The sequence below is a fragment of the Microterricola gilva genome (genome assembly GCF_004217495.1).
In the GTDB taxonomy this organism is placed as follows: domain Bacteria; phylum Actinomycetota; class Actinomycetes; order Actinomycetales; family Microbacteriaceae; genus Microterricola; species Microterricola gilva.
The window spans coordinates 114381-172051 of the sequence record NZ_SHLC01000001.1 but is presented as its reverse complement, the minus strand read 5'-3'; the positions used below and the strand labels follow the sequence as shown (position 1 = coordinate 172051).

At 69.8% G+C, this 57671-nt stretch carries 43 protein-coding genes (2 of these 43 cut by a window edge); 10 read left to right on the top strand and 33 right to left on the bottom strand.

All coding sequences use genetic code 11. The annotated features are described in order from the left end of the window. Nucleotides 1-12 carry the beginning of a Fur family transcriptional regulator gene (locus EV379_RS00725; RefSeq protein WP_130504469.1) on the bottom strand. 471 nt of this gene lie to the left of the window's left edge, so 12 of the gene's 483 nt are visible here — the first part of the coding sequence; it begins with the start codon at nt 10-12; the stop codon falls past the left edge of the window. A gap of 152 nt (nt 13-164) precedes the next feature. On the opposite strand from EV379_RS00725, the gene EV379_RS00720 reads away from it, so the two are divergent. Then, the gene (locus EV379_RS00720) at nt 165-626 is read left to right on the top strand and encodes a DUF3817 domain-containing protein (RefSeq protein ID WP_242616173.1); all 462 of its coding nucleotides are present in this window, start codon (nt 165-167) and stop codon (nt 624-626) included. Nucleotides 627-664: 38 nt separating this feature from the next. Here the strand turns inward: EV379_RS00720 and EV379_RS00715 are convergent, their stop codons facing one another. From EV379_RS00715 to EV379_RS00700, 4 genes are all read right to left on the bottom strand, one after another. Next, nucleotides 665-3376 (bottom strand): AAA family ATPase, encoded by a 2712-nt coding sequence (locus EV379_RS00715; protein WP_130504467.1) that lies wholly within the window; start codon nt 3374-3376, stop codon nt 665-667. A 69-nt stretch (nt 3377-3445) separates the two neighbouring features. Further along, nucleotides 3446-3715 (bottom strand): hypothetical protein, encoded by a 270-nt coding sequence (locus EV379_RS00710; protein WP_130504466.1) that lies wholly within the window; start codon nt 3713-3715, stop codon nt 3446-3448. Next, on the bottom strand, nt 3712-3993 hold the full coding sequence (locus tag EV379_RS00705; RefSeq protein WP_130504465.1) for a DUF4242 domain-containing protein: 282 nt from the start codon (nt 3991-3993) through the stop codon (nt 3712-3714). The genes EV379_RS00710 and EV379_RS00705 overlap by 4 nt, the downstream gene beginning before the upstream one ends. Nucleotides 3994-4177: 184 nt before the next feature. Next, entirely contained in the window at nt 4178-4594 is a 417-nt protein-coding gene (locus EV379_RS00700; RefSeq protein ID WP_130504464.1) for a plastocyanin/azurin family copper-binding protein, read from the bottom strand. 168 nt (nt 4595-4762) lie between these two features. Between EV379_RS00700 and purL the strand changes: the two genes are divergently transcribed. The 3 genes from purL to manD all read left to right on the top strand — a co-directional run bounded on the left by purL (nt 4763) and on the right by manD (nt 9243). After that, on the top strand, nt 4763-7102 hold the full coding sequence (gene purL / locus EV379_RS00695) for a phosphoribosylformylglycinamidine synthase subunit PurL (RefSeq protein WP_130504463.1): 2340 nt from the start codon (nt 4763-4765) through the stop codon (nt 7100-7102). A gap of 148 nt (nt 7103-7250) precedes the next feature. Continuing rightward, nucleotides 7251-7763 (top strand): NUDIX domain-containing protein, encoded by a 513-nt coding sequence (locus EV379_RS00690; protein ID WP_130504462.1) that lies wholly within the window; start codon nt 7251-7253, stop codon nt 7761-7763. A gap of 247 nt (nt 7764-8010) precedes the next feature. Then, complete coding sequence (gene manD / locus EV379_RS00685) at nt 8011-9243, top strand: D-mannonate dehydratase ManD (RefSeq protein WP_278044012.1); 1233 nt, start codon at nt 8011-8013, stop codon at nt 9241-9243. A gap of 138 nt (nt 9244-9381) precedes the next feature. On the opposite strand, the gene EV379_RS00680 is transcribed toward manD, so the two are convergent. The 12 genes from EV379_RS00680 to EV379_RS00625 all read right to left on the bottom strand — a co-directional run bounded on the left by EV379_RS00680 (nt 9382) and on the right by EV379_RS00625 (nt 22584). After that, nucleotides 9382-10053: a GntR family transcriptional regulator gene (locus tag EV379_RS00680; protein ID WP_130504460.1), complete on the bottom strand. Its 672-nt coding sequence runs from the start codon at nt 10051-10053 to the stop codon at nt 9382-9384. After that, the gene (locus tag EV379_RS00675) at nt 10050-10958 is read right to left on the bottom strand and encodes an amidohydrolase family protein (protein WP_165397247.1); all 909 of its coding nucleotides are present in this window, start codon (nt 10956-10958) and stop codon (nt 10050-10052) included. The genes EV379_RS00680 and EV379_RS00675 overlap by 4 nt, the downstream gene beginning before the upstream one ends. Before the next feature lie 5 nt (nt 10959-10963). After that, nucleotides 10964-11308, bottom strand: a complete 345-nt coding sequence (locus EV379_RS00670; RefSeq protein ID WP_130504458.1) for an L-rhamnose mutarotase — start codon at nt 11306-11308, stop codon at nt 10964-10966. Beyond that, the gene (locus tag EV379_RS00665) at nt 11305-12249 is read right to left on the bottom strand and encodes an aldo/keto reductase (RefSeq protein WP_130504457.1); all 945 of its coding nucleotides are present in this window, start codon (nt 12247-12249) and stop codon (nt 11305-11307) included. The genes EV379_RS00670 and EV379_RS00665 overlap by 4 nt, the downstream gene beginning before the upstream one ends. Nucleotides 12250-12286: 37 nt before the next feature. Next, nucleotides 12287-13123 carry an RraA family protein gene (locus tag EV379_RS00660; RefSeq protein WP_130504456.1) on the bottom strand — a complete coding sequence of 279 codons (837 nt, stop codon included), beginning with the start codon at nt 13121-13123 and terminating at the stop codon, nt 12287-12289. A 55-nt stretch (nt 13124-13178) separates the two neighbouring features. Next, on the bottom strand, nt 13179-15107 hold the full coding sequence (locus EV379_RS00655; protein ID WP_242616172.1) for a DUF8034 domain-containing protein: 1929 nt from the start codon (nt 15105-15107) through the stop codon (nt 13179-13181). A gap of 229 nt (nt 15108-15336) precedes the next feature. Next, entirely contained in the window at nt 15337-16503 is a 1167-nt protein-coding gene (locus tag EV379_RS00650; protein ID WP_130504455.1) for a baeRF11 domain-containing protein, read from the bottom strand. Nucleotides 16504-16679: 176 nt separating this feature from the next. Beyond that, nucleotides 16680-17774 carry a lactonase family protein gene (locus EV379_RS00645; protein WP_165397246.1) on the bottom strand — a complete coding sequence of 365 codons (1095 nt, stop codon included), beginning with the start codon at nt 17772-17774 and terminating at the stop codon, nt 16680-16682. Between the two features lie 35 nt (nt 17775-17809). Beyond that, nucleotides 17810-19138, bottom strand: coding sequence for an alanine racemase (locus EV379_RS00640; protein ID WP_130504453.1), 1329 nt, complete (start codon nt 19136-19138; stop codon nt 17810-17812). Beyond that, on the bottom strand, nt 19135-19749 hold the full coding sequence (locus EV379_RS00635) for a bifunctional 4-hydroxy-2-oxoglutarate aldolase/2-dehydro-3-deoxy-phosphogluconate aldolase (RefSeq protein WP_130504452.1): 615 nt from the start codon (nt 19747-19749) through the stop codon (nt 19135-19137). Before EV379_RS00635 ends, EV379_RS00640 begins: the two co-directional genes overlap by 4 nt. Further along, nucleotides 19739-20800: a sugar kinase gene (locus EV379_RS00630; protein WP_130504451.1), complete on the bottom strand. Its 1062-nt coding sequence runs from the start codon at nt 20798-20800 to the stop codon at nt 19739-19741. The genes EV379_RS00635 and EV379_RS00630 overlap by 11 nt, the downstream gene beginning before the upstream one ends. Before the next feature lie 98 nt (nt 20801-20898). After that, the gene (locus tag EV379_RS00625) at nt 20899-22584 is read right to left on the bottom strand and encodes an N-acyl-D-amino-acid deacylase family protein (protein ID WP_242616171.1); all 1686 of its coding nucleotides are present in this window, start codon (nt 22582-22584) and stop codon (nt 20899-20901) included. Between the two features lie 131 nt (nt 22585-22715). Between EV379_RS00625 and EV379_RS00620 the strand changes: the two genes are divergently transcribed. Both EV379_RS00620 and EV379_RS00615 read left to right on the top strand, forming a co-directional pair. Next, nucleotides 22716-23450 carry an IclR family transcriptional regulator gene (locus EV379_RS00620; RefSeq protein WP_130504450.1) on the top strand — a complete coding sequence of 245 codons (735 nt, stop codon included), beginning with the start codon at nt 22716-22718 and terminating at the stop codon, nt 23448-23450. A 67-nt stretch (nt 23451-23517) separates the two neighbouring features. After that, nucleotides 23518-23904, top strand: coding sequence for a RidA family protein (locus EV379_RS00615; RefSeq protein ID WP_055835708.1), 387 nt, complete (start codon nt 23518-23520; stop codon nt 23902-23904). Between the two features lie 93 nt (nt 23905-23997). On the opposite strand, the gene EV379_RS00610 is transcribed toward EV379_RS00615, so the two are convergent. From EV379_RS00610 to EV379_RS00595, 4 genes are all read right to left on the bottom strand, one after another. Continuing rightward, complete coding sequence (locus EV379_RS00610; protein ID WP_130507204.1) at nt 23998-24984, bottom strand: SDR family NAD(P)-dependent oxidoreductase; 987 nt, start codon at nt 24982-24984, stop codon at nt 23998-24000. A 17-nt stretch (nt 24985-25001) separates the two neighbouring features. After that, nucleotides 25002-25346, bottom strand: a complete 345-nt coding sequence (locus EV379_RS00605; protein ID WP_130504449.1) for a chorismate mutase — start codon at nt 25344-25346, stop codon at nt 25002-25004. A gap of 446 nt (nt 25347-25792) precedes the next feature. Then, the gene (locus EV379_RS00600; RefSeq protein ID WP_479724752.1) at nt 25793-26749 is read right to left on the bottom strand and encodes a DMT family transporter; all 957 of its coding nucleotides are present in this window, start codon (nt 26747-26749) and stop codon (nt 25793-25795) included. Between the two features lie 194 nt (nt 26750-26943). Further along, nucleotides 26944-27669 carry a GNAT family N-acetyltransferase gene (locus EV379_RS00595; RefSeq protein WP_130504448.1) on the bottom strand — a complete coding sequence of 242 codons (726 nt, stop codon included), beginning with the start codon at nt 27667-27669 and terminating at the stop codon, nt 26944-26946. Between the two features lie 81 nt (nt 27670-27750). Here EV379_RS00595 and EV379_RS00590 point away from each other — a divergent pair, with 81 nt between their 5' ends. Then, the gene (locus tag EV379_RS00590; protein ID WP_130504447.1) at nt 27751-28491 is read left to right on the top strand and encodes a sulfite exporter TauE/SafE family protein; all 741 of its coding nucleotides are present in this window, start codon (nt 27751-27753) and stop codon (nt 28489-28491) included. Between the two features lie 155 nt (nt 28492-28646). Here EV379_RS00590 and EV379_RS00585 read toward each other — a convergent pair whose 3' ends face one another. From EV379_RS00585 to EV379_RS00550, 8 genes are all read right to left on the bottom strand, one after another. Then, the gene (locus EV379_RS00585) at nt 28647-35408 is read right to left on the bottom strand and encodes a DUF5979 domain-containing protein (RefSeq protein ID WP_130504446.1); all 6762 of its coding nucleotides are present in this window, start codon (nt 35406-35408) and stop codon (nt 28647-28649) included. A 194-nt stretch (nt 35409-35602) separates the two neighbouring features. Continuing rightward, on the bottom strand, nt 35603-36889 hold the full coding sequence (locus EV379_RS00580) for an adenylosuccinate synthase (RefSeq protein ID WP_130504445.1): 1287 nt from the start codon (nt 36887-36889) through the stop codon (nt 35603-35605). 4 nt (nt 36890-36893) lie between these two features. Then, nucleotides 36894-37424, bottom strand: coding sequence for a DUF3151 family protein (locus EV379_RS00575; RefSeq protein WP_165397245.1), 531 nt, complete (start codon nt 37422-37424; stop codon nt 36894-36896). Between the two features lie 93 nt (nt 37425-37517). Then, nucleotides 37518-38123 (bottom strand): TetR/AcrR family transcriptional regulator, encoded by a 606-nt coding sequence (locus EV379_RS00570; RefSeq protein ID WP_130504443.1) that lies wholly within the window; start codon nt 38121-38123, stop codon nt 37518-37520. A gap of 37 nt (nt 38124-38160) precedes the next feature. Continuing rightward, nucleotides 38161-40251 (bottom strand): YhgE/Pip domain-containing protein, encoded by a 2091-nt coding sequence (locus EV379_RS00565; protein WP_130504442.1) that lies wholly within the window; start codon nt 40249-40251, stop codon nt 38161-38163. Beyond that, nucleotides 40251-41024, bottom strand: coding sequence for an AAA family ATPase (locus EV379_RS00560; RefSeq protein WP_130504441.1), 774 nt, complete (start codon nt 41022-41024; stop codon nt 40251-40253). Before EV379_RS00560 ends, EV379_RS00565 begins: the two co-directional genes overlap by 1 nt. A gap of 153 nt (nt 41025-41177) precedes the next feature. After that, nucleotides 41178-50360 (bottom strand): DUF5979 domain-containing protein, encoded by a 9183-nt coding sequence (locus EV379_RS00555; RefSeq protein ID WP_130504440.1) that lies wholly within the window; start codon nt 50358-50360, stop codon nt 41178-41180. Nucleotides 50361-50580: 220 nt separating this feature from the next. Continuing rightward, nucleotides 50581-51267: a TrmH family RNA methyltransferase gene (locus tag EV379_RS00550; protein WP_130504439.1), complete on the bottom strand. Its 687-nt coding sequence runs from the start codon at nt 51265-51267 to the stop codon at nt 50581-50583. Between the two features lie 73 nt (nt 51268-51340). Here EV379_RS00550 and EV379_RS00545 point away from each other — a divergent pair, with 73 nt between their 5' ends. The 3 genes from EV379_RS00545 to EV379_RS00535 all read left to right on the top strand — a co-directional run bounded on the left by EV379_RS00545 (nt 51341) and on the right by EV379_RS00535 (nt 54250). Then, on the top strand, nt 51341-52666 hold the full coding sequence (locus EV379_RS00545; protein WP_130504438.1) for an Nramp family divalent metal transporter: 1326 nt from the start codon (nt 51341-51343) through the stop codon (nt 52664-52666). 52 nt (nt 52667-52718) lie between these two features. Next, complete coding sequence (locus EV379_RS00540; protein ID WP_130504437.1) at nt 52719-53360, top strand: metal-dependent transcriptional regulator; 642 nt, start codon at nt 52719-52721, stop codon at nt 53358-53360. 92 nt (nt 53361-53452) lie between these two features. After that, nucleotides 53453-54250 (top strand): HAD-IIA family hydrolase, encoded by a 798-nt coding sequence (locus EV379_RS00535; RefSeq protein WP_130504436.1) that lies wholly within the window; start codon nt 53453-53455, stop codon nt 54248-54250. A gap of 170 nt (nt 54251-54420) precedes the next feature. On the opposite strand, the gene EV379_RS00530 is transcribed toward EV379_RS00535, so the two are convergent. The 4 genes in view from EV379_RS00530 to EV379_RS00515 are tightly spaced (at most 5 nt apart) and all read right to left on the bottom strand, a layout consistent with a single transcriptional unit that may run on beyond the window. After that, nucleotides 54421-55263 carry an ABC transporter ATP-binding protein gene (locus tag EV379_RS00530; protein ID WP_130504435.1) on the bottom strand — a complete coding sequence of 281 codons (843 nt, stop codon included), beginning with the start codon at nt 55261-55263 and terminating at the stop codon, nt 54421-54423. Continuing rightward, nucleotides 55260-56129: an ABC transporter ATP-binding protein gene (locus EV379_RS00525; RefSeq protein WP_242616434.1), complete on the bottom strand. Its 870-nt coding sequence runs from the start codon at nt 56127-56129 to the stop codon at nt 55260-55262. The genes EV379_RS00530 and EV379_RS00525 overlap by 4 nt, the downstream gene beginning before the upstream one ends. A 5-nt stretch (nt 56130-56134) precedes the next feature. Next, complete coding sequence (locus EV379_RS00520) at nt 56135-57034, bottom strand: ABC transporter permease (protein ID WP_165397244.1); 900 nt, start codon at nt 57032-57034, stop codon at nt 56135-56137. Then, nucleotides 57031-57671, bottom strand: the 3' portion of a protein-coding gene (locus tag EV379_RS00515) for an ABC transporter permease (protein WP_341273541.1). Its footprint extends 373 nt past the window's final position; 641 of the gene's 1014 nt are visible here — the last part of the coding sequence; its start codon lies off the right edge, out of view — the gene reads right to left on this strand; it ends in the stop codon at nt 57031-57033. The genes EV379_RS00520 and EV379_RS00515 overlap by 4 nt, the downstream gene beginning before the upstream one ends.

The window sequence follows — 57671 nt, the reverse complement described above, 5'->3', positions numbered from 1 at the left end:
ATCCGATGTCATGACTCCACCGTAGCAGTTGTTTTGATCGAGTCAAAACAACTATCGCGGCCCGCACAGCATTCACACAGCACGATTCGAACTTTCGACGCATGCGATCGACCAGCCGCGACTGCGATGATGGGATCATCCCCCGATCTTTGGAGCCATTCGCCGTGTCACCACGCCTGTTCTACCGCACACTCGCCATTGCCGAAGCGATCACCTGGACCGGTCTGATCACCGCGATGATCCTCAAGTACGGCTTCGACGCCGGCGGACTGCCCGTGCTGATCGCCGGCTCGCTGCACGGCCTCGTGTTCCTGACCTACGCGTTCACGGCGGTGCTCGTCGGTGTGAACCAGCGCTGGTCGATCCCGCTGATCATCCTCGGCGTGGTCACGGCGATCGTGCCATACGCCACCGTGCCGTTCGACATCTGGGCCGACCGCACTGGCCGCCTGGACGGACCGTGGCGCAAGGAGACCAGCGACGACCCGCGCGACAAGCACTGGATCGACAGCACCATGCGCTGGTTCCTCAACCACACCGCCGCGCTCGTCGGCATCTTCGTCATCGGCATCGCCGGCATCATGACCGTGCTGCTGATCGCGGGCCCTCCCGGGGGCTGGAGCTAGCACGCCGCCTCGGCCCCGACAGCGGGCGGGGGCGGCGCTCAGTCGATGCCGAACTCCGCCGCACGGCGCGCGATCTCGCGCCGACTCGACAGGCCGAGCTTCGCGAGGATCGCCGAGACATGATGGTCGGCGGTCTTCGGCGAGATGTAGAGGTTCGTCGCGAGCTCGGCGTTCGTCAGCCCCTTCGCGACGAGGCGGGCCACGTCGAGCTGGCGGTTGGTGAGCCCAGAGGGGTTCGACTTCGTGCTCGTGCGCCGCGGCGCCGGCAGCCCGCGCACTCCCGCTGCGGCGAGCAGGGCGCGGGCGCGGGCCGCCGTGGCGTCCAGCCCCATCTCCTCGAGCCGGACGAGGGCGCCAACCGCCGCGTCGCGGTTGGTTCCGTGAAGCTCGGCAAGCGATGCCTCGAATGGCGAGCCGAGCGCGCCCCATGCCGCGGCTGCCTCCGCGTGCGCTCCCGCCAGCTCGAGCCGGTGTGGCTCGGCCACGCGAGCGAGTAGCTCCGGCGCCCGCCCGAGGCGGGCGAGCCAGACGGCGAGCTCGCCGATCGCCCACTCCGTGCCGGGCAGCGACGCCGCGACGGCCATGTGCGCCGTCGACTCCTGAAGGCGCGTGTCATCGGCGCCGCCCACCCAACTCCGCTCGGCGATCGCGGCGAGCGTGCCAAGGATCATGAGCGACTCCCCGAGTTCGAGCGCGAGGCCCCACGCAGTGTCGAGGTGCTCGGCGACGGTCGGATCATCGCCGCTGGTGCGCAACGCGACGAGCGCGAGCACGAGGTGCGGCCAGACCGAGGCGAGCGGCGCGCTGCCCTCGTCGAGGATGGCCGCGGCGTCCTCGGCCGACGCGGCCCAATGCCCGCGCAGCAGGTGCAGGCGCGCTCGCATGCCGGTCTGCCACTGGTAACAGATGGGGATCTCCCGCGCGATGGTCACCGGGATCGATTGGGCCAGCACGTCCTCCGCCTCACGGAACCGGCGCTCCTCGATGTCGATCGCCACGAGGTTCGAGAACGCGGTCGTGCCGACCTCGTCGAGCGAGCGGTCGAGCGCCTGGGCGGCACGCAGCAACAGTCGAGGTCGGCCAGACGGCTCGCCGTCCACGAGGTCGACGGCCGCCTCGGTGATGGCGATCCGGATCGCAGTGGGGTCGTCGTCGAAGCCGAGCCAGTCGTCGACGACTCTCTGGCCTGCGGCACGGGGGTCGGCGGGGGCGCGCGCCGGTCGTGCCTCGAGCAGGATCGCGCGCGCGGCAGCCAGGTCGAGCCGCCGATAGGCGAGATACGCGAGCGTCGCCCGTGCAGACGCGGCATTCGGGGTGCCGTCGGCCGCGGCCACCGCGAGCTCGGCATGGTGCTCGGCCGCCTGTCGGCGGGCCGAGTAGTACTCGACCACGGCCCGACGGTCGTGCGCTGCGGCTGCGCCGCCCTGATCGCCGAGCCGTTCGCGCAGGCGCAGTGCCGCGTCGATCGACGTGATCGACTCCGGCAGCCGCGACACCATGTACTGCTCTGTGCTCAGGCGCTCGAGCATGTCGGCACGCTCGCGGGTTTCGGTGAGGTCGAGCGCCGCGCCGGCACCCCCGGTCGCCCCTGCCTCGACATCACCGTCGTTCAGCTGCGCGAGCGCGAGTTCGAGGAACGCAACCGCCTCGCAGTGCGAACCGGTGCGCGTCGCGACGTCGGCGGCGAGTGCGGCGTAGCGCTGGGTGCGGTGATCATCGCCGGCCGCCTCGGCGTGATGCGTCAGCACGGCGTAGTCGTGCGATCCGAACGCTTCGAGCGCCGCGAGGAGCCTCCGGTGCAGCAGGCTCGCGCCGCCAGGCCCGACCGAGTCGAGCACCGCGAGCCGCGCGAGTTCGTGCCGGAAGGCGATGCCGCGGCGGGCCCGGACGATCAGGCCGGTCGCCTCCAGCCTGCGAAGCAGCGGGAGGTCGATTCCGAGGGTCGGAAGCAGTCGGTCGTCGAGGGCGTCGGGGGCGGTCGCGATGAGCTGCAGGGTCTCAAGCTCGGAGGCGTCCAGGCCGGTCGTGCTCGCGAGCACCGCGTCGCGGATCGTCGCCGGCAACTCCTGCTCGGGATGCCGCGCGATCTCGCCGACGTAGAACGGGTTGCCACCCGTGAGTTCGTGCGCATGCCCGGGGTCGACGCCGGTGCCGTCGAGCACGGCCGCGACCGAGGCGAGCGAGAGCGGCCGCAGCGCGATCGACGAGGCGGTGTCGAGGCGGGCGATGTCGCCGAGCAGTGGCAGCAGCGGGTGCCCGACGCCCACGACGGTATCGCGGTAGCTGATCACGAGCAGCACGGGAAGTGCGTCGATGCGCCGCACGAGATAGCGCAACATCTCGACCGAGGCGGCGTCGATCCACTGCGCGTCCTCAATGACGAGCACCGTCGGGCGGGCGGCGACCGCCTCGACGAAGCGGGCTTCGCCGTCGATCGCGGCCACCCCGATTTGCCGCCGGGCGGTCTGCGATGCGCCGACCCCGGCCGGAGGTTCGAGCTCGCCGAGGGCATCGGCGATCGGTCCGAGCGGTCGCGGCGTTGTCAAGGGGTCGCACAGGCCGCTGAGGAGGCGCGGCCGAGTGCCGGTCTGCGCGAGACCACCGCGGTCCGGATCCGTCGCGGCGCGGATCAGGCTCGTCTTGCCTGCGCCGGCATCGCCGGTCACCGTGACGACGCGGCCGACTTCATCGATGCGTTGCACTTCGGCGAGGAGTATCGCGAGCTCGGGCTCGCGCTCGAAGAGCCCCATGACAGCAGCGTACGTGTCATGGGGCCGGTTCGGGGGGTCGATTTCGACCATGCGGTGCTGTGCACGCGGTCAGGCGAGCCGAGCAACGAAAGCGCGCTGGGAATCCGCGCGCAGCTCGGCGGCGATACGCCGGTTCTCGAGGTCCAGCGCGACCGACTCGTGCGTGAGCGGCTCACGGCGTTGCCCGAGGCCCAGGCGGCGGCCGGCGAAGGTGCCGAAGCGCTCGACGAGGTCGGCGAGGCACGCGACCAGGCGGCCCCGCCACGCGTCGATGTTCTCAGCCGCGGCGCCTCCGCTCGCGAAGACGGGGGCAGGAAGGGTGGCGTCCACAGTGATCACCGCGCTTCCCTGGCCGTGTGCGGGCCGAACTCCGCGACGACCTCCGAGACGAGGTTCGCGGGGAACCCGCCCCGGCGAGCGTGCTCGCGCACCGTTTCGCCGTCGTCGGTGCGGTGGATGCAGTAGAGCTTGTCGCCCGCGACGTAGGTGGTGACCCACTGGTACTCGACGCCGAGCGAGTCGACTGCGGCGTTCGATACCGTCGAGATCTCCGCGAGTTCGGTCAGGCTGAGCTGGGCAGCACCGGGAACTTCGCGTTCGATGATGAATGTCTTCATGGTTACCGTTCCTTCTTGTGACTCCGGCTGGTACCGGATGTCTCAATCGTCACGGCGGCGGGTGCGTCCAGGCATCGGGAGGACTTCCCCATGTTGGGCTGGCGGCTGAGTGCGCGGCGATGGGGAGCTGGCGGCCGACTGCTCACCGTCGGCTACGAGCGGCAGTGCGCGCTGGTCTGGAGCCCTATTCGACGACCACGACCCCGACCATGCGGGGGTGCGGGCTGCAGCTGTAGTTGACGGTGCCGGCCTCGGTGAACACGTGCGTGTAGCTGCCCTGCGTCATCAGCTCGCTCACGAAGCTGCCGTCGGCGGCCACGACATCATGCTCGACGACGCCGTCGTCGAAGATCCAGGTCACGGCCTGGCCCGGCTTGACGGTGACCGTTGCCGGCGTGAACGTCATGTCCTTGACGGTGACGGTCGCTGCGACGTCGACGGATGCCGCATCGGCGGATGGCACGACGTCCGGCTTGCTCGAGCAGCCGCTCAGCACGAGCAGCGCGGCCACAGCGAGCAGTGCGACGGCGAGCGCCACCGCCGATCGACGCGTGCGAGTCGGGCGTCCCGCGACTGCGAAACCGGCGTGAGTGTGAACCATCGTGCTCCTTGCGTTGCGCCGGGATTCGGCCCATCCAGCCTAGGCCGGGCGGCCGGGCGTGAGAGACCGTCGGGCCCAGAGCGGAACGGTAGACTGGGCGGAGCCAGCATCCGCCAGCCGTGCCTTGTCGTCCTGGGCCGTGCCATTGCTTTTGGGAGAGCGCCACTCGTGACCGAAACCCCCGCCACTACTTCTGCGCCTGCTTCTGCGGGCCGCGGTGTCGCCGACACCGTTCAGAATGCCGCCGCGACGCCCGAGAAGGAACAGCCGTATGGCGCCCTCGGCCTGAAGCCCGATGAGTACGAGCAGATCAAGAAGATCCTCGGTCGCCGCCCCACCTCCGGCGAGCTCGCCATGTACTCGGTGATGTGGAGCGAGCACTGCTCGTACAAGAGCTCCAAGAACTACCTGCGCCAGTTCGGCCAGAAGGTCTCCCCCGCCATGAAGAAGAACCTCATGGTCGGCATGGGCGAGAATGCCGGCGTCGTCGACGTCGGTGAGGGCTGGGCGGTCACCTTCAAGATCGAGAGCCACAACCACCCCAGCTACATCGAGCCGTTCCAGGGTGCGGCGACCGGCGTCGGCGGCATCGTCCGTGACATCATCTCGATGGGCGCCCGCCCCGTCGCCGTGATGGACGCCCTCCGCTTCGGTGACATCAACCACCCGGACACGGCCCGCGTCGTGCACGGCGTCGTCTCCGGCATCTCCTTCTACGGCAACTGCCTCGGCCTGCCGAACATCGGCGGCGAGACCTACTTCGACTCGGTCTACCAGGCCAACCCGCTCGTCAACGCCCTCGCGGTCGGCGTGCTCCGCCACGAAGACCTGCACCTGGCCAACGCAAAGGGCGTCGGCAACAAGGTCGTGCTCTTCGGTGCCCGCACCGGCGGCGACGGCATCGGCGGCGCCTCGATCCTCGCCTCGGACAGCTTCGACGAGGGCGGTCCAACCAAGCGCCCCGCCGTGCAGGTCGGCGACCCGTTCGCCGAGAAGGTGCTCATCGAGTGCTGCCTCGAGCTCTACAAGAACGAGCTCGTCGAGGGCATCCAGGACCTCGGCGCCGCCGGCATCAGCTGCGCGACGAGCGAACTGGCGGCCAACGGCGACGGCGGCATGGTCATCGCCCTCGAGAACGTGCTGCTGCGCGACCCGACGCTCACCGCCGAGGAGATCCTCATGTCGGAGAGCCAGGAGCGCATGATGGCGATCGTGACCCCGGAGAAGCTCGAGGGCTTCCTCGAGGTCGTCAAGAAGTGGGATGTCGAGACCAGCGTGCTCGGCGAGGTGACCGACACCGGCCGCCTCGTCATCAACTGGCACGGCGAGGAGATCGTCAACGTCGACCCGAACACGGTCGCCGTCGACGGCCCCGTCTACGACCGCCCGGTCGCCTACCCGAGCTGGATCGACGCCCTGCAGGCCGACAGCGCCGCGACGCTCGCCCGCCCGGCGGATGCCGCAGAGCTACGCGCCCAGCTGCTCACGCTCGTCGGCAGCCCGAACCTCGCCGACAAGACCTGGATCACCAGCCAGTACGACAAGTACGTGCTCGGCAACACCGCGCTCAGCTTCCCGGATGACGGCGGCATGGTGCGCGTGGACGAGGAGAGCGGCCTCGGCTTCGCCGTCGCCACCGATGCCAACGGCCGGTACTGCCAGCTCGACCCGAAGGCCGGCGCCCGCCTGGCCCTCGCCGAGGCGTACCGCAACGTGGCGACGACCGGCGCGGTTCCCGTCGCCATCTCCGACTGCCTGAACTTCGGCTCGCCGGAGAACCCGGAGGTCATGTGGCAGTTCAGCCAGGCCGTCGAGGGCCTGGCCGACGGCTGCCTCGAGCTCGAGGTTCCCGTGACCGGCGGCAACGTGTCGTTCTACAACCAGACCGGCGATGCCCCCATCCACCCGACGCCCGTCGTGGCCGTGCTCGGCGTGATCGACGACGTCGCCCGCCGCATCCCCTCGGGCTGGCAGGATGACGGACACAACATCTACCTGCTCGGCACGACCAAGCTCGAGCTTGACGGCTCGGCCTGGGCCGGCGTCATCCACGACCACCTCGGTGGTCGCCCGCCGGTCGTCGACCTCGCGGCCGAGCGCCGCCTGGCCGGACTGCTGCACGCGGCATCCGTCGAGGGCCTCATCGACAGCGCCCACGACCTCGCAGACGGCGGCCTCGGCCAGGCCCTCACGGAGGCCGTGCTGCGTTTTGGCGTCGGCGCCCGCGTCTGGCTCGGCGACCTGGCCGAGCGCGACGGCGTCGACACGGCGACCGCGCTCTTCTCCGAGTCGACCGGTCGCGTCATCGTCAGCGTTCCGCGCGAGGACGACGTCAAGTTCCGCGGCCTCTGCGAGGGACGCGAGTACGAGGTGCTCCGCATCGGCGTGACGGATGCCGGCACCGACGGCCTCGACATCCAGGGCGAGTTCCACGTTCCGCTCGAGGAGCTCCGCACCGCGCACCGCTCCCCGCTGGCCGACGCCTTCGGCCCGGTGGTCGGCTACTAGCCACCAGTCGCACGCGGAAGGGCCCGGTCGCTCGCGACCGGGCCCTTCCGCGTTCCCGCTCCGGCATGAGGGCCATGCCGTGCTGCCGTCTCCAGACCCCGCTTACCGGGGGCTGCGTCAGGCTCGTGGCTGACCGTAGGCTGGTGCCATGAGCGATCAACCGCACGGCCGGTTCCAGGTGATTCCGGCCGCGTACGTGCTCTTGCTGCGGCCGGGCTCCGGCTCCGGAAGCCTGTACGCGGGGACCGACACCGTTGGCGCTGACGAGGTGCTGCTGCAGTTGCGCCGCGGAACCGGATACTACGACGAGCACTGGGCCTCTGGCGCGGCCGGCCACGTCGAGCCGGGCGAATCCGTGTTCGCCGCCGCAGCCCGTGAGGCACGCGAAGAGCTCGGCGTCACGATCAACCCTGCTGCGCTGCATCCCTTGACCGCGATGCACCGCACCCACGGCAACGGCCGATCGATCGATGAACGCGTCGACTTCTTCTTCGCCTGCCGCGAGTGGGACGGAACGCCGGAACTGCAGGAGGAGAAGGCAGCCGGTCTGGCCTGGTTCCCGCTGGACGCCCTGCCTACCCCGGTCGTGCCGCACGAGCTGTTCGTGCTCGACGGCCTCCGCACCGGCACCCTCGCCTCGACGGTGGCGTACGGCTTCTGAGCGACGCCCGCCAGTCGGCGCAGCGGCCGAGCCGCGTCACGACTTCGTCTGACGGCACCGCACAGCACCACGGGCTGACGCACCACCGTGTCCAGAGATCGGACGTCTTGTCATGGAACCAACGCGGCTGTGCTTATATGGACGGTGAGCGGCCGCGCACACACGTCAGCGTCGACACGAAACGTCTGACCGCCACCCCCGCACACCAGACGATCCACCCACCATGAGCGAAGGAACGAGAAGCACCGTGAGCACCATTGAACGCGCAGAGGTCTTCGTCACGAGTCCCGGACGCAACTTCGTCACGCTGAAGATCACCACCTCTGACGGGGTGACCGGCCTCGGCGACGCGACCCTGAACGGGCGCGAGCTCTCGGTCGTCGCCTACCTCAACGAGCACATCATCCCGATGCTGATCGGGCGCGACCCGCAGAACATCGAGGACACCTGGCAGTACCTCTACCGCGGAGCGTACTGGCGCCGCGGGCCGGTGACCATGGCGGCGATCGCCGCCGTCGACGTCGCCCTGTGGGATATCAAGGGCAAGATCACGGGCCAGCCGGTGTACCAGCTGCTCGGCGGCGCCTCTCGCACCGGTGCGCTTGCATACGGGCACGCCTCCGGCTCCGACATCCCCTCGCTCTTCACCTCGATCCAGAACCACCTCGACCAGGGCTTCAAGGCGATCCGTATCCAGACGGCGGTTCCCGGACTCGGACAGGTCTACGGCGTCGCGAGCGACCAGGCGCCCGGCCAGCGCTACGACTACGAACCGGCCAAGCGCAGCGCCGTGCCCGTCGAGGAGGAGTGGGACACCACCGCCTACCTGAACCACCTGCCGAGCGTCTTCGCCGCCGTGCGCGAGAAGTTCGGCTACGAGCTCCCGCTGCTGCACGACGGCCACCACCGGATGACGCCGAACCAGGCCGCCATCCTCGGCAAGTCGCTCGAGCCGTACAAGCTGTTCTGGCTCGAGGACTGCACGCCGGGCGAGAACCAGGAGGCGCTGCGCCGCGTCCGCTCCCAGACGACGACGCCGCTCGCGATCGGCGAGGTCTTCAACACGGTCTTCGACTACCAGACGCTCATCACCGAGCAGCTGATCGACTACGTGCGCAGCGCCGTTACCCACACCGGTGGCATCAGCGCGCTCAAGAAGATCATGGACTTCGCGGCGATCTACCAGATCAAGTCCGGTTTCCACGGCCCGACCGACATCTCGCCGGTCGGCATGGCCGCCGCGCTGCACCTCGACATCGCCATCCACAACTTCGGCATCCAGGAGTACATGAAGCACTCCGCCGACACGCTGGAGGTCTTCGAGACCAGCTACACCTTCGAGAACGGCCTGCTGCACCCTGGAACGAACCCCGGTCTCGGCGTCGAGTACAACGAGGAGCTGGCCGCGAGCTTCGAGTACACGCCGGCCTACCTGCCCGTCAACCGACTGAAGCTCGACGGCACGATCCACGACTGGTGATCGCGCAGCGCCCAATCAGCTGACCAGCTGCGCTGAGCGCAGAAGGGCCTACTCGCGAGAGCCGGCCCTTCCGCGCCGACGGGTGTGTCTGGGACGCGTGCCGCCCGCACGCGACGGTGCGCCTGGCGGCTCCCGGCGTCAGTCCGCGGCCGGCCCGGCCGTCAACGCGTGCCCGTCCGCGTGCGCGCGGAACGCCTGGGCAGCACCCTCCGGCTCCGTTCCGTCGAGAGCGCTCAGCAGCCCACGGTGGGTCTCGGCGATGGCGTGCCAGTCGCCGCCGAAGTTCGGGTCGGACAGCACGTGGAGGGCGCGCAGGCTCGGCTCGATCTGCTCCCACATGCGGGGCAGGTAGATGTTGCCGCTCTGCTCGATCACGGTGCGGTGGAACACGAGGTCGAGCTCGCGGAACCGCGCAATATCGCCTGCGGATGCCGCGTCGTGCATCTGCTCGATCACGCTCTCCAGGTCCGTGCGGGCCACGTCGGTGAGGTGCCCGCAGGCCAGTGAGGCTGCCAAGCCCTCGAGTGCGATGCGCACCGTGCGCGCCTGCTCCGCCTCCTCGGCGCTGAACGTGGTGACGAAGCTGCCTCGATGCGGAACGTGCGTCACCACGCCCTCGTGGATGAGGCGTTTGAGCGCCTCACGCACCGGCGCCTGGCTGACCTGGAGTTCGCGAGCCAACTGAGACTCGACGAGCTGCGCACCTGGCTCGAAACTGCCGTCGCGGATCGAGGTCTTGATGAGCGCGTAGACCCTGTCCGAGAGCAAACCTCTGTCCAGACTCAGAGAGGTGTAGCCTGCATCGCTCATCTGCTCAACCTATCGTCATGATGCGTGGATGTCGTCGTGGGGACCTCCGGGATGCCGTAGACCGCCTTGGCCGTGCCGCCGTAGATCAGCGCGCGCTCCTCGTCGCTGCAGCCGGCGAGTTCGGCGTCGATGCGCGCGACGATGCCGAGATGGTCGAGGCCGGTGCGCGTGGAGATCGGCCAGTCGCTGCCGAAGAGCAGTCGTCCCGCACCGAAGCACGCGAGCGCCGCACGCACGATGCGCGCGGGATCGTCCGGGCGGCCGGCGTCATCCGCGGCAGAGAGGATGCCGGAGATCTTCGCGTTCACCGTCGGGTGTGTGGCGACTTTCGCCAGTTCGGCCTCCCAGCCGTGCTCGATCGGGTCCTGCCCGATTCCCATGTGGCAGAGCACGATGGTGAGCGCGGGGTGCCGTTCGGCGAGGTGCGCGACCGAACTCAGCTGGGCCGGCCGCAGCAGCAGCTCGAGCACCAGGCCGTTGGCCGCCAGGCCCGCGCAGAGCGCGTCGACACCGGGGATGGCGGCGAGGTCATCGGGGGCGCCGTGGGCAGGGATGCGCACACCGGCGACGGGCCCGCCGCTCGCCAGCGAACGTACGACGACAGGGTGCACGGCGCCGGCCCAGGCCTCCGGGTCGTCGCTCGGGTCGTACTGCAGCACGATCGCGTCGATGCCGGGAACACCGGTTCCGGATGCCGCGGCACCGGGGAAGCGTGCGGCCTGCTCGAGCAGCCACTCCGCCTCGAGCAGCGTCTCGCCGGCCTGCACGCAGATGATGCCGTCGGCGAGGGGCGAGCGCACCGCGTCGAAGTCGTAGCGCTCGGCCAACGTCGGCACGGCGGAGAGCCAGGGCAGGCGGAACACCGCGGTGTCCCACATGTGCACGTGCGCGTCGAGAAGTGCCATGCCGCTCAACCCTCGCCGCCCCATTGGGTCTCCGTGTCCATTCCCCACACCGGGGTGAGTAGTTCGTTGTCTCCTGGCCCCTCGAAGACGAGCGTCGAGATGAGGGCAGCCCACTCCGGATCGACCGGCCCGATCTCCCGGAGCCTCTCGAGCGCCGCCTCGGTCTCTGGCGTCGACTCGATGACGTGAAAGAGCTCGTCGCCGATGCTCCAGATGCGCCAGCTCAGGATGCCGGCATCGCGCAGCGACTCGAACACGGCCTCCGGCAGGCGCGCGTGCACCCGGGCATAGATCTCGGCCATGCCCGGCCGCACTCGGGTGCGCCGCGCGGTACGCACGATCCCGGTCACAGCCGTCCTCCGCCGCTTGCCTGCGGCAGTGTGCCGCCCCGCGGCAGCAGCCCGGCGGCATCCAGCTCTGCCCAGAGCGCATCGGGAATGGGCCGGTGCCAGGCCGCGACGTTCGTCTCCAGCTGCGCGACGTCGGTCACACCGATGAGCACGACCGTGCTGGCCGGGTGCGCCGCGCTGTACGCCTGAGCCACGTCGGCGAGGGCGAAGCCGTGCCGCACGGCGATGGCCTGCATTCGGCGTGCCATCTCGAGCTGCTCGGCCGCGGCCGGGCGATAGGCGAATGTGGCCTGACCGCTCGGATCCGCGAGGATGCCGGAGTTGAACACGCCGCCGAGCACAACGCCGATACCGCGCTCGATGCACACCGGGAACAGCTCATCCGCCGCGCTCACGTCGAGCAGCGAGTATCGGCCGGCGATGAGGAGGACGTCGAGGTCGAAGTTCCGCACGAACTCCAGCGGCAGCTGCCACTGGTTCATGCCGACGCCGACCGCGCCGATCACGCCCTCGTCGCGCAGCTGCAGCAGGGCCGGGATCGCACCGGTGCTCGCCTCGGCCGCGTGGTCGTCTGGGTCATGCACGTAGACGATGTCGACGTGGTCCCGCTGCAGGCGGGCGAAGGAGGCGTCGAGGCTGCGCAGAACGCCGTCTCGGGAGAAGTCGTAGTGCCAGGCACCGGTTGCGGGGTCGACGATGCGGCCGACCTTGGTTGAGATCGTGACGGGCGCATCGCCGATCTCCCGCAGCGCGACCCCGATGGCGAGCTCGGCCTGGCCGATCTCGTAGAACGGGGCCGTGTCGAAGTAGGTGACGCCCCGCTCGATCGCCGCGGCGACGACCCGGGTGGCCTCGGCCTGGTCGGCACGGTTCGAGAGCCTGGCGGTGCCGAGACCGAAGCGACTGACCGGCACGGCCGCACCGACGGTGGTCGTCTGCATGGTGGGCTGCGCAGCCCGCGACTCCGGCATCGGCGGCTCAGACAATCTCGGGTCGCCCATCGGCGATCCACTGCTGGTACTCCGCCTGACCGGCGGCGTTCAGCGGGTAGTAGCGGCGCAGGGCCCCACCGGCGCGCAGCTTCATGCGGGAGAAGTGTTCCCAGTCCTCGTGCTTCTGGCTGGCGGCGAGAATCGCCTCCGCCTTCGCCACGGGCACGACGACGGCGCCGTCATCGTCGGCGATGATGATGTCGCCAGGGATGACGAGCGCGCCGCCGACGGCGATCGGCACGTGGTACGCCCAGGCGAAGAGTTCGCCTTGCGAGGCGTAGTGCGGGGTGCCGCCGCGCGACCAGACGGGCAGCCCATCCTCGCGCACCGCCTGCGAGTCGCGGATGCGGCCGTCGACGACGAGCCCGACCCCGCCACGGTTCTGCAGATGCTGAGCCAGCATCTCGCCGACCACACCGGAGCGCGAGGAGCCGTAGGCCTGCACGACGAGCACGTCGCCTGGCTGGATCTCGTCGAGCACGCCCCAGAGCGCCGTTGCGCGCTCGACGTACTCCTGCGTCTCGCCGGCATCCTGGTAGATGTCCTCGCGCAACGGCATGAACTGCAACGTGACGGCCCTGCCGACGATGCGCGTGCCAGGCATCGTCGTCTGTGGACCCTCGATCAAGGTCTGCGAGATGCCCATCCGGTGCAATTGCGCGCAGGCCGTCGCCGAGCTGATGCCGGCGAAGGCCTCGACGATGGCCGGGTCGAGCTGCGCAATCTCAGGGCCGCGGACGGGCAGATTCCAGATGCCGCCGATTCGTGGCACGTCGTCGGAGAGCGCCTCGTCGGCGGTGGTGGTCTGGAGCAGCTCGCTCATGGCGATACCTCGGTTTCGTGGGTGCGGTCGGATTGGGGGGGGCGGCGCCGGCCGGTCAGCCGGCAGTGCCGGTCGCGGTGAAAGCGGGGCGGCGCCCACTCGGCCGGGTGAGGAGCGTGAGCTCGGCGCGGTGGTTTGGCGGCAGTTCGATCAGGCACTCCGCTGCGCCGATCTCCACGGTCTGCTGCACCGCCTCACCCGGAAGCGACCGGTACGCCGGTGATGGCCCCGGGTAGTCGCCGCCGGCCTCACCGGAGGAGGTGACCGAGACGATGTCCCGTTCTCCGAAGCGGCCGGGACGCACAATCACGCGGCGGGTCTGCGTCATGCTGAGGTTCACGAGCTCGAGCCGGATGCACTCGCCGTCGATCGAGCGCACGAGGGCGGCGACATCGGCGGGCAAGCCCTGCCGGCCTTCATCGGCGTCTTCGTAGGAGAGCGCGGCGAACGGGATGCCGCCGTTGTAGAGCACCTGCGGGGCGCCGGCGACCAGCTGAGTCAGCACCTCGGTGACCACCGGGTTCACTTGCTGCCAAAAGTGGATGTGCACGGTGCGGATGTCGGGGTCTTCCGCCTCGATCAGGGCCATGCGCCGTGCGACCTGGCCAAGCGCACCAGCGAGGGCTGCCTCGGGGTACTCGGGGTTCTCGCCGTTCAGGTAGGCGAGCCACGGGCGTTCGTGCCCGGCCTCCTCCTTGTCACGGAACGGTCCGAAGCCGATGGCCGATTCGACCGAACCGGCGATCACGCGGTCGAGGCGTTCACGGTCGGCATCCTCGCGCGAGAACCACCACAGCCACATCGGCATGCTCATTGGCATCGGGCCGAAATCGAACCAGCCGTCCTTGCCGAAGCGGTGCGGAACGAGCAGCGCGGGCTCTGCAGACGCGGCACCGAGGCGGTCCTGCCACCCGGACTGGATGCTCATCGGCGTGTCGTCGACGGAGGCCGTGATGGCGTGCTCGAGCACCGTGTCCAGCGGCGTGCGGGCGAGGTCGAGGTAGGAGTTGTCGCCCGTGACGAAGGCGGCATTCATCGCACCGATGAGCGCACCCATCTCGACGGAGAGCAGGCCGTGCGGCCAGGTCCAGCCGTAGTGGCCGCCGAACCAGCGCCCGTCGTGCATGCCGCCGGCGCGGCCGTCTGGCGATACGTTGTCGGGAATCAGCCCGTCATTGTCTGCCGCACGCGCGCGCCAGCCGTCGACGTAGCGGGCGATCCAGCGCTCGCTGGGCTCATCGCCGTCGTAGAGCCAACGGTTGAGCACGAGACTTGTCGAGGCGAGGTTGATCGGCACGTCGCCGGCGCCGAGCACGACCTGCATCGCGTCGCCCATGGCATCCGCCTTGGCCGGATCCTCCAGATCGCTCCAGCCTGAGATGCCGGGCAGGTACTCCAGCGGCAGTCCGTACGGGCGCATGTACTCCTGGGATGCCGGGTAGCTGAGCCACTCGGGGCCGAGACCATCGAGCAGCCCGCGAGCGCCGTTGTGCGGCGCGGCGATGGTGTTGCTCTCCACGTCGTAGTTGCCCCCGCGAGCATCGGTGTAGAGCTCGGCGAAGCGCCTGGCGCGTTCGCGGAACTCGGCATCGAGCGGATCGGCGGCGCAGAGGGCGTAGAAGAAGATCAGTGATTCGCCCTGGTGGAACCAGTCGTAGCCGTTCTCGAACTCGTCCGTGAGCATTCCGGCCTCGGTGAGCTGGGCGGTGACCCCCGCCCAGTGGTGCTTGGCGGCATCCAGAATCTCGCGCGAACCGCCCAGGCTGTAGAACGCCGGCCAGTTGAAGAAGGCCTCGTAGAAGTCGTCGACCCCATCGCGTGAACCCTCGAAACCGCGATCGAAGCGCAGCCGGCCGTCGGCCTCGGTGAACTTCTCGGCGAAGACCCGCCAGCTCTCCTCGACGGTGTCGAAGAGCCGGCGTTCCAGAACCGCCCAGCTCGGAATCGTCGTCATCGGGATGACGAGGATGTCGCGCTCAGCCACGGCGCAGCCCCCCGTCGGCGATGAGCACTGCCGTCATCGCGACGGCGCGCGAGAAAATCGTCATTGATTGCGTCCTTCAGGTGGCGGGTGTGGAACTGACCTTACGATAATCGATAATCGTTTGCAATCGCATCCTCGCCCGCCCGAGCCGTCGTCGCCGCCGCCGCGCACACGCAACGACTGGCCCCGCCGAAGCCGGCGCGGCCAGTCGTTGTGTGCTGCTGATCGCTCAGGCGGCGAACCGCAGCGTTGCTGCGAAGGCGCCTCCCCCCGGCACATCTTCCGCCCGGACTGCGAGAATCTGCGAGCCGCTGAGCAGGGCCCGGCGCAGGATCTCGTCGACGACGCCGTAGTTGATGCCGTCATCCGCCGCATCGACGGTGACGGCGCCGGATTCCGCATCGATCTTGCCGGGAATCGAGCGGTCGATGTCGACGAACAGCGTCTCGATCGCGCCGAAGGTCGCCGCGCGCGCCACATCGCTGAGGTCTGTCGACGCGCGGCCGTTGGCCTGCCGGTCGGCGAAGCTCTCCCGCAGCAGGGCGAGCTGGGCGGCGTAGATCTCGTCGAGGATCAGGCGGGCTGATGCCGCGAGTTCGGCGTCCGGGATCTCCTCCGGGTTGCCGGCGATCGTCTGCGTCGCCAGGTGCGGGTATGTGCTCACGCCGCGGAAGATGCTCACCAGCGGTTCGGCGCCGGCGATGATCAGCGGAACGTTGAGTCCCGTGAACGTCGGTCGGAGTGCGCGCACGATGGCGCGAGAGTACTCGGCCATGCGCACCTTCTGCCCCTCAGCGCCCTGGATGCGCCCCGCGGTCGTGATGCCGCCGCCCGAGCGTCCGCCGGTCTGGTGCCCGGCCGGTGCCCGTCCGGCGACCGGGTCGAGGGCCGCGCCGTCTGCAACGTTCTCCGGCATCCCGGCGACCTCGATCCGATGCGGAACATCGTCGGCGCTGATCTCGAGCAGGCGCACGGAGTTCTGGGCCAGAGCGAGAACGAAGGCCGTCTGGGGGAACGTCGCCGCCCGCATGAGCGGTTTCACGTAGAAGCGGTCGGAGACCTCGACAGCGGCCTCCAGTCGGTTCGGCAGTCGGAAGGTCTTCAGCCCCGATGGTGTCGCGAAGAGGGCCAGACTGTTGGACAGATGCGTCCAGAACGCGCGGTCCTCGATGAAGTCGGCGATCTGGTCGGTGATCGCCGCGATCTGCCGTTTGTCGGCACCGGCCTCACTGAGTTGGCGCTGCGCTTCGTCGACCTGATTGCGCAGTTCGATGCGGGAGGCTTCCGAGTCCTTTGGGAGCGGACTGGTCGGAAGGTAGATCGAGACGCTCTTCGGATCCCTCGCCGTTGCGAGGGCCAAGATCGTGTCTCTGCTTGGGATATCGGTGTGCTGCACGTGTAACTCCCCATCGTCGTTCCATGCTCAGGGAGCCAGATGCCGACCCCGAGTGAAACGACTCGAATGCGACGAGCTCCCTCGTTCGCCAGTCTATGTTCGAGCGGCGCGGAACGGGAGGGTCGGTTCGGATCAGTTCGGGGTCGACGGCGCGGAGCGCGGACGGGCGCTCGGCGCTACAGCGCGATCACGCAGCTGGGCGCGCCGGTCGCGAACTCGCCGAGCAGGGCGCCGGGCAGGCCGTCCTCGCCGATGGCGAAGGTGCTGACCGCGTTCGAGAGCTGATTGGCCACGTGCAGACGCCCGTCATGCTGCAGGTGGTGGCGCGGCCAGTTTCCGCCCGTGCCGATCTCGGCGAGCGGATGCAGCGTGCTGCCGTCGGCGGAGATGCCGAAGCTGTGCAGTGTGTTGCGCCGGCGCACGGTGGCGTGGACGCGCGCGGCGGCCGCGTCGATGCTGATGTGCGCCCCGCAGTCACCGTCGACCGGAGCCTCACCGGCGGGGAGGATCGGGAACATGCCCGAAAGTGCATACGTCGAGCTCCCGGCGACGGGGGCGACGACGGCGATCTCGATCGAGTACTCGGTGATGATGTAGATGTGCCCGCTTGGGTGCAGATCGAGCAGGCGCGGCCCGCTTCCGGCCGGCAGGGCGAGCTCCTGGTCGAGCCGCAGCTCGAAGCGTTCGGCCCCCTCCGCGCCGCCGTTCGGGACGACGCTCCACACCCGCAGCAGATCATGCCCGAGGTCGGTCGTGGCGATTCGGCCGTCTGGGAGTGCGAGCGCTGCGTGCGCGCGACTCGGTCGCGGCGCGCTGCCGGAGGCCGCGGCCGCGAGGTCCACCGCGGGCGCGCCCTCGAATCGCGCCGCGATGCCCCCGCGCTCGTCGAGCGTGAAGAGGCACACGATGCCGTCGCCGTAGCTGCTGGACACGAGCCAGCGGCCACCGGGATCCACCGCGACGTGGCAGACCAGGGCGCCGGCCGGCCACGGCCCGCCGAGCGGGCTGAGCGCTACCGCCGCATCCGGCGTGAGCGCCTCCGCGGTACCGGCACCGCCCTCGATGGCGAAGGCGCGCACCTCCGCCGCATCCTCGCACGCGGCGTAGACGACCGGCAGCAGCGGGTGGCGGGCCAGGTACGACGGTGAGCCGACGGCAGCGGCCGTGCCGAGACCGGTGATCCCGGCATCCGGCGTCGCCACCGCGGCCTCGATGCCGAGTCCGGCTCCGGAGTCTCCCGTGTACCCACCGATCAACAACGTCGCGTCCATCTTCATGCCTTTCGAGGAATGTTTGTGCCGCGCGACTAGAAGTATGTGCGTACGACGTCGACGATCGTATCGTCTGCGTCGACGACCGGGATGTTGCTCCAGCGATCGAACGCGGTGCACGGGTGCGAGATGCCGAAGGCGATGAGATCGCCTGGCACCACCGTGACCCCGTCAGGCAGCGCGACGTAACCGTGGTGGTCGTCGAGTGTCGTGACGTTGGCGCCCTCGAGCACCTCCGTCCGCGCGGAGGAGAGATCCCCGGCGGCATCCGCACGGCGCAGCAGGAGCGGCACGGGCAGGCCCGAGTCGATCGGCGCATCGCGTTTGCCCATTCCGACCAGGGCGAGGCCCGCTTCGGGCGCCGACAGCACCTGCGCCCAGAGCTGCAGCGCGCCGTTGAGCGAGCCCTCGGCCGGGATGCGGTTGAACGCCGTCTTGCCGACGTAGACACCGTCGTCGTGGCTGATGTACGCGCCGCTGCGCAGGATCACGCGGGCATCGGGCAGCACCGATCGTGCCCATTCCACCGTGAGCTCGGTGCCCACCTGGTCGAAGTAGGCGCTGCCACCGGCAGTCACGATGGCGTCGGGCGGCAGGAGTTCGGCCGCGGCCAGCTCCTCGACGATCGCACGCACGCCGGCGAAGTAGCCCCGCACCGCCTCCACCCCCGGGAGCCCGCCCTCGTAGGAAGAGACCCCGAGCAGACGGATGCCGGGCGTCGCGCTGACGAGATCCGCCAGCGCGCGCGCCTCGGCGTGGCTGCGCACGCCCGTGCGCCCACCGGGGAAGCCGACATCGAGCAGCACCGGGAAGCCGCCGCGTGCTCCGCTCGCCAGGCCGTGCTTCTCGCCTGCCGCGGCGATCGCGCGCACACCGGCCGCGGAGTCGACGAAGCAGGCGAACTCGAATGCGGGGTCGGCCGCCAGCTCCGCGGCAATCCAGTCCAGGGCCGTTCCGTCGAGCACCTCGTTGGCCAGGATCACTCTGGCCACCCCGGAACGGCGGGCGACCAGCAGTTGCGCGGGCGTTGCGACGGTGATCCCCCACGCGCCGGCGTCGATCTGGCGCCGCCACAGCTGCGGGGCCATCGTCGTCTTGCCGTGCGGGGCGAAGAGCAGGCCGTGTCGGGTGGCGAAGGCGGCCAGGGCCCGAATGTTGTGCTCGAGTGCGTCCTCGCGGAGCACCATCACCGGCCAGGAACAGCTGCCACCGAAGAGGGATGGCCGCTCGGCGAGGTAGCCGGCGAGTGCCTCCCGCTCCTCCCCTGCTGCAGACGCTGGGCCAGGCGCCGCGGGCGCCCAGATCCCCTTGTCGCGCCAGCTCGGCGCAACGACGACCTCCGGGGCGGCCGCGGCGGCGCTCATGCGCCGGCCCTCGACTCCGCCAGGATCTCGGCCAACAGATCGACCTGGGCCGGGTCGGCGAGCGCCGAACCGACGGCGACCGTCGACACCCCGGCGTTCAGGAAGGACCGCGCATTGCCTGCATCCACCCCGCCGGTCGCGACGAAACGGAGGTTCGGGAACGGGCCGCGCATCGCGGTGAACCAGCCGGTGCCGAGCACCGTGGCCGGGAACGCCTTGACCCAGGTGAACCCGAGTCCGACGGCGGCCTGGATCTCGGTGGCGGTGGCCACGCCGGGCAGGTGCGGCAGCTCAAGGCGCGTGCTGGCCTCGGCCACGGCCCGGTCGAGGCCGGGCGACACCGAGAAGGCGGCGCCGAGGCGCTTGCTCACCTCGACCTGCTCGACGCTCACGACGGTCCCGGAGCCGACGAGCTTGCCGCGTTCCGCGCCGGCGCGGATGACGGCCTCGAGGCTGGGCACGGCGTCCGGCGTCTGGATCGGCACCTCGACGAGCTCGATGCCGAGATCCCAGGCGCGGTGCGCCAACTCGACGGCCGGCTGCGGGTCCATGTTGCGGAAGATCGCCATGACGGGCGAGCCGCCGAGCAGGGTTTCAATGTCATGCGCCATGGGTGGCCTCTTTCTCGGGGTGGGAGTTGGCTTGGTTGGAATCGGCAGGGTGTGAATCGGTGGTCTCTGAGCTCATGGCGTCCGGCAGGGTGAGCCCGGTCCACTCGGCGTCGGTGGAGGCGGCGAGCGCGCGCAACACGCTCCGCGACGGTAGCACCGCGATGTCGCTCACGGCTCCGAGCGTGTAGCCGGCCATGACGTGGCCGAGCCGGAGCGCCGTCGCCGTGTCATCGCCGTCCAGCCAGGCGGCGAGGTAGCCGGCCGCGAAGGCATCCCCGGCGCCGACCGACTCGACGACGTCGACGCGCAGGGCGGGAACGAACGTCGCGCCTGCCGCCCCGAAGTGGGTGGCGCCGAACTCGGCGTCCTTCACGACGAGCGCCGCGACATCCGGGAACAGCGCCCGCACGCTCGCCGCATCGCTCGTGCCCCAGAGCGTCTCGGCCTCGTCGCGGCCGACGATCACGATGTCGGCGGCCCTGGCCAGCTCGAGCAGGCGGGGGCCGGCCACCTCGACGCTCCACAGCGCCGGGCGGTAGTTGACGTCGAAGCTCACGGTGGGTTCGGATGCCGCCCGCTCCACGAGCACGCTCTGCAACAACGCGTCGCAGCTCGCCGAGAGGGCCGCGGTGATTCCGGAGACGTGCACTAGCCGGCGTTCGCTCAGCCGGAGCCCGGCGAGGTCGCTCGGGCCGAGGGCCGAGGCCGCGGAGCCCGCGCGGTAGTAGTAGACCCGGTTGACGCCAGAGGAGTGGTCCTTGAAGTAGAGCCCGGTCGGGCGGGTGGGATCGGTGACGACCTGGGGCGTCTCGACACCGCGCTCCCGGAGCGTTCGCAGGATCCGCTCGGCGTGTGGGTCGGCCCCGAGCCGGCTGAACCACTCGGCGCGGGCGCCGAGCTGCGCCAGACCGGCCGCCATGTTCGACTCCGCGCCGCCGATGTGCGCGGCGAGCTCGCTGGCCGCGGCGAGCGACTCACCGGACGCCGGCACGAAGAGCAGCATCGTCTCGCCGATGCACAGCGTCTCGGCGATTTCGACAGGCTCAATCATCGGGGAAGTTGTCTCAATCATCGGGGAAGTTGTCTCAATCACCGGGGCGGTTGGCTCAATCGGGGTTGTCGGCTCAGTCACCGGGATTGTCTCCTCGATCATCGGGTGGGCTCCTCAGGCTTCGGGGTAGGGGTCTCAGACGACATGCTGGTGGCCTCGGCGGCGGCGACGTACCCCGCCCCGCGGACCGCGCGCCCCGGCAGGGCACGCGTCCGCTCGCCGTGCAGGAGCGTCGGCACTCCGTTCACGAACACGTGTGGGATGCCGGTGGGCGCCAGCGTCGGTTCGTCGTAACTGGCCGGCGATCCGACGGTCTGCGGGTCGAAGACGAGGAGATCAGCCCACGCCCCCACCGCGACAACACCGCGATCGTCGAGGCCGAGCCTGGCGGCCGGCCGCGAGGTGGCGTGCTGCACCGCGGCCTCGAGCGAGAGGATGCCGCGCTCGCGCGCGAAGTGGCCGAGCCACAGCGGGAACGAACCCCAGCCACGCGGATGCGGCTTCGCACCCACGAGGATGCCGTCGGTCCCGACGGTGTGCGCGGAGTGGCGCATCACCGCGAGCATGTTCTCCTCGTTGCCGACGGCCATCAGGCAGCCGGGGCCGAGTCGGTCGGCGATCAGCAGCTCGGCGAAGAGCTCACCTGGCGCGACGCCGCGCTGCGCGGCGAGCTTGGCAATGGTGTGCCCGATCGCCCACTCGTTCTCCTGCTCGCTGACGGCCGAGATCGAGATCGTCCGCCAGTCGACGGGCACTCCGTGTTGGCCATCGGATCCGGTCACCTCGATCTCGTGCAGAATGCGCGCCCGGCTCTCCGGCTGCGCGAGCAGTGTGAGCGTGGCATCCGCCCCCTCCGACTGCGCCCAGCCTGGCAGCATCGAGGCGAGATAGGTGGCGCTGGCGAGGTAGGGGTAGGCATCCAGCGTCACATCGTCGCCCGCCGCGATGGCCTCGTCGATCGCCGCGAGCAGCTCGGGGGCCCGCCCGGCGTTCACTGGGAAGTTCACGTGGCAGTGCGCCAGGTGCAGGGGCACGCCGGCGCGGCTGGCCAGGGTGAGGCAGTCGCCGTAGCTCTCGATCACGGCCGAACCGTAGTTGCGGTGGTGCGGGCAGTAGTAGCCACCATGTTCGCGCACCGCGGCGAGGGCGTGCTCCAGCTCCGCGTCGCTCGCGTACATGCCGGGCGCGTAGCTGAGTCCCGTCGACATGCCGACGGCCCCGTCGCGCATGCCTTGAGCGACATATTCACGGATCTGCTCGAGCTGCTCCGAGCTGGCGGATGCCGCATCCATGCCCATCACGTTCATCCGCGTGGCTCCGTGCGGCACGAGCACGGCGACGTTCGTCGGGGTGCCCGCGTCGACGCGCTCCAGGTACTCGGCGATGCTGCGCCAGGCGTAGTCGAGCGCCGGCTTGCCGTTCCACCCGGCGATCTGGTCCAGGACGGCCGCCATCGTGGCGTCCGTGACGGGCGCGTAGCCGAGGCCGTCCTGTCCGACGACCTCGAGCGTGATGCCCTGCCGCACCTTGGCGAGGTGTTCGGGGTCGGACAGCACGGCGAGGTCGGAGTGGGCGTGCATGTCGATGAAGCCGGGGGCGACGACGAGGCCGGTGACGTCGAGGATCCGGGCTTCGACGGGCTCACCCCGGTGTGCGGCGTCGGCGGGCTCGGCCGACGGAACGATCGCGCTGATGCGTCCGGCGCTGATGTGCACGTCGGCCGGGTAGCGGGTGCCGCCGCGCCCGTCGATGACGTCGCCGCCGCGCAGGATCCAGTCGACCACGATTCCCTTTCTCGCTCTCGCGGCATGAGGCCGCCGATCGTGCTGCATCCATGCCCCGACCCGGTCGTGTGCATATGTTGCAACAGCCTGTGCAACAATGGACGCAGCATTGAGTCTAGAGGAGGAATGCCGTGTCGCAGACAGTGCAGCGCGCCACCGAGATCATCGAACTCCTCGCCGAGCGCCCCCGCCCACTCAGCGAGGTGGCCACGCACTTCCGGGTGCACCGCTCCACCGTCTTCCGCCAGCTGCAGACCCTCGAAGGCGCCGGCTTCGTCGTGCATCGCGCTGACGGGAACTACGACATCGGCACGCGCATCATCGCCATCGCCCAGCAGGCCCTCGACAACCTGGACCTCCGCCGGATCGCGCATGACGAGCTGCGCGCCCTGCAGTCCAGGGTCGGTACGACCGTGCACCTCGCCCAGCTGCTTGAGCGCAAAGTCGTCTACATCGACAAGGTCGACGGCGGCGGCAGCGTGCGCATGTACTCGCGCATCGGCCTCCCGGTGCTGCCGCAGGCCACCGGCGTCGGCAAGGTCATCCTGGCAGCCCTGCCGGAGGGCCGGCGTGATGAACTCCTCGCCGGCACCGAGTGGACGGCCTTCACCAGCACCACGCACACGAGCCGTGCGAGCCTCGACGTCGAGCTCGCCGAAATCGGGGCACGCGGTTGGGGCGTCGACGACAGTGAGTTCGAGGACTTCATGAACTGCATCGCCGCGCCCATCAGCAATTCAACGGGCACCGTGCTCGGCGCCCTCTCCATCAGCTCGATCAAGGTCGTCAACGACCTCGACGCGTTGAAGCGCCACCTGCCCGATCTGCTCGCGACCACCGAGCGCATCGCCAGGGCGCTCGGCTAGCGGCATCCGCCTGCCGCCGCCCCACTCAATCAGTCATCCTCCGCCCCTCGAACAGCAAGGACACCCCATGACCAAGCAGGCCATCACCATTCCCAACGCCCCGAAGCCGGCCGGCCCGTACAGCCACGGCGTCGTCGCGAACGGCTTCCTCTACACGGCCGGGTTCGGCCCGCAGGACCCGGCGACCGGCGAGGTTGTCCCCGGCGGCGTCGGCGAGCAGACCGCACAGGTACTGCGCAACATCCAGGCCGTTCTCAACGAGGTCGGCGCATCGATGGATGACGTCGTCAAGACCACCGCGCACCTGCAGCACCTCAAGCGCGACTTCGCCGAGTACAACGAGGCATACGCCGGCTTCTTCAGCGAGCCCTACCCGGTGCGCACGACCGTCGGCAGCGATCTCTACGACATCCTCGTCGAGATCGACGTCGTCGTGGCGCTGCCCCAGGCGTAACCGGTCTGGATGGTTCCGGATGCCGCACGCGGCGGCATCCGGAACCAACCTCACTCCCCGCAGCCGGACGCCGGACCGACGCACCGCCGCGAATCAGATCGTGAACGTGGTGCCGGTCAGAGCCTCCGACTCGCGCCACACGCGCTCGGCGATCGCCCGGTCGAGGCTGGTCGCGCTGGGCGTGTGCAGCCTCGGCTCGCCCTTGACGAGGTAGCGCGGGCCCCAGTACTGGCCGCCGCGCGCGGCCGGGTCGGCCACCGCGCGCACGATCGGCCATGCGCCGCGATCCTTGCCCTGCGTGAACGGCGCCTGGAGGTTGTCGACGAAACGCTTGCTCCTGCTCGGCTCGTTCACGCCGGGCACCCGCGGGGTGCGGCCGCCGATCGAGTAGCCGGGGTGGGCGACGAGTGCCGAGGTACGCACGGGCGGCACGGCCGCCCCGCCGCTCGCCGCTGCCCCGTCGGCGTCGCTCGCCGCTGCTGCCGCCCGCAGCCGTCGGTCGAGCTCGAATCCGAACACCTGCGCCGCGATCTTCGACTGCGCGTAGGCCCGCCACGGCTGGTAGCCGCCTGCCAACGGTAGATCCTCGAGCGAGGAGTCCATCAGGCGCGAGATCATCGAGCCGAGCGTGACGACCCTGCTCCCGGGCGTGCGGAGCAGCGCCGGCAGCAGCTGCGCGGTCAGCGCGAAGTGCCCGAGGTAGTTGGTGGCCAGGACGAGCTCGAGGCCGTCGACGCTCAGCCCCCTCCGCCTGGGCGGGTGCACGATGCCGGCGTTAAGCACGAGGCCGTCGATCCGCTCAAGGTCGAGCAGCTCCGCGGATGCCGCGCGCACCGAATCGAGCGATGAGACGTCGAGCGTGAGGGTGCGGACCGCGGCGTCGGGTACGCGGGCGCGGATGGCGTGCGCGGCGGCATCCGCCCTGCTCGGATTGCGGCAGGCGAGCACGACCGCGGCGCCCGCACGCGCGAGCTGCTCGCTCGCGAAGAATCCGAGGCCGGCGTTGGCGCCTGTCACGACGATGGTTTTTCCCGCCTGCGACGGGATCGCGGACGGGTTCCAGCGCGCACCGGCGCTCACCCTGCCGGCCACAGCCACTACGAGGCGCTGTCGCCGGGCGCTGCGGGCTCGGCCGCGGCTCCGTTGGCGCCGGCGAGCTCCTCGTGGTGCTGGATCACCTCGGCGACGACGAAGTTGAACCACTTCTCGGCGAAGGCCGGGTCGAGGTGGGATTCCTCGGCAAGCGCGCGCAGCCGAGCGATCTGGCGCGCCTCACGGGCTGAGTCGGTGGGCGGCAGGCCGTGGTCGGCCTTGAGCCGGCCGACACGCTGCGTGTACTTGAAGCGCTCGGCGAGCATGTGGATGAGCGCAGCATCGATGTTGTCGATGCTCAGCCGGATTCCGTCGAGTTCTTCTCGCGCTTCGCGCTCGTCTGCAGCCATGCTTCGACCTTATCGCCCACCCGCCGCGGCGAGCGCTCGATGACGCACCGCGGCACCGCGCCGCGCGCGGCGACAGTGGTCAGCGGGCGGCCGGGCTCGGCGCGCGGGCGGCCGGGTGCGCGTTGCGCGCCAGTTACCGCGCTACGCGCCAGAAACTACCGCGTCATATCGCGGTTTCTGGCGCACAACCGGCGGCGCGTGCCGGCAGGGCGCCCGGCGGGTGCAGCCTGCGGCGGTAGAAGACCGCGTTGCGCGCTAGAAATAGCTGCCGCGAAATCGCGGTTTCTACCGCACAGCGGGCACAGCGGGGCGCGTCGGGCGCAGCGGGCAGCGGGGCGCGGCGGGCACAGCGGGGCGCGGCGGGCACAGCGGGCGGGCGCGAGTGGGCGCGTGGGCGCTCAGGCGCGTCGGGCGCCGCGGGCGGGCTCAGCGGGCGGGGCGGGCGCTCAGGCGGGCACGGATTCGGCCGGCATCCGTCGGCCGACGCGGATGCGCCGCTGCGCGAGCAGGATGCCGAGCAGCACGAGGCCGGCGCCGATCGGCTCGAGCCAGCCGAAGCGTTCCCCGAGGATCAGCACGCCGAGCAGCACGCCGACGACGGGGGTGACGTAGGTGACGGTTGACGCGTTGGTCGGCCCCCACGCCCGCAGCACGTTGATGTTCCAGATGTAGGCGAGGCCGGTGCCGAGCGCACCGAGCGTGAGCAGGCTGAGCACGATCGGCCAGTTGAGCTCGACCGGGTGCCAGGCGATCACGGGGGTGAGCGCGATCATGATCAACCCGCCGATGCCGATGTTGAGGAAGGCGAAGGTGGCGCCGGCGATGGGCCGTGCGCTCAGGAACTTGCGCGTGTAGCCGAAGGTGAAGCCGTAGCAGGTGGCGGCGCCGAGGCAGGCGAGCTGGCCCCAGAGCGATCCGGTGAGTTCTGCGTACTGCCAGGGCGCGATGATGACGATCACGCCGAGGATTCCGACCGCCACACCGAGGATCTGCCCGCGGTCGAGCTTCTCGACGCGGAACGCGAGGGTGGCCATGAGCGCCGTCGTGATCGGGGTGACCGCGTTGTAGATGCTGGCCAGGCTCGAGGAGACGTACTGCTCGGCCCAGGCGAAGAGCAGGTGCGGGATGACGCAGCCGGTGATCGCGATGACGGTGAAGTGCAGCCAGACCTTCGCCTCGCGCGGCAGCACCGGGCCGCCGCCGACCCGCGGCCGGGTCGCAAGCACGATGAGTCCGAGGGTGAGGCCGCCGAGGATCAGCCGAGACCACGCGACCTGCCCGAAGGAGACACCGTCGAGGGCGACCTTCATGAAGAGGAAGCTGGCGCCCCAGACGGTGCCCATCGCCACGAATTGCAGCGCGATCGACAGCGCGCTGTAGCTGCGGTTCTGGACGGCTGGAATGCTCACCCCACGACGTTACCGCCGCGGGGTGACGGTGCGGAGCGCCGCGGAGCACGCTGTCCGAAATGCGCCGAACATTGGCCGCGATGCGCGGGCGCGGCTCGCGCAGCACTGCCGGTCAGTGGATGCCGCGGGCGCCCCGCCGCGGTTCCGGCCCGAACCTGCGCCGATCGGTCGGCGCCTCAGCCGGCCGACTAGGCGAGCAGCGCCTCAGCCGAGCGGAACTCGACCGGCCCGGCGAATCGCGAGAGCCGCTCGTGCAGCCCGTCCCGCACCTCCGGCCACTCCTCGGCGAGGATCGAGTAGAGCACGGTGTCGCGCCAGCTGCCGTCCGGGCGGCGGCGTTCCCGGCGCACGGTGCCCTCGTAGCGGGCGCCGAGACGCTCGATCGCCGCGCGCGAGCGGGTGTTCATGACATCCGCCTGGATCTTGACACGGCCGAAGCCGTGCTCGAACGCGGAGTTCAGCAGCAACAGCTTCGCCTCGGCGTTGACCTGCGAGCCCCACACCCGCGGGTCGAACGCCGACCAGCCGATGTGCGCGGACTCCCGCTCGACGTCGATGTCGCCGAGGGTCGTCGTTCCGACGAGCACCCCGTCGTGGGCGCCGCCGTGCAGCCGGACGGCGAAGACATTGGCGTCGCCGCCCGAGCTGTCGATCGCGCGGCGGCGCGAGCCCAGCCGCACGCCCGTCCGCACGCCCTGCCGCGGCTCGGCGCCGAAGCGCAGGTAGCCGCGCGCCCACGCGGCGAACTCGGCGGCATCCGCGCGGTACGCGGCCGGTCCCCCGCCGTAGCCGCCCGCGAAGACGAGCGGATGCCCGATCGCCCCGTGCAGTGCGACGAGCTGGTCGGTGCGCAGCGGCTGCAGCGAGATGAATCGGCCATGGATCGGCTCGAGCGGTGGGCGTACTGCGGTCATGGCTCGATCATCGCGCGGCCGGGTAGCCCGCCGGTGAACGGAGGGCGACGGGCGCGTGCGGCCCGCCGCTACGCTGGCAGGATGCTCGCTCTGGTCGTCGTCTCCGTTCTGGTCGGCGCCTTCGCCCAACGCATCACCGGCATGGGCTTCGCCCTGGTCGTCTCCCCCGCGCTCGTCATCATCCTCGGCCCGTTCGACGGCGTGCTCGTCGTCAACCTCTGCGGTGTGCTCTCCTCGCTGTTGATCATCCCCCGCGTCTGGAAGCACATCGAGTGGCGCACCCTCCTCTGGCTCGCGGTGCCTGCGGTCATCGCGATCGTGCCGGGTTCCCTGCTCGCGGCCAAGCTGGGCGGCCCGCAGCTGCAACTCGGCGTCGGCCTGCTCGTCATCGTCGCGCTGACCGTCTCGCTGCTCGTCACCCGCGCCGAGCACACGCTGCCGCGGCGCCCCTCCGCGATCGTGGCGGGTGCGGCATCCGGGTTCATGAACACCGCCGCCGGCGTCGGCGGCCCGGCGCTCAGCGTCTACGCGGTGCTCACCCGCTGGCCGCAGGCGCAGTTCGCGGCGACGCTGCAGCCGTACTTCGTCGTCATCGGCACGGTCTCCCTCATCACGAAGCTGTTCTTCTCCGGCGGGGCGCTGCCCGAGCTGGATGCCGCCAGCTGGCTCGCCGTGATCGTCGCGCTGCTCGCGGGCCTCGGGCTCGGCGAACTGCTGCACACGCGCGTCAGCCACCGTGCCGCGCGCACAGCGGTGATCGTGATCGCCTACCTGGGCGGCGCCGCCGCCATGCTCGACGGCGCGCTCGAGCTCCTGGCCTAGCGCCGCCGGCCCGCCGGCAGCCGGCACCGCTCGCAGCGCCGCCGGCCCGCGAAAAGTGCAGGGGCCCGGGATATCTCCCGGGCCCCTGCACGTGTGCCGGGCCGCGACGCGCGCTGTCTGACCCCAGCGATCAGACCGCGTGATCAGACTGAGTGCTAGCGGCGCTCCTTCGACCGGCGCCTGAGCGACACGACCACCATCAGGCCTCCTCCGAGCAGCAGCACCGCGAGGGCGCCGAGCGCCAACGGCAGCGGGTCGACGCCCGTGCTGCTGAGGTCGGTCGGCGGCACGGGAGGCGTCGCGTCGAAGGTGTTCACGACCGAGATCTCCACGGGCTCACCCGCGGCGACCGTGACAACGCCGAGCAGCGGGTCGCCGGCGTTCGGTGTGATCTCCACGCCGACGGCTCCGCCCGTGTTCGTCTCGGAGAGGGTGCACACCGCACCGAGCGGCAGGGTGGCGTAGCTCGCGGTCAACGAGCCCGCCTTCGACAGCGTGCGTGATGCACCACCTGGCACCGTCACCGGCACCGCCGTGCCGTTGACCTCCCGCGTGCAGCTGAGCTCGACCGTGAAGCTGCGGTCGCCGAACTCGCTCGCCCCGCTGCCCGTGAGCGATTTGGTCACCGTGATCGCGCCGATCAGGAAGGTGTTCGTCACCGTGAAGGAGATCGTCTGGCCTGCGCCGACCGCGGTGGGCGTGCTCGGCGACACCTCCGAGAGGTCGGCTCCGCCTGCGTCCGTCTCGGTCGCCGTGCAGAGCGCGCCCGCCGCGATGTTCTCGACGGATGCCGTCAGCGGATCGCCCCCGCCGAGCGTGAGCTCGCCGTCCCATACCGTGCGGGAACCGCTGGCGTCGTCGAGGGTGCAGACGAGCCGGACCGTGAACGGACCTGCGCCGAAGTCGGAGGCGCCCGGCCCGGTCACGACCTTCTCGACGGCGATCCCGCCGACTGCGAAGCCGTTCGCGATGGTGATGCGCACGGATGCCAGTCCCTGCACCAGCGGCGTGAGGGTGACCGTCGCGGAGTTGCCGTTGACGGGCGGGGCCGCCCCGGCATCCGTCGTCACCGTGATGATGGGCGTCGCCCCCTTCGCATCGGTCTCGGTCACCGTGCACCCCGCGCGTGCGGGAAGCCCCCGCAGCAGCCAGTGCTCATCGGCTGCGATGGTCTTCGCCATCGGGCTCGCCGCGCTGTAGCCGGTGGCGAAGACGGGCTGGCCGAGGAAGCTGCAGGACACGGCGACCTCGAACGGACCGTAGCCCACCGCTGTGCCGTCCTGGTCGACCGCGGTCGAATCGATCGTCTTGACGATGTCGATCGCGGCGAGGTCGTACACGTTCGTCAGCGTGACCAGCTCAAGCGGCTCATCGCTGCGGCCGACCGTTGCCGTCGTCGAGCTGTGGTCGGTCTGGCCGAGGTCGCCCTCGATCAGCTCACACTCCGCGCCCCAGGGCAGGCCGTCGACCTGCTGGCCGATCCCGTTGACGAGCACCAGGTCGATGGGCGGCAGCGCCGTCTCCAGCGGCGTTCCGACTGCCGAGACGCATTGCAGCTGCGCGGGGAAACTGCTCGGCGCGTACCCCGAGGCGTCTCCGGTCACCTGCTTGATCACTTCGAGCGACCCGGTCGCCAGCGCCACGCCGACCCTGTGTCCCTCTGAGGGCAGCACCGAGTCGTTGCCGCCAGAGCTGACGACCGTGCGGGCGCCGGTCGCGACGGTGTTCCAGGCGATGGTGTCCGCTCCGGATGTCGGCGACACGGCCGGGGTACGGGTCTGGAAGGTGTAGCCCAGAATCTCACCTGGCAGCAGCGGGTCGCTGCCGAAATCGAACACGAACTTGACGTGCTTGACCAGACTCGGGTCCACGCCGGCGGTCAACGGCAGCCACGAGCCGGGGTCGCACTGTGTTCCCGTGGGCCGCAGATCCGCCACGCAGGGGTCGACCGCCGAGCTGTAGAAGCTGCTCAGCACCGGCGTGCGGGCCCCGGGGACGAGCCGGACGTTGCCCTCCCACACGGGCGCCCACTCGGAGCCACGGGGCAGGAGCACCTGCGCCCCGATATCGCCGGGGGTCGGCAGGCGGTCGATCGTGACGATCTGGTCGAGTGGCTGCGTTCCGGAGTTCTGCAGCCGCTCGAGCCAGGTCTCCGTCGCCCCCGGCTTCGTGATCGGAACGCAGGGGTAGTCGTAGAAACCGCCGGTGCCCGCGGCCGGCGCGCACGATGCGGCCTGCGTGGGGTTCTGGACGTTACGGAGCCCCAGTTCATCGTCATCGGCCTGGACGTACTTGTGCCCGCGCAGGGCGCCGGCCGCCACGGGGTACACGGTCGTGTTGGCCGCGCACTCCACAACGGGCAGCCCGCCCACGCCGTTGCAGTTGGTGAACACCTGGTCAGAGCTCACCTCGAAGGCGTTCTGCACCTGGGTGTCAGCGACGATGCCTGGACGGAACATGAGCTTGATCGTGATGCGGTAGTTCTCACCCGGCGCCAGCGCGCTGCCGTCCGGGAAGCGGAACGTGATCGCGGTCTGATCGGCGTTGACCGCGACGCGCACCTGCGACGGATCCGTCGGCATCGGAGAGGCCGGCGGGATGACGCTGCCGGTGCCAGGCGTGAGCTCGTAGGAGTACGGCGAGTCCGTGGCATCCGGATCGAAGACCAGCTCGGGGACGGTGACGCCACCGATCACCGTCGTCGGCAGCAGATCGGTGATGACCGGGTTCATGATCTGCGTCGTCGTGCTCGTGTTGGTCACATCGAGCGTGAACGGGATCTGCTCGCCCGGGTTCTGGGCGCCGATCGGGCCCTTGACCACGGCGACCTCCGTCGCCGGCTGCACGTAGAAGGCGCGGGCCGTTGTGCTGTGCTCCGCCGTCAGCGGCAGTTGGCCGGGACCGTTGACGGCGCTCGTGACGTCGGCGGTGACGGTGTTCGTGTAGCCGCCGCCGGGCCCCATGATGTTCTCGCCCGGCGCCGGAACCGTGGCGACACCGGTCGGCAGGTTGTCGCCGCCGCTCCGGAACTGTGCACGTCGTTCGACGATGATCGGCATCTGCTGCAACGGATTGGCCGGGTTCTCCCACTGCGAGCCGTCGGCGCGGGTGAAGGTGAAACGCAGCCCCTGCACCTCGTCCGCTGTGACGGTGCCCGGCAGCTTCAGCGCATCGGCGACGGTGCCTGCGGTGCCGGTCACCCAGGACCCGCCGCTGCGGTCGAGGCCGTTGGCCGGCGGCCCGGCGGTGAAGGTGCCGCCGGTGAACGCGTCGACCTGCACCCGGGTGATCGGCGCCGCCAGTTGGAAGGACGGATCAAATCCGACGAAGTCGAAGGCGTTCCAGAACGTGGTGCGATCGTCGACCACGACCATCTCGGCCGTGCGCGCCGAACCGCCGGGGCGCGCGGAGAGCGTCATCAGGATCGGGGCGTTGTTCGGCGCGGTCTGCAGCTGCGGGCTGAACGTCTTCGTCGTGACGACCGAGATGTCGAGGTCCTGCAGCGTGATGGCCGCGTCATCCGTGTCGGTGACCGTGTGCTGGCCGTTGACGCCGCCGAGGTCTTCGACGGCGCTCTGCGCGTCGTTGCGGACGGGCGACTGGGTCACCGTGACCGGGGCACCGTTGCTGCGCTGGGTCGGGCGCAGGCGCAGGTCCATGGTGACCGTACCCTTGGCGGCGGACTCGATGCGCCCGTTGTAGGCGACCGTGATGCCGACGACGTTCGCCAACTGGGCCTCGGTCAGCGCCAGCGCCTGAGCCACGCTGTGCGTGGTGGCTGCCGCCCCGGCCCGCTTCAGCGTCACGCGCGTGCTCGCGCCGACGCTGCCTGCCGGTTCGACGATCGAGACGATGCTCTTGAGATTGAACTGCTCGAACGGGGTGACGGTCGAGCCCGGTGCCGGGTCGCTGATCTGCAGCGTGTCGACGCGGGCGACGGTGGCGTTGCTTGCCACGATCGTCACCCGCCCGGTCGGGTACGCGTTCGCGGGCGTGCCGCTCGGCGGGATGCCCATCGGTCCACCGGTCCAGCCCTTGGACACCGTGGTGTTCAGCGGGCGGTCAAGGATCGAGATGACGTCGGATGCCGTGTCGCGCACGATCTGCTGCGGCCCGGTGAACCCGGTGGCGCTGGCCGTGTTGTCGACGTCGCCTGGCGTTGCCGTGTTGTAGTCACGGCTGCCGAGCACGGGGTCCGGGCTCACGCCGCTGTCCTCGACGCGCACCAGGTCGCGCACCTGGAAGACGAGATCGGTGTGCCGGTTGTTGCCGAAGGAGCTCGCGACGCCGCTGCCGGGCAGCGGGGCGTCGATGTCTGTGGCGTTCTGGCGGGCCGTGGTGTTCTCGGTGAAGACCAGCCGAACGCTGGTCGTCGACTCCTGCTCGGCCGGCGTGAGCGCGATGCGCGGCAGCGTGCCCTCGCAGGCGCTGCTGCTCGCGCAGGGGCTGTTCGCTGCCTCGGTCCAGCTGCTGCCGTTCCACAGCTCCACCGCGGTGACGGTGTCGTACTCCAGCAACGGGTCGAGCGCCGGCGTGATCGCATCGACCGCCACCAGGTTGAATGCCTGGTAGACGGAGGAGGCGACGTCGGCCGGAGAGTGAGGCTCGTCGGCGACATCCGCGATGACGACCCGCTCGAGGCCGTTGTATCCACCGGTCGACCAGGCCAGCTCGGCCGTGGCCTGCTCGTGGCTACGGGCGGAGACCACATCGGTCAGCCAGGTCTTGTCGATCAGGTCGCCGGAGCCCGGCGTCGGCGCGATGAGCTCGATCGTCGGGCACGGAACCGGCCCGTCGGCGGCGGCCGGTGGCACGCCGGGGGCGGTCGCGGCGGCGGACGAACAGTTCTCGACGAGCACATTGCTTGCCGGGGCCGGCGGGATGCTCTGCGTCAGCACGCTCGTGAAGTTCGGCTGCAGCGTCGTGCCTGGCGGGAACTCCGTGTCGCTGGTGTACTCGAAGCGGAGGCCGCCGATCGAGTCCTGCAGTGCCGAGGGGATGTCCATCGAGAACGAGGTTGATCCCTGAATGTCGATCGCACCCTGCAGCGGGATCCAGGTCTGGGTATCCCGATCGAAGTAGGACACCGTCAGCGAGGAGTCCGGCGGAACGTCGGTCTTGGTGATCGCGGTCGCGTTGAAGTACTGCCACCACTCCGAGGCGAGCACCTCGGCGTCGGTGCCCTGCGGGTCCTGCACGGTGATCGTCTTCGCGCCGGTCGTCGACTCCGGGTCCAGCAGCTGCGTCGGCAGCTGCACGAGCGCAGTCTGGCCCGGGACACCGATGAGCTGCCCCGGGTTGATCTTCTTGTCGGTGTCGACCGCGATGTGGCGTTCGAGGATGGTGAGCTCTGCGTCATCCTGGTCGCTCTGGCTGGACGTGCTGTTCGTTCCGGTGACGTCGACGTCGTTCGGGATCGTCGCCCCCGGGTCGAGCGCGGCGTCGGTCTCGACCGTGAAGGCGACGTGGACGTTGGCCCCCTCGATGATCTTCCCGCCGTCGGTGTCGGTGAAGACCAGTTCGAAGTGCTCCAGGATGCCGAGCGGCGCCGGGGTGGGGATCGGGGTTCCGTCGGTCAGTGGAATGGTCTGGCTGAGCACGGCGCCGCCGGGGACGAGGCGGTAGTAGTAGGTGAGCACACCGGTCTCGGCACCCTGCGGGAAGACCACATCGCCGGTGAAGCCGGTGAATGCGACATCCGTGCTGAAGGAACCGGTCGCCGGTTCGCGGATGGCGAGCGTGTCGAGTTCGGTCTCGCCGCTGTTCGCCGCGCCGAGCGTGACGGTGCTCGTGCCGCCGGCGAGGACAGCCGCGGGGTCGAAGGCCTTCGTCGCCTCGACGAGGATCGGCTCGGTGACGATGCGGTAGTCGGCTCCACCGAGTGCCTGCGCGTCGTCGTTGCCGAGGGCGACCGTCGAGGAGACGGTGTTCGGCACGGTGATCGACTGCTGCAGCTCCGTGCGCTGCTTGAGAGTCGCGACGAAACCGCCCTGCGCACCCGCCTCGATCTTGATGGCGGAGTCGGAACTGGAGAAGACGAGACGGATGCCGCGCGCATCGGTCGCGGTGGGAACGGGCGGCGCCGTCGGCGTCGCGCCGCCGCTGGCCGGGGCGCCGGCGACCCAGCTCGAGCCGTCCCACAGCTCCATCACGACGGTGTCGGCGCCAGCCGGGTAGCTCACCGAGGTGAGCGCCGTGTACTTCAGGTAGTCGAAGGGGTTCGGCACGGCGCTCGGATCCGCCGGGTCGCTGATCGTGAGCGTGTCGACGGCCGCGTTCGAGGTGTTCGTGCCAGTGAGCGTGACGTTCGTGGACGAGTCCGGAAGGTTCTGCCCGCTCGTCGGGTCGAAGCTCTTGCTGGTCTTGGTCGCCAACGCGAGCTCAACCGCGGGGGTGACGTCGACGGCGGAGGTCTGCGTGTCGGCGTTGCTCGCCCCGATGGCCGCCGTGTTCGTGACGGGGATGCCGTTGGCCTCGTACGGCGTGTCCGCCCGCAGACGCACACTGATCGTCACCGTGCCAGCGACGTTGTCGGCGATGCCGACGGTGCCGTCGCCGAGGTCGGTCGTGAAGTTCACGGTCACCGTCTGCCCGCTGATGGCGTGTGTGCTCGTGCCGAGGCTCTGGGCGACGGCAACCCCGAGGATCTCGAACTCGGGCGGCACCGTGTCGACGAGCTCGGCGTCGCGGCATCCGACGTCGGTGATCGAGCCGCAGCTCACCGCGAGGGTGTACTCGAAGGTCTCGCCCGGGGCCACGGTGCTCGCGCTGGCCGTCTTCTGGATGCCGAGCATGGCGGTGACATCGGCGAAGGCCGCCCCTGTCGCACCGAGTGGTGCGATCAGTGCCCCCAGCAGCACGGCGGTGAGCCCCAGTGCCGTTGTGCGTGTGCGCGGTCGTCGAGTCAGCTTCGCCATGTGTCCCCCAAGTGCGTGGCAAATACGTATCGGGATTCACGCTAGCGCAGCAAACGGAGGCAACGCGAATTTTTCTCGGGTGGCGCGTGCGCGCCGGTCGCGGCCCGGGAAAAACGCAGGGGCCCGGGAAAGATCCCGGGCCCCTGCACAGTTGGCGGGCCGCGACGCGCACGTCGCGGCCGCACCGTCGAGTCTTAGTCGATCAGGTCGTGACGCACGACGATCGCGTCGCGGCCGGGGCCGACGCCGATCGCCGAGATGCGCGAGCCGCTCATCGCCTCGATCGCGAGCACGTAGTCCTGCGCGTTCTTCGGCAGCTCCTCGAAGCTGCGCACGCCGGTGAGGTCTTCCGTCCAGCCGGGGAAGTTCTCGTAGATCGGGGTGGCGTGGTGGAAGTCCGACTGCGAGACGGGCACCTCGTCGAAGCGCACACCGTCGACGTCGTAGGCGACGCACACCGGGATGGTCGGCAGGCCGGTGAGCACGTCGAGCTTGGTGAGCACGAAGTCGGTGACGCCGTTGATGCGCGCGGTGTAGCGCGCGATCGGGGCGTCGTACCAGCCACAGCGGCGCGGGCGCCCGGTGGTGGTGCCGAACTCGAAGCCGTTGGCGCGCAGGAACTCGCCGTTGTCGTCGAAGAGCTCGGTCGGGAACGGGCCGGCGCCGACGCGCGTCGTGTACGCCTTGACGACGGCGATCACGCGGTCGATCTTGTTCGGCGCGATGCCGGAGCCGGTGACGGCGCCGCCGGAGGTCGCGTTCGAGGAGGTGACGAACGGGTAGGTGCCGTGGTCGACATCCAGCATCGTGGCCTGGCCGCCCTCGAACAGCACGGTCTTGTCGTCCTCGAGCGCCTTGTGCAGCAGCAGTGCCGTGTCTTCGACCATCGGGCGCAGGCGCTCGGCGTAGCTGAGCAGCTCGGTCACGATCTCGTCGACGGTGATGGCGCGGCGGTTGTATACCTTGACCAGCAGGTGGTTCTTCTGCTCGAGGGCGCCCTCCACCTTCTGGCGCAGGATGTTCTCGTCGAAGAGGTCCTGAATGCGGATGCCGACGCGGTTGATTTTGTCGGCGTAGCTCGGGCCGATGCCGCGCCCGGTCGTGCCGATCTGACGCTTGCCGAGGAAGCGCTCCGTGACCTTGTCGAGGGTGCGGTGGTACTGGGTGATGACGTGCGCGTTGGCGCTCACCTTGAGCTTGGAGACGTCGACGCCGCGGGAGGAGAGCGCGTCGAGTTCCTCGAACAGGACCTCGATGTCGACGACGACGCCGTTGGAGATGACGGGCGTGACGTTCGCGGTCAGGATGCCGGACGGCAGCAGGTGCAGTGCGTACTTCTCGTCACCGACGACCACCGTGTGCCCTGCGTTGTTTCCGCCGTTGAACTTGACGACGTAGTCGACGCGCGAGCCGAGCAGGTCGGTCGCCTTGCCCTTGCCCTCGTCGCCCCACTGAGCGCCGATCAAAACGATTGCTGGCATATTGCTAGTCCTCTCCTCGAATGACCATGGTGGTCGAGCCTGTCGAGACCTCGGTGGGCGGCGTCGCTGCCGCAATCATCTCCGGTGTGATCACCGGCAAGAGTTGGGTTGTCGTGTACTTCACTTCGATGCGCCCGACCGCGGTCGGGTCGACGCTCTGCAGGAAGTCGCCGAGGCGGTCGGCCTCGTCGTGGGCGCCGATCGCACTGGCCGAGCGGCGAAGAGCATAGGCCGCGCGCAGCACGCCGCGGTTGGAGCGCAGTCTCCACGGAACGGCATCGCCCGGCTGCCAGCCGGCATCCTGCAGCGCGTCGCCTGCGCGGGCGTGCGCGACGAGTGCATATGCGTAGGCGTCAAGCACCCGGCCGTCGGCGTGGGCGATGTCGGAGAGCTCGGCCCAGGCCAGCGGAGACTCCGGATGCCGGAGCACCAGGTCTGCGACCTCGTCACGATTCGCTGAAGCCAAGGCCTCACGCACAGTCGGCGCATCGGGCAGTTCTATCTCGGCAGGGCCAAGCGAGTCGTCGCCAGTCACACTCCACCTTATCGCGCCCCGCGCTGAAGCCCCGTCAGCTCGCCGCGAAGCGCCGCGACGGCGGCAGCCCCGCCCGTCCGTTGAGAGTGGAAGTCAGCTGGGGCGCGGGGCGAGCGCGCCGCTCAGCGAGGCGAGGATCGCGGCCGCGACCTCGTCGCGGGAGCGTTCCGGCTCGAAGACGAGCCACTCCAGGCCGGACATCAGCACTGCGCCGAACACGCTCGAGGCCATGATCGTGCTCGCGCCGGCGCCCGGCGCTGCGGTTCCTGCGGATGCCGCAGCCGCGGCATCCGCCTGCTCGATCGCCTCTGCGAACACCGTGAGCGCCTCGTGCCGCAGCGCGAACAGCGTCTTCTGCCACGCACGGTCGGTGCGGAAGATCTCGGAGGCCATCAGCTTGGCCAGCGCCGCGTTCGCCGCGATGCGGTCGAGCAGGGCGGCGACGAGCGCCTCGATCGCCGCCCAGCCGACCAGCTCGCCGCGCGCCTCGCGGAGGGCGTCGGCGAGCGAGCCGACACCCTCCTCGAGCAGCGCCTCGAAGAGCTGGTCCTTGGAGCTGAAGTTGTAGTAGAGGCTGCCCTTGGCGACCCCTGCACGCTCCGCGACGTCATCCATCGTTGTGCCGGTGATGCCCCTGGTCGCCGCCAGTTCGAGCGCCGCGTCGAGAATGGCGCGTTTCGTTCCACTGGAGCGAACCATGGGGCATCAACCGTTTCTGTTGGGAGGGGTGGGCGGACTAGATCGAGAGTTCCGGGTGGAGCCTCGCGACCGTCCACATCCGCTGCTTGCCTGCACTCCACGCGCTGATCGCGAGAGATCCGACGAGGATGCCGACGAGCACCAGCACCGAAAGCCACAGTCTAGAGTCCACGCCGCCGGTGATCAGCTCGCGCAGGCCGCTCACGACGTAGGAGGCCGGCATCCACGGGTGCAGCGCCTGGAAGAACTCCGGAGTCGTCTCGACCGGGTAGGTTCCGCCGGAGGAGCTGAGCATGAGCATCAGCAGCACGAGGCTGACGACGCGGCCGGCGGCCGTGCCGAGCAGGATGATGAACATCTGCTGCAGCGCGAGGAAGGTCAGCGTCGCCAGGTAGATGAACGCCGAGGTGGCCAGCCAGTACACCGGCTCCAGGCCGATCCCGTAGACGAGCACCAGCATCATGATGATGACCTGGCCGAGGCCGATCGCGACGGCCGGCAGGAATCCGGTCATGACGGCACGGATGCCGCTGGCTCCGGCCGCGAGCGCCCTCGCGGGCAGCGCCCGCAGGATCAACCACGTGATCAGAGCGCCGACGAAGGTGGCCAGCGCGATGAAGAACGGGGCGAATCCCTCACCGAAGCTCTTCGCCTCGTTCTGCCAGCTCTGGTCAAGCACGACGGGCTCGGCGAACACGCCGGCCTTCGTCTCGATGTCGGAGTCGCTCATGACGGGGACGGCGTCGCCGCCCTCGCCGAGCTTGTCGGCGAGTTCGCGGCTGCCGTCGGCGAGCTGCGCCGCGCCATCGTTGAGAGCCGAGCCGCCCGCGACGAGCTGGCTGCTGCCGTCGACGAGCGTGCCGGTGCCTGCGCTCAGCGCGGCCGCGCCGGCGCTCAGGCTGCCAGCGCCGGATGCCGCGGTCGACACGCCGGAGGCCAGCTGACCCGCGCCATCCGAGAGCTGCGCGGCGCCGGCGGCGAGCTGCTGCGCGCCAGGGGCCCCTGCGGTCAGCTTGCCGGAGAGTTCGCCGACTCCGGCGGTGAACTGCGCGCTCAGCCCGGCGTAGCCCTTGACCTGCGCCGCTGCGGCGCCGGTCTGCGTGTTGAGCTCGCTCGCGCCTGCCTGCAGCTGCTGCACGCTCGGCAGGAACGCGCTGGCTGGGGTTCCGGCCGGCGCGGCCTGCATGGCCGCGAGGAGCTGGTCGACGCTGCCGGCCACCTGGCCGGTCCCGGCCGCGAGGGCCGCCGTGCCGTCGGCGAGCGCCGTGGCACCGCCGGTCAGCTGCTGCGACTTCTCCGAGAGGGTCGCCGCGCCGTCCGCAGCCGCCTGCATTCCACCGGCGAGGGTGGCCGCGCCTGCGCTGAGTTCGCCCGACTTCTCGGCGAGGGTCGCGGAGCCGGAGTTCAGCGCGGCCAGGCCGCCGGACAGCGTCGATGCACCGTCCGCCAGCTGGGCGGCACCGTCGTCGAGGCTCACTGCGCCGTCGGCCAGGGAGCCGAGCCCGACGATGAGCTTGCCGGCGCCGTCGTGGGCGGTGACGAGGCCGTCGGCCAGCGTCGTCGCGCCATCGGCGGCCGAGCGGATGCCGTCGCCGGCGTCGTTGAGGCCGACGAGCAGTGCGTCGGCGGTCTGTGCGCCGAGCTCGACGGCGACCGAGTCGCGGAGCACGGTCATGGCCGAACCGCCGAGGGTCGAGGCGAGGAAGTTGTTCGAGTCGTTGAAGTCGACCTCGACGGTCGCCGACTCCGGAGTGTCGGTTCCGACAGAGATCGCGTTCGCCGAGAAGTTCTCCGGGATCGTGACCGAGAAGTAGTAGTCGCCGGCGGCGACGCCTCGACTGGCGTCTGCGGCATCCGTCACCTGCCAGTCGAGGTCGTGGCCCTCAACGAGATTGTCGACGACGTCGGTGCCAGCCGTGATGCGCTCACCGTCGTTGACCGCGCCGACGTCCTCATTCACGAGGGCGACGGGCAGGTTCTTCAGCTCGTCGGTCGGAGCCCAGAAGGCCCAGAGGTAGAGGGCGCCGTAGATCAGCGGGATGAACAGCAGCACGGCGACGGCGACCTTGGGCATGACGCCCTTGCGGAAACGGCGCAGTTCGGTGCCTGGCGAGAGAACAGCGAGCATCAGGCACGCTCCAAGATGAGGTCGTCGAGGGATACGGGGGCGTCGTCGCGCTCGCTGCGAGCGGCGGGGCCGCTCTCTGCGATGTCGATGACGGTGGGGGCGATGCTGAGCTCGGCCCAAATCGCGGTGTCAGGGGCGGCGACGGATGCCACGACCGCGATGGGCTGCCGGCTGGCCGTGCCGCGGCTGAGCGCGTCCAGGCGCGCCCAGAGGGCGGCGCGCGCCTCCGGCGCCTGCAGCTGCTCGACCTGGTCGAAGAAGAAGACGCGGGGGGCGGCGAGCATCGCCAGGGTGACGCGGAGCAGCGCGGTCTGAGTCTCGTCGAGATCCCAGATCACGGTGTCGGCCGGCGGCATCGGCGTTGCGCCCGGTTCGCCGGGGGCGCCGAAGACGGGCAGGCAGACGCGGCGCACGGCGGCGTCATCCACCCGCGGCACGATCGCGTACCACGGGGCCAGCCAGGCCTGCCGCTCACGGATCGCCGCGGCGACCGTCACCGACTCCTCGAGGGCGTCGATGTCGTGGAAACCGGCGATGGCCGTCGCCTTCTGTACGGCGCGGGCCCGGCGCGGCAGCGCGTGGCCGAGCACAGTGAGCTCGCCCTCGCTCTGCTTCATGCGCCCCGCGAGGGTGAGCAGCAGGCTGGTGCGGCCGCTCCCCGCTTCGCCGCTGACAACGGTGAGCCCGTTGCCGATCTCGCAGCTGAGGGGTCCGTAGACCCGGCCGCGTGTTGCACTGAGGGCGAGATTGTCTGCCCGCGCTATCGACTGCACGTCGATCCTTCCGCTCGTTCACGTTTTTGTACTGACTAGTCAGTTTAGACACGAACGAGCGATCCTCGCAATCCGAGGCTTGTGAGGGGCGCACAAAAACTGGCGGGCACCGGTGCTCTGCACCGATGCCCGCCAGCGGGAACTGCCGTGTGGCTATGCCGCGTGTGCTCCACGCTTGCGGCGGCGCGCGACGAACAGCAGCACTCCGCCGAGCCCGAGGATGATCGCTGCGACGCCTGCGGCGAGGCCGACGTCCGCACCGGTCACGACCAGGCCGCTGCCCGGAGCCGTGAAGGTGTTCGTGACGATCACGGTCGCGGCGGCGGTTCCCCCTGCCGCGAGCGTGAAGCTTGCGGAGGTGCCGTCGAAGACCTTGTCGCCGACGGCCACCGAGGTGCGCGTCGCGTCGCCGGTGTCCGTCTCCGTGACGGTGCACTCCGCGCCGGCCGGCAGCGCGTCATCCGTGACGATGAGCTTCTTCGTGCCACCGATCTCGTGCGTCACATCGCGGACGACGATGCCGGGAGCCGGGTGCTGCTCGTCGACCAGCACGCAGGAGAGCGCGACGGGGAAGGTGCGCGACACGGTGCCGGCCGCCGTGCCGTCGACGACCTTCTGCAGCGTGAGGGATGCCGCGGCGAACTCGTTCACGAATGCCACCGTGTTCGCCGCCTCGGTGCCGGCGAGCAGGGGCTCCAGCACTGCGGTGCGCCCGAGAATCGTCTCGGCAACGGGCTCGCCCTGGCTGACGGTCACCGTCGTGCCGATGGCGCCCCTGCTATCCGTCTCGGTGACCTCGCACGATGCGCCCTCCGGCAGCCCGGTCCAGGTGACGCTCTCGCCGGCCGCGATGGTGCGCGTCATCGGCTCGGCAGCCGTGACGGCCGCTCCCTCGAAGGTGCACTGCAGCGCCAGCTCGAACGAGCCGTAGTCGAACGGCTCGCCGTCGGCGCCGAGCACCGCGGAGTCGACGGTCTTCGTCGCCGTGAGTGCGGCGAAGTTGAAGACGTTCTCGACCCCGAGCGCGGGCTGCGGCTGGTCGTCAACCGCCAGCACCGTCGGGTCGGTCGCCACCGTGAAGGCGTAGCCCGCTGCGGCGTCGGCCGCGAGGGTGCTGCCGTCGGCCGCGGTGATCCGGCTCGCGCCGGCTCCGCCGTCCTCGGTCTCGCTGAGCACACACTCCGCGCCGCTCGGCAGCCCGCTGAAGAGTGCCTTCGGCTGGGCGGCGCTCACCGTGCGGGCGCTGCCCCCGGCGATCTCGATCGGCTGACCGTTCAGCGTGCACGAGAGCGCGACGCCGAAGTCGCCGGTCCCGTATGCCGCTGCGGCATCGCCGATCACCGACTTGGTGACCTCGAGCGAGCCGCTGAGGAACCAGTTGCTCACGGTGACGGTCGTGCTGCCGGCATCCGGGATGGTCACCGTTCCGGTGGTGAGGTCGGCACCGTCGTTCGGCGTGATCACCACGGCGTCCGCCCCGTTCAGCGAGTCCTCCGCGATGGTGCACTCCGTGCCGACGACGAGTTCGCCGAGGCTCGCGCTGAAGCCGTTGGCGGCGTTCAGCGTGAGCGTGCTCGACCAGGGGTCCTCGCCGGCCAGCTGGCAGCTGACGGTGACGTCGAAGCTCTTGTCGGCGCCGAGCGTTGCCGCCCCACCCTCGAGCTTCTTCTCGACGACGAGCGCAGAGGAGTCGAACAGGTTGGTGAAGCCGACGGTGTTCTGCGGCTCGGTTCCCGGAGTCAGCTCGGGGATGACGACGGTGCTCGTCGCCTGGTCGACCGTCGGCGGGACGGTGGGGGCGACGACGCTCACCGTGCTGACGGTGCTGTCGGCGCCGCGCGCATCGGTCTCGATGACCGTGCACTCGGCGCGGGCCGGGAGGCCGTCGAAGGTGCGCGACTCGCCGTCGTTCAGGGTGAACGTCGTGAGCGGCAGCACCTCGGCGCCCTGGAAGGTGCACTGCGCGCTGAAGCCGAAGCGGGTCGGAAGCGTTCCGGCTCCGACACCCGTCTGCACGGTCTTCTGCACGAGCAGGGCGGCCAGCTCGTACACGTTCTCGACGTCGATCGTCGCCGCGGTGGCGACGTCGCCGACTGTCACGGATGCCGGGGTGGCCGTCCACGAGGTCTGGCCGGCATCCGCCTCATCGATCGAGCACACGCTGCCGAGCGGCAGCTCGTCGATCGTCACGGTGTTGCCGTCAACGAGGGTGACCGCGCCGCCGTTCGGCAGCGGCACAGCTGCACCCTGCCAGACACAGCTGACCGTCGCGTCGAAGCTCGCGGCCGCGAACGCCTTTCCGCCACCGCTCACCGTCTTGCTGATGTCGAGCGATCCGTTGAGGAAGGTGTTGGTGACCTCGACCTCGACGGTGTCGTTGACGCCGATCGTAACGGTGCCGTCCGCGGGGTCGAGGGTCGACTCCTGGGCGTGGCCGAGGCCCGTCTCACTGACCGTGCACTCCGCGCCGCTCGGCAGCCCGGTGTACTCGGCGAATCCGGCGCCGGTGATCACGCGTTCTGCGCCGCCCGGGATGCTGATCGCCGTCGCAACGCCAGCGATGTCCCGCGTGCAGGAGAGCTCGACGGTGTACTCACCGGCGGTTGCCGGGGCCAGCGATGCGGCCGGCTCGCCTGCGAGCGCCTTGGTGACCCGCAGCGTACCGGTGGTGAAGGTGTTCGTCACCGTCACCGCGATGGGTGCCGCTGCGTCGGTGCCGACGGTGAAGCTGTCGGGCGAGACGCTGCTGGTGTTCGCTCCGCCGGTCGCGTTCTCGCTCACGGAACACGCGGCGCCGCTCGGGAGGGTGTCGACCGTCCAGCTCGGGGACGTCTTGCTCAGCACGTGGGTGTCGGAGAAGACCGTGCTCGGCTGGGCACCGGCGAGGGTACAGCTGAGCTCAACCGTGAACTCCTCGTTGCCCCAGTCGGCCGAGCCGTTCCCGGCGAACGCCTTGGTGATCGTCACCGCACCGATGTCGAAGGTGTTCGTCATGACGAGCTCGTTCGTGAGCTCGGCGGCGACGTCGTCCTCGGTCAGGGTGAAGGTGGCCGTGTGGCCGGCGGTCTCCACCGGGTCCTCACCGGTCTGGGTGAAGACGGAGCTGCTGGATGCCGAACCACCCCTCGCCGTCTCGGTGACCGTGCACACGGCTCCGGTCGGCAGGTCACTGAACTCCTTGACCCCGTCGGCGTTCAGGCTGAACGTCTCGTTGAGGATCTCGGTGCCGAGGAAGTCGCACGTGGCGCCGAAGGCGTAGGGCCCGGGGTAGGCGATCGCCGAGCCGTCCTCGTCGACCGCGCCGCCGTCATCCACCAGCTTGGTCACGGAGAAGCCGGCGAGCAGGTAGGTGTTCGTCGCCGTGATCTCCTCCACCTCGGTGGTTCCGGTGAACGCGGGGTTGGCGACGTTGGCGGCGAAGGAGTGGCGCAGCGCCGTGATCTCGTCGGCCGAGTAGCTCACGTCGACGCCCACTGCCGTCGGGTCCTCGACGATCGAGCAGCTCGCGTTCAACGGGAGCGTGACGTTGCCGTACTTGCCGCTGCCGTTGTTGTAGTGCAGCACGGTGCCGTCGGCCTTCAGCGAGAAGCGGCTGAGGTCGGTCGTGCCGTCGGTGCCGACGAGGGGGACGGGGATGCCGCCAGAGGTGCACTGCAACTGGAACGGGTACCCGCTCGGCAGCGCCGCGCTCCACCCGGCCTGCGCGCCCTCGACGAGCTTGGCGAGGTCGAGCTGGCCCGTGGCCATGGCGACGCCGACGCGACGCGGCTGGGTCACGGAGCTCTGCACCGCAACACCGTTGTCGTCGCCGACGGATGCCGCTGACACGACGTTCCAGGCAATCGGGTCGACGCCCTGCGCCGCTGCCTCGGCCTGCTGGGCGACCCACGCGGTCTGGGTCAGGAAGTTGACGCCGACGGTCTCGCCCGGGCGCACGGCTCCGCCGTCGGTGAAGGTGACGACGAACTTGAGCGCCTTCACCGTCGCGAGGGTGGACGCATCGAGGCCGTTGTCATACGGCTGCCAGAGGTTCGCGGCACGGTCGGCGACCTCGGCCGCGCACGGGTCGGCCGGGCTGAGGGCTGTGCCACCGCTGGCGATGATGTCGGCCGCGTTGCAGGTCTGGTTCGGGATGGTGGTGCTGTAGTACGTCGTCACGACGGCCTTGGCGGCATCCGCAATACCGGAGAGCTCGGTCTGCAGGTCACCGAGGAACGTCGGTGCCCACAGCGAGCCGCGGGGCCCCGCGACGGTCACGCCCTGGTCCTTGTAGCTGGGGAGGACGTCGATGCTGCTCAGCGAGGTGGCACTGATGTTTCCGGCGTTCTTCATGCGCATGCGCCACCGCTCGGAGCCGCCGGGCTCGGTGATCGGCACGCAGGGGGTCGCGTAGTAGCCGTCCGCGGCGTTCGGGCTGGCGCAGCTGGCCGTCGCGACCTTGAGCGCGAGGACACCGAGGTCGTCACGTCCGCCGAGGCCGGCGTCGACGCCCTTGACCGACTTGGTCACCTGGAGCGGCGCGGCCGCTGCCGGGGTGAAGGTCGTCTCCGAAGCGCAGGTGGCCACGTTGCTGAGCGGCGAACGGCGCGAGCCGTTCGTCGAGAAGTCACAGGTCTCGAAGGCGCGGTCCGCCGTCGCACTGATGCCGTTCGTGACCGGGGTTCCCGGTGCGACGGTCGGGGTGACGCGGATCGCCAGCTGTGCGCTGATCTTCAGCGAAGCTCCCGGCTGGAACACGAAGCCGGTCGGCACGGTGATCGCGATGACGCCGGTGGCCGGGTCGAGCGCTGCGCTGAACCCCGAGGAGTCGAGCGTGGTGCCCGCCTTGTTCTTCAGCACGAAGGTGTACGGCGAGACCGGGGTCTCGTCCGGCTCCTGGCTGGGCTCAACGAGCAGCGAGCCTGCGGCATCCGCCGTCAGCTGGTCGCTCAGCGCGAAGCCGGTCATCGGCCACGCGCCCGTGTTCACGATGTCCATGACGTACGGGATCGTCTGGCCGGGGAGGAAGGTGCCGAACTTGGTGTCCGGGTTCGCCTTGTCTTCCCTGCCGTGCACCTTGGTGACGGAGATGCTGTTGACCAGGTGGGTCAGCACGGTCTCGGCCGGAGCACTGGCCTCTGCGGTCCAGATGTTGTTCCCGCTGTTGTTCCACGCGCCGGTCGCGACCGCGGAGAGCAGGTTGCTGGTGTGACCGTTCTGGGTCTCGCCCGGTGCGGGCGCGACGCCGGGCCGCGTCGTCGGGATCAGCGTCGTCGCGCCGCCGTCGGCACCGACCAGGAGGGTCGTGCGGCGGGACACGGCGTAGCCGGCGGAGACCGTCGGGTTGCTCGGGCGCTCCCAGTTCGCGTCGTCGGCGCGCCGGTACTCGAAGCGCACGCCGCGCACATCGGCATTGGAGAACGCGGCGCCGAAGCTGTTGGTCAGCTGGCCGCCCGTGACGGTCCGGCTGCCGCCGGTCGGCGTGACCCAGGATCCGCTCGTCCAGCAGGCGTCGAGCGTGCTGTCTCCAGCACAGCTCACCTCGAGCGTGCCGTCGCCGGCGAGGGCGAAGTCGGTGTCGAGGAGCACGGAGACCCGCAGCTGCTCAACCGGGCGCATCAGGGTGATGGCAGAGAAGCCCGCGAAGTCGTAGGCGTTCCAGAAGGTCGGCGTCGCGTCATCCAGTTGGATGTGCGTCGTGCGCACCGTTCCGGACGGCTTGCCGGTCAGCGCGACGCTGTAGCCGGTCTGCGGGCTGACCTCACTGCGCGTCGCGGGGTTGATCGTCTTGCCGACGGCCAGGCCGAAGTCGGGGGTGACGACGTTCATGTCGTCGCTGGCGATCGCGGTCGGCGGGGTGCCAGGCGTCGCGGCCGGGCTCTCCAGCTCCGCGATGGCCGTGTTGACCAGGGGAACGGCTGTCGTCGTCACCGGGTCACCCGAGCGCGACACCTCGCGCAGCTGGTACTCGAGGCGCAGGGTCGACGTTGCCTTGGACGCGATACGGCCATCGTGCTTGACGACGATCCCGGTGACGGTCGACAGCGCGGTCGGCGTCTGCGCGTACGCCAGGACGAGCGAGGTGATGACCTCGTCCGGCAGGCCGGCGCGCTTGAGCGTGATGGTCGTCGATGCGGTGCCGGTCGGCTGGGTGATCGAGGCGATGCGGTAGAGGTTGAAGTCCTCGTAGAAGGTCTCCTGCACGCCGACGGTCGGGTCGGGGTCGGAGATCTTCAGCGCGTTGACCTTGCTCTCCGTCGCGTTGTCGGCCGTGAGCAGCGCCGTGACGAGGGGGAACTTGCTCTGCGCCGTTCCGGCCTGGGGCAGGCCGACGGAGCCGACGTCCGGCTGGAGAGCGAGGTCGTCGATGTTCTCGTCGTAGTCGACGAAGCGCTTGGTCAGGCCGACGTTCAGCGGGCGGTCGAGGATGGTGATCAGGTCGGCGTCGTCGGTGCTGTACGTGTCGGAACCGCGCACGCCCGTTGCGTTGACGGTGTTCGTGACGATGCCCTTCTCACCCGAGTTGTAGCGGTAGTCGTGCTCGGTGCCGAGCACGGGGATGCTCGCATCGGAGCGCAGCTCGGTGCGCAGCTGCATCTCGAGGTCGATCAGGCGGCTCTTGCCGGATGCCGCGACGCCGGAGCCGGCGGCCGGATCCGTGATCGGGTCCGTGATGACATCCGCCCGGTCGGCGCGCTCCGCGAAGGTGAAGCGCACCCCGATCGTGTCGAGCTGCTCAGCATCGGTGAAGCTGTATCCGGGGAAGGTGCCGACGCACGGTGCCGCGGTGGTGCAGATGTTGAGCGGCACCCAGTCGTTCGCGGCGTCGCTGTAGCGCTCGACGACGAGCTGGTCGAACGCCATCCACTCATCGGTCATCGGCGCGATGCGCGTCACGTTGAAGGCGTCGTAGACGGAGGTCGCGACGGTGTCGAGCTCGCCGACGCTGGCCGGGTCGGCGATGGTGACGGTGTCGAGCGGCAGGTCCTGGGTTCCCCAGCTCAGGCGGGCCCAGGAGGAGTCGTCGGACTGCGCGATCAGCTCTTCCGGGATCCACGTCTTGTCGACGAGGTCGGGGTCGGTGCCAGGGCGCAGCGGCTTGAGCACGATGCCGTCGTCGGCAACGTCCGTCACCTCGGGAACAACGGCGTTCTCGTTCGCGACCGTGCTCCTGGCCTCGTTCGGGATCGTCACGGGATCGGTCGCGTCGTGGGTCGTGCCGGTTCCGTCACGCAGTCCGTCGCGCAGCTGCACCTTGAAGTACGGCAGCACGTTGAAGCCGGGCTCGAGCAGCTCGCCGGCGACGGCGGGCTCGAACACGAAGCGGATTCCCTGCAGCTGCTCCTTCAGCGCGGCGCTGGGGGTGTAGCTCCAGTCGGCGGTGCCGGCTGGAACGGGCAGCGGGCTGACGCCGGGCAGCGGCTGCCACGCCGTGCCGTCCCAGTACTCGGGGGTCATTGTCGCGCTGGCCGGGACGTCGACCGAGGTGATCTCCTGCAGGTCGAAGGTGTTCCAGAACTGGCTCGGCGCCGACATCGGGTTCGACGGGTCGCTCACGATGAGGGACTGCGCCCCGATGGTCGAGCCGTTCGCGGTGCCGTCGTTGGGAGTGACGGATGCCGGCAGCGAGACGAGCGTCGAGGAACCGGGCGCGGCCCAGAGCTCTCCCTTGATGATGTTCTTGGAGACCGTGGTGTTGACGCGCTTGGCCTGGCGGGTCAGGTCGTCGGCCGCTGTGGCGTTCGCGCTCTGGCCGTCGGAGTCTGTCACCGTCGCGTCGACGGTGTTCGTCGACGTGACATCGACGAGGCCGCTGATCGGCTGAGCCGTGACGCCGAATGGCAGCACGGCGTACTCGCCCTGCTCGATGGTGCCGGTGAAGGTCACCGTGAATCCAACGACGGTGCTTCCGCTCGGGGCGGAGGGGATGGCGTCACGGTCGGTTCCGGCCAGCGGGGCGCTCTGGCTGCCGTCGGCGTAGAGGTAGGTGATCTCGACGCTGTCGGCTCCGGCCGGCCACTCGATGTCCTCTGCGACGAAGCCGTCGAAGCTGAGGCCCTGGTCGGCCAGGGTGAGACCGCCCGGTCCCGGCTCGGTGATCACCATGCTGGTGACGGGCTTGCCGGTGCTGTCGGCGCGGAGGGTCGCGGTGGTGGAGTCGCCAGGCATGATCGCTGTGACGCCGAAGTCCTTGGCGACGGTGACGGACGGCGGCGTGTTCAGGACGCTGACGTTCGCGCCGGCAGGTTCGGTGGCGGTGTCGCCCTCGTTCGTCACGGTTCCCTCGACGACGTTGGTGACGGTGAGCGGCGTGTTGGCCGGCAGGGTCTTCACGGTGTCGTTCGTCACATAGTCGAGCACGATGGCCGCGGCCCCGTCGGCCGGGGTGATCGGGAGCTTCCCCGCCGAGTTGGTGAAGGTGAATCGCGTGCCCTTCACGGTGTCGAGGTCGATGCCGTCGAACAGGGTCGAAGTGTCGGCCGGGATCGGTCCCGCGGACCCGATGGCGGTCCAGGTGCCGCCGGCATCCAGCCACTCGATCAGGACGGTGTCAGCGCCCGTCGGTGCGGTGATCGCACCGATTCCGGCGAAGTCGAGGTACTCGAGGTTGCTCGAACCCGCGCCCGGGTCGGTGAGGGTGAGGCTGTCGACGGCGTGGTTGGAGGTGTTCGAGGCGCCGATGGCGAACTCGACGGGCAGTCCGGGCGCGGCCGGCATGGTGTCGCTCGGCTTCGCGGACTTCGTGGCTGCGACGGCGAGATTCGCGTCGACGCGCAGCCGGACGTCTGCTGAGCTCTGGTGGTCTGGCGCGTTGAGCGCGGTGGCCTTCGCGGTGTTCGAGATGAGCCCGGCGAAGTCGGCGGTGACGTCGCTCGGGATCTCGACCTCGACCAGGATGAGGAGGTCGGATGCGCCGGAGACGAGCCCGATGTCGCCGTCCTGGCTCTGCTGCACGAACTCGATCGCCACATCATTGCCCGATGTGTGGTTCACGAAGTGGCTCTGCGGCGTCCCGGGGAGTGACACGCTCTTCACCACGAACGGGGCGGGAACGGCATCCGTGATCGTGGCCTCTTGGCACACGTCGCTCTGGGTCGTCGAGCACGAGACCTTCAGTTCGTAGCTGAACGTCGTGCCTGGAAGGTACTCAGGCACACCGGTCTCACCCTGCACCGACTTGGCGACGGTGATCGTGCCGTCCAACTCGGCGGCGACGGTCGCCGGGGTGATGACGAGGGCTCCGGCGACGAGCGCCACAATCGACAGCATTGCCGCCGCGAAGGACGGCAGGCTTGCCCGCCGGCGGCGCGGTGCCCGGTGTGCGGGCGCGCTGGAACGTGCAGTGGGTGTGGACATCGGGAATCCCCCAGTGGGTGCGAATCGGGTACGCAGCCCGCGAGCGCGCGCAGGATCGACCAGCGACTCTGACGCGTCAGGGAAAGTAGGGTGTGCAATTCGGGCTGCATCTCGAGACTGGCAGCCCGAGCGCCCCTGAGCACGGTGTCCTCATAAAGGAGGACACGATTTCACCCTGTGAATCACCCTCCCCAGCCCCGTGCGGGGGACAGATTTGGGGTCAGGACGTGAACGTCACGTGCTGCATCACCCAGCTGTGCATCGTGACGGCGGCCGCAGCGCTCGCGTTGATCGAGCGGGTCGAGCCGAACTGCGTGATCTCGACCACGGCGTCCGCCGCGGCGATCGCCTCCGGAGAGAGTCCGGGGCCCTCCTGCCCGAACAGCATGAGGCAGCGTTCCGGCCAGGTGAAGGTCTCGATCTTCACGCACCCGGGAACGTTGTCGATCGCGATGATCGGCAGCCCTTCCGCGCGTGCCCACTCGACGAGCTCCTCGACCGTGGCGTGGTGCAGCACGTGCTGGTAGCGGTCGGTCACCATCGCACCGCGCTTGTTCCAGCGGCGACGTCCGACGATGTGCACGGTGTCGGCCGCGAACGCGTTGGCGCTGCGCACGATCGAGCCGATGTTCATGTCGTGCTGCCAGTTCTCGATCGCGACGTGGAACGGATGCCGGTGCTCGTCGAGGTCGGCGACGATGGCCTCCATACGCCAGTAGCGGTAGCGGTCGATCACGTTGCGGGTGTCACCGTGCTGGAGCAGCTCCGGATCGTAGTGATCCTCGTCCGGCCACTCCTCGCGGCCACCCGGCCATGGCCCGACGCCCCAGGTGCTCAGTTCGACGGTCGGGGTCGCGACGGCCGCCGTTCCTGCCTCGGTCGCCGTTCCCTGCGTCTGCTCATCCACTCCCCAAGGGTACCCGCGGCGATGGGGGCGATCCGGGGTTTTAGGCACGCCTAAATTTTGCTACCTTTTAGGCATGCCTCAAAATCTCAACGACGAGCAGTCGCGCGCAGCGGCGCCGCCGGCACCATCGGCCCTCCGGGACTCGCCGGCCGCGGCTGCGGCCACCGCGTCATCCGCCGGGCCGAGCATCCAGAAGCACCGCATTCTGTGGCTGCTCGGGCCGGCCCTCGTCGCCGGCGTCGCCTACCTCGATCCAGGCAACGTCGCCAGCAACATGACCGCCGGCGCCAAGTACGGCTACCTGTTGGTGTGGGTGGTCATCGCCGGCAACGTGATGGCCTGGCTGATCCAGTACCTCTCGGCCAAGCTCGGCATCGTCACGGGCAAGAGCCTGCCGCAGCTGCTCGGCAGCGGCATCCGCAACCGCCACGCCCGCCGCGCCTACTGGCTGCAGGCAGAGCTCGTCGCGATGGCGACCGATCTGGCCGAGATCATCGGCGGCGCTGTCGCACTGAACCTGCTGTTCAACCTGCCGCTGATCTGGGGCGGCGTCATCACCGGCACGGTGTCGATGGTGATGCTCGCGGTGCAGACACGGCGCGGGCCACGCGTCTTCGAGCGCGTCATCATCGGCCTGCTCGCGATCATCGCCATCGGGTTCAGCGCCGGCGTGTTCATCAGTCCGCCAGAGGCCGGCAGCGTGCTGGCCGGCATGGTGCCGCGCTTCGAGGGCACCGACTCCGTGCTGCTCGCCGCGTCGATCCTCGGCGCCACGATCATGCCGCACGCCATCTACGCCCACTCGGCCCTCGCCCGCGATCGCTTCGAGGTGCGCGCGTCCGGGCTCACCACGAAACGGCTGCTCACGGCGACCCGCTGGGACGTCTCGATCGCGATGCTCATCGCCGGCAGCGTGAACCTCTGCATCCTGCTGCTCGCCGCCGCGAACCTGCAGGGCGTCGAGGGCACGGACAGCCTCGAGGGCGCATACGCGGCACTCGAGGACTCCATGGGCATGGTCGTCGCGACACTCTTCGCCGTCGGACTGCTCGCCTCCGGCCTCGCCTCCACCTCGGTCGGCGCCTACGCCGGCGCCGAGATCATGCACGGGTTGCTGCACATCGAAGTGCCGCTGCTGGCACGGCGCCTCGTCACGCTGATTCCGGCGCTGCTCATCCTGGGCAGCGGTTTCGACCCGACGCAGGCGCTCGTGCTCAGCCAGGTCGTGCTCTCGTTTGGCATCCCGTTCGCGCTCGTGCCGCTGGTCTGGCTGACGGCGAAGGCCGGCGTGCTCGGCGAGTACCGCAACCGCTGGATGACGACCGCGGCCGGCGTGACGGCATCCGTCCTGCTCATCGCCCTGAACGTAACACTGCTGGTGCTGCTGTTCGGCGGCTGATGCCGACCGCGGGTTGAGCCTGTCGAAACCCTCGCGGGCTACTCTTGATCAAATGCCAGCCACGACTCCCGCCGTTGAGGACTACCTCAAGACCATCTACGCCCACACCGAGTGGCAGCCGGAGCCGATCACGCCATCAGCGCTGGCGGGCAAGCTCGGCATCGCGCCCAGTTCGGTCACCGAGATGGTCAAGAAGCTGGCTGCGCTCGGGCTCGTCACCCACGTCCCGTACGGCGCCGTTCGCCTCAACGAGCTCGGCACCGCACGCGCGCTCGAGGTGGTGCGCAGGCACCGCCTGATCGAGACCTGGCTGGTCAACGAGATGGGCTACACCTGGGACACGGTGCACGACGAGGCAGAGGTGCTCGAGCACGCGCTCAGCAACCGCCTGCTCGAGGCCATCGACGCGCGGCTCGGCCACCCCCGTCGCGACCCGCACGGCGACCCCATCCCGGCTGCCGACGGAACACTCCTGCACCCTGACGCGGTTCTGCTCTCCGTGGCCGCCCCAGGCAGCCGCGGCGCCGTCGTGCGCATCAGCGACCGCGACCCTGCCGTGCTGCGTCTGCTGACTGAGAACGCGATCGGCCTCGACACGGTGCTCGAGCTCGCGGATGCCGGCGTGCTCCTGCCCGACGGCCGCACCCTCGCGCTCGGCGCCGACGCGCTCGCCAGCATCTGGATCAGCGCGTAGCGGTGCCCGGCCCGCGGTAACAGGGGCGAAACAGCGCGGTCACGTGGAGGCAGCGCAACCGCCCTAGGCTGGAGCCTGAAGAAAGGTTGTCCATGGCACGTCGCGACGAAATCGAATGCTGGCTCACCGATATGGATGGCGTGCTGGTGCACGAGAACCACCCACTGCCCGGAGCGGCCGAACTACTTGAGCAGTGGCGCACCCAGGGCAACCCCTACCTGGTTCTCACCAACAACTCCATCTTCACGCCGCGTGACCTGAGCGCGCGCCTGCGCGCCTCCGGCCTCATCGTGCCGGAGGACGCCATCTGGACCAGCGCCCTGGCCACTGCGGCCTTCCTCAAGTCTCAGATCCCCGGCGGCAGCGCCTTCGTCATCGGCGAGGCCGGCATCACGACGGCCCTGCACGAGGCCGGCTTCATCATGACCGAGACGAACCCCGACTACGTCGTCGTCGGCGAGACGCGCAACTACTCCTTCGAGGCGATCACCAAGGCGATCCGCCTGATCGGCGCCGGAGCCCGCTTCATCGCCACGAACCCGGATGCCACCGGCCCCAGCTCCGACGGCCCGATGCCCGCAACGGGCGCCATCGCGGCCCTCATCACCAAGGCGACCGGCATGGAGCCCTACATCGTCGGCAAGCCGAACCCGATGATGTTCCGCTCCGCGATGAACAAGATCGGCGCCCACTCGGAGAACACCGCGATGATCGGTGACCGCATGGACACCGACATCGTCGCCGGCATCGAGGCTGGACTGCACACGATCCTCGTGCTCACCGGCATCAGCGACGACGCGGAGATCAACCGCTACCCGTTCCGCCCGGACGAGGTCCTCGCCGGCGTGCACGAGCTGGTGCACCCGGAGCCTCTGGAGACCGAGCTCTAGGCCTCGGCCCAGCTTCGCCGAACTCGTAGAAACGGTCCCCCTCTGTCACAGAAGGGGACCGTTTCTACGAGTTCGACTCGCGCTGGGCGTGGGCCAGGCGCAAAAAACAGGAGCAGAGCGGCGGCGAGCCCCCTACGGCCTCGCCGGAGCTCTGCTCCTGCGCTTGTCGCTCAGACGCGGTCGAGCGCGGTCGGCACCGGCGTGCGCCACGACAGCGGCGCCTCGGCGGCCGGCGCTGCTGGCAGCATGCCCCGCCCGTCCGGCTCCGGGATCGCGGCGAGCAGCGCCTGCGTGTACGGGTGCGCCGGCTCGTCCCAAATGCGCTCCGATGCACCGGACTCCACGATCGCGCCGCGATACATCACAACGGTGCGGTCGGCGATCAGTCGCACGATCGCGAGGTCGTGCGAGATGAACAGCAGGCCGGCACCGGCATCCAACGCCAGACGGCGCATCATGTCGGCGACCGAGGCCTGGCTCGAGGCGTCGAGCGCCGAGATCGGCTCGTCGGCGACGAGGAGCTCCGGCCGCGCGGCGAGCGCCCTGGCGATCGCGACGCGCTGGCGCTGGCCTCCGGAGAGCTCGTGCGCGTAACGGGAGACCATCGCGGTCGGCAGGCCGACGCGCTCCAACCACTCCTCCGGCGACGAGCCGGCCTCGCCGCGGGCGAGCGCCGTCCTGATTCCCTCCGTGATCTGCGCGCCGACCTTGATGCGCGGGTTCAGCGAGGAGTTGGGGTCCTGGAACACCATCTGGATCGAGGTGAACGCTTTGTCCCTGCGCCGCACGCCGAGCAGCGGCACCGTGTTGCCGCGGTAGCGCACGCTGCCGGAGTGAGGCTTCTCCATGCCGACGACCGCGCGAGCGAGGCTGGACTTGCCGCAGCCGCTCTCGCCGACGAGGGCGAGAACCTCGCCGGGGGCGATCGACAGCGAGACGCCGTCGACGGCGCGGACGACCGACGTCCCGTGGTACTCGACGACGAGATCGTCGACGTTCAGCAACGCGCTCATCGGGCATCCTCCTCATTCGCCAGTGCGGCGGGCAGGGTCTGCGCGCTCGGCAGCGACGCCAGCAGCTCGCGGGTGTAGTCGTGCTGCGGGCTGCCGAAGATCTGCTCCCGCGAACCGGCCTCGACGATGGCGCCGTGCCGCATGACCGCGACGTCGTCGGCGATGGCGCTCATGACGCCCAGGTCGTGCGTGACCAGCAGCACGGCGAGCTGCCGCTCGGTGGCGAGGTCGCGCAGCAGGTGCAGGATGCCGGCCTGCACGGTGACGTCGAGGGCCGTCGTCGGCTCGTCGGCGAGCAACACAGCCGGGTCGCAGGCGAGGGCGATCGCGATGGCGATGCGCTGACGCTGGCCGCCGGAGAACTGGTGCGGGTAGCGCCCGAGCGCCTCCTCGGCGTCCGGCACGCGCACGCGTTCGAGCAACTCGATCGCGTGTGCGTGCGCCTGCGCCCTGCCGAGCTTCATGTGCGTGCGCACGTGATCGGTCAGCTGGGATCCGATCGTGAGCTGCGGGTGCAGGCTCGACGACGGGTCCTGGAAGATCATCGCGATGCGACGGCCTCGAATGGTGTTCAGCTGGCGCCTGCCCATGCCGATGAGCTCGATCGGGCCCTCGGCGCCGCCGAGCGTGATCGAGCCGCCGACCACGGCGTTGGCCGGCAGCAGCCCGAGGATCGCCAGCGATGACACGGTCTTGCCCGATCCCGACTCCCCCGCCAGGCCCTGGATGCGGCCGGGGGTGAGGTCGAGGTCGATGCCGGTGACGATCGGCTTCGGTGCCTTGCGCGGCCCGATCCCGATCGTGAGGCCCGTGATGCTGAGCACCGGCGTTGTGCCGACTGCCACGGCATCCGCGGTCATTTCCATCGTGCTCACGCGCGTGCCCCCACTCGGCTCATCTGGGACGTCGGGTCGAAGATGTCGCGCAGCGAGTCACCGACGAAGTTGAACGCCATCACCACGGTGAGGATGGCGAGACCGGGGAACACGCCGATCCACCAGGCGTCGAAGTTCTCCATGGCCGCCGAGATCATCGAGCCCCACTCCGGGGTCGGCGGCTGGGCGCCGAGGCCGAGGAAGGAGAGGCCGGAGAGCAGCAGGATCGCCGTGCCGACGTCGAGGCTGGCCAGGACCAGGATCGGGCCGACGACGTTGGGGGCGATGTCGACCCGCAACGTCTTGAATGGCGAGAAGCCGAGCAGACGGCCAGCCATCACGTAGTTCTGGCCGCGCAGGCCGAGCACGATGCTGCGCGTCATCCTGGCGTACTGCGGCCACGAGACGACGAAGGCGGCGATGACCGCATTGAACAGCGACGGCCCGAGGGATGCCGCGACGACCATGGCCAGGATGACGGTGGGGAACGCCATCACCAGGTCGGTGATGCGCATCAGTACCTCGTCGACCCACTTGCCGAAGTAGCCGGCGATCGCGCCGACCAGGGTGCCGACGAGCATCGACATCACCACGAGCAGCAGGGCGAGCGGGATCGTGACGCTCGCACCCGTCATGAGGCGCGAGAAGATGTCGCGCCCGAGCGCATCGGTGCCCATGAGCGTGTCGATCCCTGGCGGCTGCAGGCGCGGGAGCGTCTGCGCGAGCGGGTCGTATGGCACCCAGAGCGGTGCGGTGAACGCCACGACCACCCAGAAGGCCGCGATGACGGCACCGATCACACCGAGCGGCGTCACCCAGGCGGATGGGATGTTCAGCCAGCGGCGTTTCAGCGCAGGCTGCTTCAGTGCAGGCTGTTTCAGCGAAAGCTGCGTCATGCGAGTCTCACCCTCGGGTCGAGCACGCCGTAGAGGATGTCAACGGCGAAGTTGATGCCCAGGTAGATGACGCCGACGACGAGTCCGACGCCCATCACCCCCGGCAGGTCGAGGCTGGTCGCGGAGTTGTAGGCGTAGCTGCCGAGGCCGGGCCAGGCGAAGACCGCCTCGACCAGCACGGTGCCGGAGAGCAGCGAGCCGAAGGCCAGGCCGACGATCGTCAGAATCGGCAGCGATGCCCCGCGCAGCGTGTACCCGAACAGCATCCGCGGGCCGGTGAGCCCCTTGGCCCGCCCGGCACGGATGTAGTCGGCATCCAGCACCTCGAGCACCGAGGTGCGCACGAAGCGGGTGAGCAGGCCGATCGTGAACAGCGAGAGCACGAACACGGGCAGCATCAGGTGGGCCATGGCATCCATGAACGTCACCCACTGCCCGGCGAGCAGCGCGTCGACCGTGTAGAGCCCGGTCACCGTCGGCGGCGGGGCCAGGATCGGCGAGAGCCGCCCCGACCCCGGCGCGATGCCCAGCTGCAGGAAGAAGATGTTGAACGCGACCAGGGCCATCCAGAACGTCGGGATGCTGAGGCCGAGCAACGAGACGACGCGCACGACCTGGTCGCTCATCTTGCCGCGGC

What these genes read in the sequence shown, in the direction of transcription:
- EV379_RS00715 (WP_130504467.1), bottom strand. Translation starts at nt 3,376, where the DNA reads ATGGGGCTCTTCGAGCGCGAGCCCGAGCTCGCGATACTCCTCGCCGAA.
- EV379_RS00705 (WP_130504465.1), bottom strand. Translation starts at nt 3,993, where the DNA reads ATGAAGACATTCATCATCGAACGCGAAGTTCCCGGTGCTGCCCAGCTC.
- EV379_RS00700 (WP_130504464.1), bottom strand. Translation starts at nt 4,594, where the DNA reads ATGGTTCACACTCACGCCGGTTTCGCAGTCGCGGGACGCCCGACTCGC.
- EV379_RS00690 (WP_130504462.1), top strand. Translation starts at nt 7,251, where the DNA reads ATGAGCGATCAACCGCACGGCCGGTTCCAGGTGATTCCGGCCGCGTAC.
- EV379_RS00680 (WP_130504460.1), bottom strand. Translation starts at nt 10,053, where the DNA reads ATGAGCGATGCAGGCTACACCTCTCTGAGTCTGGACAGAGGTTTGCTC.
- EV379_RS00675 (WP_165397247.1), bottom strand. Translation starts at nt 10,958, where the DNA reads ATGGCACTTCTCGACGCGCACGTGCACATGTGGGACACCGCGGTGTTC.
- EV379_RS00665 (WP_130504457.1), bottom strand. Translation starts at nt 12,249, where the DNA reads ATGCAGACGACCACCGTCGGTGCGGCCGTGCCGGTCAGTCGCTTCGGT.
- EV379_RS00660 (WP_130504456.1), bottom strand. Translation starts at nt 13,123, where the DNA reads ATGAGCGAGCTGCTCCAGACCACCACCGCCGACGAGGCGCTCTCCGAC.
- EV379_RS00645 (WP_165397246.1), bottom strand. Translation starts at nt 17,774, where the DNA reads ATGGACGCGACGTTGTTGATCGGTGGGTACACGGGAGACTCCGGAGCC.
- EV379_RS00640 (WP_130504453.1), bottom strand. Translation starts at nt 19,138, where the DNA reads ATGAGCGCCGCCGCGGCCGCCCCGGAGGTCGTCGTTGCGCCGAGCTGG.
- EV379_RS00635 (WP_130504452.1), bottom strand. Translation starts at nt 19,749, where the DNA reads ATGGCGCATGACATTGAAACCCTGCTCGGCGGCTCGCCCGTCATGGCG.
- EV379_RS00630 (WP_130504451.1), bottom strand. Translation starts at nt 20,800, where the DNA reads ATGATTGAGCCTGTCGAAATCGCCGAGACGCTGTGCATCGGCGAGACG.
- EV379_RS00615 (WP_055835708.1), top strand. Translation starts at nt 23,518, where the DNA reads ATGACCAAGCAGGCCATCACCATTCCCAACGCCCCGAAGCCGGCCGGC.
- EV379_RS00605 (WP_130504449.1), bottom strand. Translation starts at nt 25,346, where the DNA reads ATGGCTGCAGACGAGCGCGAAGCGCGAGAAGAACTCGACGGAATCCGG.
- EV379_RS00595 (WP_130504448.1), bottom strand. Translation starts at nt 27,669, where the DNA reads ATGACCGCAGTACGCCCACCGCTCGAGCCGATCCATGGCCGATTCATC.
- EV379_RS00590 (WP_130504447.1), top strand. Translation starts at nt 27,751, where the DNA reads ATGCTCGCTCTGGTCGTCGTCTCCGTTCTGGTCGGCGCCTTCGCCCAA.
- EV379_RS00585 (WP_130504446.1), bottom strand. Translation starts at nt 35,408, where the DNA reads ATGGCGAAGCTGACTCGACGACCGCGCACACGCACAACGGCACTGGGG.
- EV379_RS00580 (WP_130504445.1), bottom strand. Translation starts at nt 36,889, where the DNA reads ATGCCAGCAATCGTTTTGATCGGCGCTCAGTGGGGCGACGAGGGCAAG.
- EV379_RS00570 (WP_130504443.1), bottom strand. Translation starts at nt 38,123, where the DNA reads ATGGTTCGCTCCAGTGGAACGAAACGCGCCATTCTCGACGCGGCGCTC.
- EV379_RS00565 (WP_130504442.1), bottom strand. Translation starts at nt 40,251, where the DNA reads ATGCTCGCTGTTCTCTCGCCAGGCACCGAACTGCGCCGTTTCCGCAAG.
- EV379_RS00555 (WP_130504440.1), bottom strand. Translation starts at nt 50,360, where the DNA reads ATGTCCACACCCACTGCACGTTCCAGCGCGCCCGCACACCGGGCACCG.
- EV379_RS00545 (WP_130504438.1), top strand. Translation starts at nt 51,341, where the DNA reads ATGCCTCAAAATCTCAACGACGAGCAGTCGCGCGCAGCGGCGCCGCCG.
- EV379_RS00540 (WP_130504437.1), top strand. Translation starts at nt 52,719, where the DNA reads ATGCCAGCCACGACTCCCGCCGTTGAGGACTACCTCAAGACCATCTAC.
- EV379_RS00535 (WP_130504436.1), top strand. Translation starts at nt 53,453, where the DNA reads ATGGCACGTCGCGACGAAATCGAATGCTGGCTCACCGATATGGATGGC.
- EV379_RS00530 (WP_130504435.1), bottom strand. Translation starts at nt 55,263, where the DNA reads ATGAGCGCGTTGCTGAACGTCGACGATCTCGTCGTCGAGTACCACGGG.
- EV379_RS00525 (WP_242616434.1), bottom strand. Translation starts at nt 56,129, where the DNA reads ATGGAAATGACCGCGGATGCCGTGGCAGTCGGCACAACGCCGGTGCTC.
- EV379_RS00520 (WP_165397244.1), bottom strand. Translation starts at nt 57,034, where the DNA reads ATGACGCAGCTTTCGCTGAAACAGCCTGCACTGAAGCAGCCTGCGCTG.